This is a genomic window from Pseudomonas nunensis (assembly GCF_024296925.1).
In the GTDB taxonomy this organism is placed as follows: Bacteria; Pseudomonadota; Gammaproteobacteria; order Pseudomonadales; family Pseudomonadaceae; genus Aquipseudomonas; species Aquipseudomonas nunensis.
Map to the genome: position 1 here is coordinate 686,384 of NZ_CP101125.1, position 56,126 is coordinate 742,509.

Annotated in this window: 52 protein-coding genes, 4 tRNA genes and 1 pseudogene (2 of these 57 running past the window's edge); 33 read left to right on the forward strand and 24 right to left on the reverse strand. The window is 60.2% G+C overall.

Annotated features, from left to right (window positions below; translation table 11 throughout):
- A protein-coding gene (locus NK667_RS03145; protein ID WP_054054842.1) for a dicarboxylate/amino acid:cation symporter crosses the window boundary here: on the forward strand, positions 1–366 show its end. Its footprint begins 969 nt before the window's first position; the window shows 366 of its 1,335 coding nt (coding positions 970–1,335); the start codon falls outside the window, past its left edge; it ends in the stop codon at positions 364–366.
- 144 nt (positions 367–510) lie between these two features.
- Entirely contained in the window at positions 511–1,692 is a 1,182-nt protein-coding gene (locus tag NK667_RS03150; protein WP_054613818.1) for a CaiB/BaiF CoA transferase family protein, read from the forward strand.
- 120 nt (positions 1,693–1,812) lie between these two features.
- Here the strand turns inward: NK667_RS03150 and NK667_RS03155 are convergent, their stop codons facing one another.
- Together NK667_RS03155 and NK667_RS03160 are read right to left on the reverse strand one after the other, a co-directional pair.
- The gene (locus tag NK667_RS03155) at positions 1,813–2,307 is read right to left on the reverse strand and encodes a SprT family zinc-dependent metalloprotease (protein WP_054054846.1); all 495 of its coding nucleotides are present in this window, start codon (positions 2,305–2,307) and stop codon (positions 1,813–1,815) included.
- A gap of 140 nt (positions 2,308–2,447) precedes the next feature.
- On the reverse strand, positions 2,448–3,050 hold the full coding sequence (locus NK667_RS03160; protein WP_054613819.1) for a Yip1 family protein: 603 nt from the start codon (positions 3,048–3,050) through the stop codon (positions 2,448–2,450).
- A 418-nt stretch (positions 3,051–3,468) separates the two neighbouring features.
- On the opposite strand from NK667_RS03160, the gene ttcA reads away from it, so the two are divergent.
- Together ttcA and NK667_RS03170 are read left to right on the forward strand one after the other, a co-directional pair.
- The gene (gene ttcA / locus NK667_RS03165; protein ID WP_054054850.1) at positions 3,469–4,293 is read left to right on the forward strand and encodes a tRNA 2-thiocytidine(32) synthetase TtcA; all 825 of its coding nucleotides are present in this window, start codon (positions 3,469–3,471) and stop codon (positions 4,291–4,293) included.
- A 131-nt stretch (positions 4,294–4,424) separates the two neighbouring features.
- Entirely contained in the window at positions 4,425–5,099 is a 675-nt protein-coding gene (locus tag NK667_RS03170; protein WP_054613820.1) for a DNA-3-methyladenine glycosylase I, read from the forward strand.
- Between the two features lie 118 nt (positions 5,100–5,217).
- Here the strand turns inward: NK667_RS03170 and NK667_RS03175 are convergent, their stop codons facing one another.
- Genes NK667_RS03175 through arsC form a run of 3 tightly spaced genes read right to left on the reverse strand, consistent with a single transcriptional unit; the run spans position 5,218 to position 6,591 of the window.
- Complete coding sequence (locus tag NK667_RS03175) at positions 5,218–5,643, reverse strand: DUF2069 domain-containing protein (protein WP_054613821.1); 426 nt, start codon at positions 5,641–5,643, stop codon at positions 5,218–5,220.
- Position 5,644: 1 nt separating this feature from the next.
- Complete coding sequence (wrbA, locus tag NK667_RS03180; protein WP_054613822.1) at positions 5,645–6,241, reverse strand: NAD(P)H:quinone oxidoreductase; 597 nt, start codon at positions 6,239–6,241, stop codon at positions 5,645–5,647.
- Positions 6,238–6,591, reverse strand: a complete 354-nt coding sequence (arsC, locus tag NK667_RS03185) for an arsenate reductase (glutaredoxin) (protein ID WP_054613823.1) — start codon at positions 6,589–6,591, stop codon at positions 6,238–6,240. The genes wrbA and arsC overlap by 4 nt, the downstream gene beginning before the upstream one ends.
- 114 nt (positions 6,592–6,705) lie before the next feature.
- Here arsC and NK667_RS03190 point away from each other — a divergent pair, with 114 nt between their 5' ends.
- Positions 6,706–7,173 carry a TlpA disulfide reductase family protein gene (locus tag NK667_RS03190; RefSeq protein ID WP_054613824.1) on the forward strand — a complete coding sequence of 156 codons (468 nt, stop codon included), beginning with the start codon at positions 6,706–6,708 and terminating at the stop codon, positions 7,171–7,173.
- 282 nt (positions 7,174–7,455) lie between these two features.
- Here the strand turns inward: NK667_RS03190 and NK667_RS03195 are convergent, their stop codons facing one another.
- Positions 7,456–7,860, reverse strand: coding sequence for an META domain-containing protein (locus NK667_RS03195; protein WP_054613825.1), 405 nt, complete (start codon positions 7,858–7,860; stop codon positions 7,456–7,458).
- Positions 7,860–8,294, reverse strand: coding sequence for a hypothetical protein (locus NK667_RS03200; RefSeq protein WP_054054862.1), 435 nt, complete (start codon positions 8,292–8,294; stop codon positions 7,860–7,862). Before NK667_RS03200 ends, NK667_RS03195 begins: the two co-directional genes overlap by 1 nt.
- A 134-nt stretch (positions 8,295–8,428) precedes the next feature.
- Between NK667_RS03200 and NK667_RS03205 the strand changes: the two genes are divergently transcribed.
- Positions 8,429–8,881: a hypothetical protein gene (locus NK667_RS03205; protein ID WP_054054864.1), complete on the forward strand. Its 453-nt coding sequence runs from the start codon at positions 8,429–8,431 to the stop codon at positions 8,879–8,881.
- A gap of 6 nt (positions 8,882–8,887) precedes the next feature.
- Here the strand turns inward: NK667_RS03205 and NK667_RS03210 are convergent, their stop codons facing one another.
- Both NK667_RS03210 and NK667_RS03215 read right to left on the reverse strand, forming a co-directional pair.
- Positions 8,888–9,877 (reverse strand): 2-hydroxyacid dehydrogenase, encoded by a 990-nt coding sequence (locus NK667_RS03210; RefSeq protein WP_054054934.1) that lies wholly within the window; start codon positions 9,875–9,877, stop codon positions 8,888–8,890.
- Between the two features lie 198 nt (positions 9,878–10,075).
- Positions 10,076–12,826 (reverse strand): response regulator, encoded by a 2,751-nt coding sequence (locus NK667_RS03215; RefSeq protein ID WP_054054866.1) that lies wholly within the window; start codon positions 12,824–12,826, stop codon positions 10,076–10,078.
- A 214-nt stretch (positions 12,827–13,040) separates the two neighbouring features.
- Here NK667_RS03215 and NK667_RS03220 point away from each other — a divergent pair, with 214 nt between their 5' ends.
- The 8 genes from NK667_RS03220 to NK667_RS03255 all read left to right on the forward strand — a co-directional run bounded on the left by NK667_RS03220 (position 13,041) and on the right by NK667_RS03255 (position 22,916).
- Positions 13,041–13,763, forward strand: coding sequence for a response regulator transcription factor (locus NK667_RS03220; RefSeq protein WP_054613826.1), 723 nt, complete (start codon positions 13,041–13,043; stop codon positions 13,761–13,763).
- A complete protein-coding gene (locus tag NK667_RS03225) occupies positions 13,750–15,174 on the forward strand; it encodes a sensor histidine kinase (RefSeq protein WP_054613827.1) in 1,425 nt (474 codons plus the stop codon). Before NK667_RS03220 ends, NK667_RS03225 begins: the two co-directional genes overlap by 14 nt.
- A gap of 400 nt (positions 15,175–15,574) precedes the next feature.
- On the forward strand, positions 15,575–16,477 hold the full coding sequence (gene cysM / locus NK667_RS03230) for a cysteine synthase CysM (protein WP_054613828.1): 903 nt from the start codon (positions 15,575–15,577) through the stop codon (positions 16,475–16,477).
- Positions 16,477–17,829: a 23S rRNA (uracil(1939)-C(5))-methyltransferase RlmD gene (gene rlmD, locus NK667_RS03235; RefSeq protein WP_054613829.1), complete on the forward strand. Its 1,353-nt coding sequence runs from the start codon at positions 16,477–16,479 to the stop codon at positions 17,827–17,829. Before cysM ends, rlmD begins: the two co-directional genes overlap by 1 nt.
- Before the next feature lie 125 nt (positions 17,830–17,954).
- The gene (gene relA, locus NK667_RS03240; RefSeq protein WP_054054885.1) at positions 17,955–20,198 is read left to right on the forward strand and encodes a GTP diphosphokinase; all 2,244 of its coding nucleotides are present in this window, start codon (positions 17,955–17,957) and stop codon (positions 20,196–20,198) included.
- Positions 20,199–20,329: 131 nt separating this feature from the next.
- Positions 20,330–21,163 (forward strand): nucleoside triphosphate pyrophosphohydrolase, encoded by an 834-nt coding sequence (mazG, locus tag NK667_RS03245; RefSeq protein WP_054613830.1) that lies wholly within the window; start codon positions 20,330–20,332, stop codon positions 21,161–21,163.
- Between the two features lie 28 nt (positions 21,164–21,191).
- Entirely contained in the window at positions 21,192–21,734 is a 543-nt protein-coding gene (locus NK667_RS03250; RefSeq protein WP_054054889.1) for a DUF2058 domain-containing protein, read from the forward strand.
- 231 nt (positions 21,735–21,965) lie between these two features.
- Entirely contained in the window at positions 21,966–22,916 is a 951-nt protein-coding gene (locus NK667_RS03255) for a hypothetical protein (RefSeq protein WP_054613831.1), read from the forward strand.
- Positions 22,917–22,973: 57 nt separating this feature from the next.
- Here the strand turns inward: NK667_RS03255 and NK667_RS03260 are convergent, their stop codons facing one another.
- The 6 genes from NK667_RS03260 to NK667_RS03285 form a co-directional block, all read right to left on the reverse strand.
- Positions 22,974–23,162, reverse strand: a complete 189-nt coding sequence (locus tag NK667_RS03260; RefSeq protein ID WP_054054893.1) for a hypothetical protein — start codon at positions 23,160–23,162, stop codon at positions 22,974–22,976.
- Between the two features lie 412 nt (positions 23,163–23,574).
- A complete protein-coding gene (gene fabB, locus NK667_RS03265) occupies positions 23,575–24,795 on the reverse strand; it encodes a beta-ketoacyl-ACP synthase I (RefSeq protein ID WP_054054895.1) in 1,221 nt (406 codons plus the stop codon).
- An 11-nt stretch (positions 24,796–24,806) separates the two neighbouring features.
- The gene (fabA, locus tag NK667_RS03270) at positions 24,807–25,322 is read right to left on the reverse strand and encodes a 3-hydroxyacyl-[acyl-carrier-protein] dehydratase FabA (protein ID WP_042560484.1); all 516 of its coding nucleotides are present in this window, start codon (positions 25,320–25,322) and stop codon (positions 24,807–24,809) included.
- 248 nt (positions 25,323–25,570) lie between these two features.
- Positions 25,571–27,475 carry an ATP-binding protein gene (locus tag NK667_RS03275; protein ID WP_054054896.1) on the reverse strand — a complete coding sequence of 635 codons (1,905 nt, stop codon included), beginning with the start codon at positions 27,473–27,475 and terminating at the stop codon, positions 25,571–25,573.
- Positions 27,472–28,398: an ABC transporter substrate-binding protein gene (locus tag NK667_RS03280; protein WP_054613832.1), complete on the reverse strand. Its 927-nt coding sequence runs from the start codon at positions 28,396–28,398 to the stop codon at positions 27,472–27,474. The genes NK667_RS03275 and NK667_RS03280 overlap by 4 nt, the downstream gene beginning before the upstream one ends.
- Positions 28,399–30,522 carry a TonB-dependent receptor plug domain-containing protein gene (locus tag NK667_RS03285; protein WP_054613833.1) on the reverse strand — a complete coding sequence of 708 codons (2,124 nt, stop codon included), beginning with the start codon at positions 30,520–30,522 and terminating at the stop codon, positions 28,399–28,401.
- Between the two features lie 196 nt (positions 30,523–30,718).
- Between NK667_RS03285 and NK667_RS03290 the strand changes: the two genes are divergently transcribed.
- From NK667_RS03290 to NK667_RS03330, 9 genes are all read left to right on the forward strand, one after another.
- Entirely contained in the window at positions 30,719–31,744 is a 1,026-nt protein-coding gene (locus NK667_RS03290; protein WP_054054902.1) for an NAD(P)H-dependent glycerol-3-phosphate dehydrogenase, read from the forward strand.
- Between the two features lie 31 nt (positions 31,745–31,775).
- Positions 31,776–32,123, forward strand: coding sequence for a DUF4389 domain-containing protein (locus NK667_RS03295; RefSeq protein WP_054054904.1), 348 nt, complete (start codon positions 31,776–31,778; stop codon positions 32,121–32,123).
- Positions 32,120–32,572: a phosphohistidine phosphatase SixA gene (gene sixA, locus NK667_RS03300; protein WP_054054906.1), complete on the forward strand. Its 453-nt coding sequence runs from the start codon at positions 32,120–32,122 to the stop codon at positions 32,570–32,572. The genes NK667_RS03295 and sixA overlap by 4 nt, the downstream gene beginning before the upstream one ends.
- Positions 32,573–32,781: 209 nt before the next feature.
- Complete coding sequence (locus NK667_RS03305) at positions 32,782–34,449, forward strand: AMP-binding protein (protein WP_054054908.1); 1,668 nt, start codon at positions 32,782–32,784, stop codon at positions 34,447–34,449.
- Between the two features lie 32 nt (positions 34,450–34,481).
- On the forward strand, positions 34,482–34,925 hold the full coding sequence (locus tag NK667_RS03310) for a hotdog fold thioesterase (RefSeq protein ID WP_054054910.1): 444 nt from the start codon (positions 34,482–34,484) through the stop codon (positions 34,923–34,925).
- Between the two features lie 343 nt (positions 34,926–35,268).
- A complete protein-coding gene (locus NK667_RS03315) occupies positions 35,269–36,075 on the forward strand; it encodes an alpha/beta fold hydrolase (RefSeq protein ID WP_054613834.1) in 807 nt (268 codons plus the stop codon).
- On the forward strand, positions 36,072–36,926 hold the full coding sequence (locus NK667_RS03320) for an alpha/beta hydrolase (protein ID WP_054613835.1): 855 nt from the start codon (positions 36,072–36,074) through the stop codon (positions 36,924–36,926). The genes NK667_RS03315 and NK667_RS03320 overlap by 4 nt, the downstream gene beginning before the upstream one ends.
- Positions 36,927–37,041: 115 nt before the next feature.
- Positions 37,042–37,860: a DUF4892 domain-containing protein gene (locus NK667_RS03325; RefSeq protein WP_054613836.1), complete on the forward strand. Its 819-nt coding sequence runs from the start codon at positions 37,042–37,044 to the stop codon at positions 37,858–37,860.
- Between the two features lie 69 nt (positions 37,861–37,929).
- Positions 37,930–38,982, forward strand: a complete 1,053-nt coding sequence (locus NK667_RS03330; RefSeq protein WP_054613837.1) for an AI-2E family transporter — start codon at positions 37,930–37,932, stop codon at positions 38,980–38,982.
- Between the two features lie 172 nt (positions 38,983–39,154).
- Here the strand turns inward: NK667_RS03330 and xopAW are convergent, their stop codons facing one another.
- The 3 genes from xopAW to NK667_RS03345 all read right to left on the reverse strand — a co-directional run bounded on the left by xopAW (position 39,155) and on the right by NK667_RS03345 (position 42,077).
- Positions 39,155–40,012: an EF-hand domain-containing protein gene (xopAW, locus tag NK667_RS03335; RefSeq protein WP_054613838.1), complete on the reverse strand. Its 858-nt coding sequence runs from the start codon at positions 40,010–40,012 to the stop codon at positions 39,155–39,157.
- A 257-nt stretch (positions 40,013–40,269) separates the two neighbouring features.
- The gene (locus NK667_RS03340; RefSeq protein WP_054613839.1) at positions 40,270–41,319 is read right to left on the reverse strand and encodes a sensor histidine kinase; all 1,050 of its coding nucleotides are present in this window, start codon (positions 41,317–41,319) and stop codon (positions 40,270–40,272) included.
- Positions 41,319–42,077, reverse strand: coding sequence for a response regulator (locus NK667_RS03345; RefSeq protein ID WP_054054921.1), 759 nt, complete (start codon positions 42,075–42,077; stop codon positions 41,319–41,321). Before NK667_RS03345 ends, NK667_RS03340 begins: the two co-directional genes overlap by 1 nt.
- A 293-nt stretch (positions 42,078–42,370) precedes the next feature.
- Here NK667_RS03345 and pyrF point away from each other — a divergent pair, with 293 nt between their 5' ends.
- On the forward strand, positions 42,371–43,069 hold the full coding sequence (gene pyrF, locus NK667_RS03350; protein WP_161807655.1) for an orotidine-5'-phosphate decarboxylase: 699 nt from the start codon (positions 42,371–42,373) through the stop codon (positions 43,067–43,069).
- A gap of 143 nt (positions 43,070–43,212) precedes the next feature.
- Here pyrF and NK667_RS03355 read toward each other — a convergent pair whose 3' ends face one another.
- Positions 43,213–44,217 (reverse strand): NADP-dependent oxidoreductase, encoded by a 1,005-nt coding sequence (locus NK667_RS03355; RefSeq protein WP_054054925.1) that lies wholly within the window; start codon positions 44,215–44,217, stop codon positions 43,213–43,215.
- Between the two features lie 235 nt (positions 44,218–44,452).
- Between NK667_RS03355 and NK667_RS03360 the strand changes: the two genes are divergently transcribed.
- The 4 genes and pseudogenes from NK667_RS03360 to NK667_RS32755 all read left to right on the forward strand — a co-directional run bounded on the left by NK667_RS03360 (position 44,453) and on the right by NK667_RS32755 (position 48,940).
- Positions 44,453–45,214 (forward strand): SDR family oxidoreductase, encoded by a 762-nt coding sequence (locus NK667_RS03360; protein ID WP_054054927.1) that lies wholly within the window; start codon positions 44,453–44,455, stop codon positions 45,212–45,214.
- 246 nt (positions 45,215–45,460) lie between these two features.
- Entirely contained in the window at positions 45,461–46,864 is a 1,404-nt protein-coding gene (locus NK667_RS03365) for an aminotransferase-like domain-containing protein (RefSeq protein ID WP_054613840.1), read from the forward strand.
- Between the two features lie 990 nt (positions 46,865–47,854).
- A pseudogene (locus NK667_RS32750) lies at positions 47,855–48,079 on the forward strand (HAMP domain-containing protein); the annotation flags it as partial.
- Entirely contained in the window at positions 48,077–48,940 is an 864-nt protein-coding gene (locus NK667_RS32755) for a methyl-accepting chemotaxis protein (protein WP_401329210.1), read from the forward strand. The pseudogene NK667_RS32750 and the gene NK667_RS32755, both read left to right, overlap by 3 nt.
- Before the next feature lie 848 nt (positions 48,941–49,788).
- On the opposite strand, the gene NK667_RS03375 is transcribed toward NK667_RS32755, so the two are convergent.
- On the reverse strand, positions 49,789–50,547 hold the full coding sequence (locus tag NK667_RS03375) for a hypothetical protein (protein ID WP_054051713.1): 759 nt from the start codon (positions 50,545–50,547) through the stop codon (positions 49,789–49,791).
- Positions 50,548–50,940: 393 nt separating this feature from the next.
- On the opposite strand from NK667_RS03375, the gene NK667_RS03380 reads away from it, so the two are divergent.
- The 4 genes from NK667_RS03380 to NK667_RS03395 all read left to right on the forward strand — a co-directional run bounded on the left by NK667_RS03380 (position 50,941) and on the right by NK667_RS03395 (position 51,354).
- Positions 50,941–51,016, forward strand: a tRNA-Glu gene (locus NK667_RS03380).
- 2 nt (positions 51,017–51,018) lie between these two features.
- Positions 51,019–51,094 (forward strand) — tRNA-Gly (locus tag NK667_RS03385).
- 105 nt (positions 51,095–51,199) lie between these two features.
- A tRNA-Glu gene (locus NK667_RS03390) sits at positions 51,200–51,275 on the forward strand.
- A gap of 3 nt (positions 51,276–51,278) precedes the next feature.
- Positions 51,279–51,354: transfer RNA gene (locus tag NK667_RS03395), tRNA-Gly, on the forward strand.
- Positions 51,355–51,552: 198 nt separating this feature from the next.
- On the opposite strand, the gene NK667_RS03400 is transcribed toward NK667_RS03395, so the two are convergent.
- The 4 genes from NK667_RS03400 to NK667_RS03415 form a co-directional block, all read right to left on the reverse strand.
- Complete coding sequence (locus NK667_RS03400; protein ID WP_054613843.1) at positions 51,553–53,292, reverse strand: dipeptidase; 1,740 nt, start codon at positions 53,290–53,292, stop codon at positions 51,553–51,555.
- Between the two features lie 196 nt (positions 53,293–53,488).
- Positions 53,489–54,127: a LysE family translocator gene (locus NK667_RS03405; protein WP_054613844.1), complete on the reverse strand. Its 639-nt coding sequence runs from the start codon at positions 54,125–54,127 to the stop codon at positions 53,489–53,491.
- A gap of 1 nt (position 54,128) precedes the next feature.
- Positions 54,129–54,899, reverse strand: coding sequence for a 2OG-Fe(II) oxygenase (locus NK667_RS03410; RefSeq protein ID WP_054051719.1), 771 nt, complete (start codon positions 54,897–54,899; stop codon positions 54,129–54,131).
- Between the two features lie 92 nt (positions 54,900–54,991).
- Positions 54,992–55,618: an alanyl-tRNA editing protein gene (locus tag NK667_RS03415; protein ID WP_054613845.1), complete on the reverse strand. Its 627-nt coding sequence runs from the start codon at positions 55,616–55,618 to the stop codon at positions 54,992–54,994.
- A gap of 90 nt (positions 55,619–55,708) precedes the next feature.
- Here NK667_RS03415 and NK667_RS03420 point away from each other — a divergent pair, with 90 nt between their 5' ends.
- Positions 55,709–56,126: the 5' end (the start) of a LysR family transcriptional regulator gene (locus tag NK667_RS03420; RefSeq protein ID WP_054613846.1), read on the forward strand. Its footprint extends 581 nt past the window's final position; the window shows 418 of its 999 coding nt (coding positions 1–418); its start codon is at positions 55,709–55,711; its stop codon lies off the right edge, out of view.

Consider the following 56,126-nt stretch of genomic DNA (forward strand, 5'->3'; position numbering starts at 1 on the left):
ACCCACATGGACATCACCCACCAGATCACCCTGTTGGTGGTGTTGCTGCTGTCCTCCAAAGGCGCTGCCGGCGTGACCGGTTCGGGCTTCATCGTACTGGCCGCCACCTTGTCGGCTGTAGGCCACTTGCCGGTTGCCGGTCTGGCGCTGATCCTCGGCATCGACCGCTTCATGTCCGAAGCCCGCGCACTGACCAACCTGGTCGGTAACGCTGTTGCGACCCTGGTCGTGGCCAAGTGGGTCAAGGAACTGGACACCGACGTGATGCAAGCCGAGCTGGCTTCTGGCGGTCGCGGTATCTCCGACGAGCGCGTTGAAGACGACCTGGGCGTGGCCGAAGGCCCAACCCCAAGCAACGTCAAATAAGACACGCTGCAATGAAAAACCCGCTTCGGCGGGTTTTTTCATGCCTGCGGTTTGAGCGAAACGGTCATTTTTGCTGACCCATCAGGTGATTGCGGCAATGCCCTCGGCTGCCTAGTCTGAAGGCATCGCTCACGGAGTATTCCCATGCTTGGTCCACTGGCATCACTCAAGGTTCTGGATTTCTCGACACTGCTGCCGGGGCCGTTCGCCTCCTTGTTGCTGGCGGACATGGGCGCCGAAGTATTGCGCATCGAATCGCCGACTCGCATGGACCTGCTGCGGGTACTGCCGCCCCACGATCAAGGTGTCTCCGCCAGCCACGCTTACCTCAACCGCAACAAGCGCAGTCTCGCCCTGGACCTCAAGCAGCCCGAGGCGCTGGAGGTGATCAAGCAACTGCTGCAGGACCACGACATCGTGCTGGAGCAGTTCCGCCCCGGCGTGATGGAGCGCCTGGGCCTGGGTTATGAAGCGCTGAAGGCGATCAATCCGAAGCTGATCTACGTCTCGATCACCGGTTACGGCCAGACCGGACCCTACAAGGACCGCGCCGGCCACGACCTCAACTACCTGGCGCTGGCGGGGCTGTCGAGCTACACCGGCCGCGCCGACAGCGGTCCGGTGCCGTTGGGCATGCAGGTGGCGGATATCGCCGGTGGTTCGTTGCACGGGGTGATCGGCCTGCTGGCGGCGGTGATTGCCCGGCAGCAAACGGGGCAGGGGCAGCACATCGACGTGAGCATGACCGACTGCGCCTTCAGCCTCAACGCCATGGCCGGCGCCGGATACCTGGCCTGCGGCGTGGAGCCGGGGCGCGAAGAGCAGATGCTCAACGGCGGCAGCTTCTATGACTATTACCGTTCGCGGGATGGCCGCTGGTTATCGGTCGGCAGCCTGGAACCGGCCTTCATGCAGCAACTGTGTTCGGCGCTGGGACGTCCGGAACTGGCGGCCCAGGGTTTGTCGCTCAAACCCGAACAGCAACAGGCGCTGAAGAATGAGTTGAAGATGGAATTCGAGAAGCACGACTTTGCCGAACTGTGCGAGTTGTTTGCCGGGGTCGATGCGTGTGTCGAGCCAGTGTTGAGTTTGGGCGAGGCGGTACGGCATCCGCAGTTAAAGGCGCGGGGCGTGGTGACTGAGGTTCCTCGCGGTGACGGGACGAATCAAGCGCAGATGGCGTGTCCGTTGAAGTTTTCCGAGGGGTTGCCCGAGCCGCGGTTTATTGGGGCTGCGGTGGGTGAGCATACGGATCAGGTGTTGGGGGAGTTGGGGTTTAGCGTTGAGCGGATTGCAGAATTGCGGCGTGCCAAGGTGGTTGTGTAGCGCTTGATAAGACGCCTTCGCGAGCAAGCCCGCTCCCACAGGGGATCTTCAGTGCGACACAGATCCAATGTGGGAGCGGGCTTGCTCGCGAAGAGGCCGACCCCGGCGCCACAAATCCGACTATTCGACCCGCATCTCCCCACTAAACACCAACGTGCTCCGGCACCGCCGGCACAAATACCGCCGCCCCTGCCGCACCAGACTGTGCCGCTGCGCCGAGAACGGGAAATCGCTGTCGGCGCACGGGCATTTGTAGATGTAGCGGGTCACGCTGCGGCGTTTGACGTCGTAGGTGTGGCAACGATTGGGCGGCAGTTCGTACACGCCGCGCATGATCAACTGCCACTCTTCGCCGTGGGGCTGGATGCTGTCGCCGAACAGTTGATGGGCGATCAGGTGCGCGACTTCGTGGGCCACGGTCTGCTTGAGGAAGTCTTCGGTGTTTTCCCGGTACAGCTGCGGGTTGAAGCGCAGCAGGTTCTCGTGCAAATGCGCGACACCGGCTTTTTGCCCGCGCAGCTTGAGGCTCACCACGGGGCGTTTGAAAGGTCGTTTGAAAAAGGATTCAGCTTGTTGGAAACAGTCTTCGACGCGGGTATTGAGTTGCTCGGGCATGCTTGATGGATCTCCAGAGACGTCGAGTATGCCGCAACCCCCGGGACTTGCGAATCAGTGAGGCGCCGAATGGTCGTCGCCGCACATTAGAAGGCCGCCTTGCGGCGGCCTGTGTTGGCAGATCTTGTTCTGTGAAAAGACTAGTTCGTATAGACCGGTCCCACGCCGAGTCCCCAGACAATCACGGTAAACGCCATGATCGCCACCAGCACTACCAGCCCGACGGCGAGCACCGAGCTTGAAAACAGAAATCCTTCGTCCGATGGAATGTTCATGAAAGTCGGCAATCCCACATACAGCAGGTACACCGTGTAGCAGATCGCGGCAGTGCCAACGATCATCCCCAGCCACATGTGTGGATACAAAGCCGCCAGACCGCCGACGAACAGCGGTGTCGCGGTATAAGTGGCAAATGCGACGCAACGGGCAAGGCTCGGGTTGGCGTCATAGGTACGGGCCATCCAGTGGATGAAGGCGCCCATCACGGCCACGCCGCCGAGCATCGCCACGTACGACATGATCGTCATCCATAGCGCGCTTTCTGTGGTCAGCATCACCGGCGCCCGACTGCCGATGACCCAGCCGACCTGGGTGGTGCCGATAAACGCGGACACAGCCGGGATCGCCGCCAGGATCAGCGTGTGGGTGAGGTACATGTGGCTGATGCTTTCCTCCTGGTCGCCACGGATTTCTTTCCATTCCTGGTCGGGGTGGGTGAAAAGCCCCACTACGTGATGGATCATGCCAGTCACTCCTCTTGTTATTACCATCGCCCCCCAGCGGAGCGCCTACGGGCCAAAGTGGCCAAGTAAGTAAAGGTCTGGATATGTGTGCGACCTTATGTCGCAGTATAGAAAGGTCTTAACGGCGCAGGTTGCAGGGCGTTAGAGCAAATCGCGCTGTAAACAGGACTGTTAATCGCAACAGGGTCTGTCACCAAATTCCCCTGTAGGAGCTGTCGAGTGAAACGAGGCTGCGATCTTTTGACTTTGATTTTTAAAAACAAGATCAAAAGATCGCAGCCTCGTTTCACTCGACAGCTCCTACGGGGATGGTGGGGATGGTGGGGATGGTGGGGATGGCGGGGATGGTGGGTACTTCGCCGATGGCAGGTTTTTGCGTAAAATGCCGGCCTTTCGTCACACCTCACGGATTCGCGTCATGGGCACTCTCACGGTCAACCAGAACAAACTGCAAAAGCGCCTTCGCCGCCAGGCCGGTGAGGCTGTTGCCGATTTCAACATGATTGAAGACGGCGACAAGGTCATGGTCTGCCTGTCCGGTGGCAAGGACAGTTACACCCTGCTCGACGTGCTGATGCACTTTCAGAAGGTCGCCCCGATCAAGTTCGATATCGTGGCCGTGAACATGGACCAAAAGCAGCCGGGCTTTCCCGAGCACGTGCTGCCGGCCTACCTGAAAGCACTGGGCGTCGAGTACCACATCGTCGAGAAAGACACTTACTCGGTGGTCAAGGAACTGATCCCGGAAGGCAAGACCACTTGCTCGCTTTGCTCGCGCCTGCGTCGCGGCACGCTGTACACCTTCGCCGATGAAATTGGCGCGACCAAGATGGCCCTCGGTCACCACCGCGACGACATCGTCGAGACGTTTTTCCTAAACATGTTCTTCAATGGCACGCTCAAGGCAATGCCGCCGAAACTGCGTGCCGACGACGGGCGCAACGTGGTGATCCGCCCGTTGGCCTACTGCAACGAAAAAGACATCCAGGCCTACTCGGACTTCAAGCAATTCCCGATCATCCCGTGCAACCTTTGCGGCTCCCAGGAAAACCTGCAACGCCAGGTGGTCAAGGACATGCTGCAAGAGTGGGATCGCAAGACCCCGGGCCGAACCGAAAGCATTTTCCGCAGTCTGCAAAATGTGCAGCCGTCGCAACTGGCGGACCGCAACCTGTTTGACTTCACCAGTTTGAAGATCGACGAAACCGCGGCCTCGCGCTTCGTCAATGTCGTCAATCTCTGAACAAACCCCTGTGGGAGCGGGCTTGCTCGCGAAAGCGGTGTGTCATTCAGCATAGATATTGGCTGATACACCGCCTTCGCGAGCAAGCCCGCTCCCACATTAGTTTTTCGTTTTAATCCTCAGGAGAGGGCATGCGCGATTACAAGTGGCTACACGAGTACTGTCTGAACCGTTTCGGTTCGGCGGCTGAACTGGAAGCCCATCTGCCGGTTCCCAATACCCCGGCACAATTGCGCAAGATCAGCGATGACCGTTACCTCTCGACTATGGCGCTGCGGGTGTTCCGCGCCGGGCTCAAGCACAGCCTGGTAGACGCCAAGTGGCCGTCCTTCGAAGAGGTGTTCTTCAAATTCGACCCGGAAAAAGTCGTGCTGATGAGCGCCGAGCACCTCGAGCGCTTGATGCAGGACGCGCGGATCATCCGCCACTTGGGCAAGCTCAAGAGCGTGCCGCGCAATGCGCAGTTCATTCTGGATGTGGCCCATGAAAAGGGTAGCTTCGGCGAACTGATCGCCGAGTGGCCGGTGACCGACATCGTCGGTTTGTGGACCTTCCTGAAAAAACGCGGTCATCAATTGGGCGGGCTGTCGGCGCCACGCTTCCTGCGCATGGTCGGCAAGGACACGTTCGTGCCGAGCTACGACGTGGTGGCAGGGTTGAATGCACAGAAGATCGTCGACAAAGTGCCGACCAGCCAGCGAGACCTGGCGTTGGTGCAGGATGTGTTCAACCAGTGGCATGAACAGAGTGGCGGGCGGGCGATGAGTCAGATTTCGATGATGCTGGCGTATACAGTGAATCATTGAGACCGAGTCGCGCCCTTCGCGAGCAAGCCCGCTTCCACAGGGGATCTGTGGTGTTCACAAATAATGTGTCCACTGAAGACCCAATGTAGGAGCGAGGCTTGCCCGCGAAGGCGTCAGATCAGGCGACCGAAATCTCGCCTTCACCCGCCAACTTGCGATTCAACTGAAACCGCCACCGCACATACAGCAGCGCCGAGCAAAACACCGCCAGGCTCGCGCCCATCTCCAGCAATCCGAACAGCTGCCGGTTCGGGTCATACGCGGCCAATGCGCCCTTGATGAAATACAAATTCACCACAAAGCACATCCACGAATGCCCGCGCGCGCTGCCGACAATCATCCCCGGCGCGAGCAACAGCAGCGGCACCAGTTCGATCAGCAAAATCACCCACGGTCGCGCGCCATGCAGGTCGGCGACCAGCAGGTAGTAGGCGCACAGCAACCCCACCAAACCGAAATAGCACAACAGGCTGACCGCTCGCATTGCCTTGACGCGCGGTTCGAGCCATTCGATCGAGGGCAGAATCTTTGGCTTCTTCGCCATGTCAGCTCCCCAGCTTCTGCGCAGTCTTCCCTAGACGCAGGCCCAAGGCCCGGCACAGCGCGACTTCATGCTCGTTCAAACCCTGTTTGCCATCGGCCCCGGCGTGATGGCTGGCGCCGTATGGCGTGCCGCCGCCACGGGTTTCCAGCAACGCCGACTCGCTGTAGGGCAGGCCGGTGATCAACATTCCATGGTGCAGCAACGGCAACATCATCGACAGCAGAGTGGTTTCCTGACCACCGTGCAGGCTGGCGGTGGAGGTGAACACGCCGGCCGGTTTACCGACGAGAGCGCCGGTCAGCCACAGGTTGCTGGTGCCGTCGAGGAAATACTTGAGCGGCGCCGCCATGTTGCCAAAGCGAGTCGGGCTGCCGAGGGCCAGGCCTGAACAGTTCTTCAGGTCGTCGAGGCTGGCGTACAGCGCGCCTTCGTCCGGGATGTCCGGCGACACCGCTTCGCACTCGGTGGAGATCGCCGGCACGGTGCGCAAACGCGCTTCCATTCCCGACTGCTCAACACCCCGGGCAATCTGCCGGGCCATTTCATTGGTCGAGCCGCTGCGGCTGTAATACAGAACCAGAATGTACGGCGCGCTCACGGCAACAGCTCCAGCACTTTCTCCGGCGGACGGCCGATGACGGCTTTATCGCCGACTTCCAGGATCGGCCGCTCCATGAGTTTCGGGTGCGCCGCGATGGCCGCGATCAATTGCGCCTCGCTGAGGGTGGCGTCGGCCAGGTTGAGGGTTTTGTATTCGTCCTCACCGGTGCGCAGCAATTGCCGGGCGTTGATGCCGAGCTTTTTCAGCAGGGCCTGGAGTTGCGCGGCGTCCAGTGGCGTTTCGAGGTAGCGGACCACAGTCGGGGTCAGGCCACGGGCTTCGAGCAGTTCGAGCGCACCGCGGGATTTCGAGCAGCGCGGGTTGTGATAAAGCGTCAGATCGGTCATGTGCGGGTCGCATCTTGCGTAAGGTGACGGCTATTCTAACTGTGCAGCGCCCAATCCAGAACCTCGGGAGGCGATGGGTCGCAGGCGCATTCAATTTTGAACAAGGAACATGACATGACAAGGCGATTGGCGGCGGCATTGGCGATCATCGGGGCGCTGATGCTGGGGGGCTGCGGCAACGACTATGGCATCGATCAGGATGGCCACAAAGTGTCGGCCGGGCGTCTCGATCAACAGTGGGTCGTGCTTAATTACTGGGCTGAATGGTGTGGCCCTTGCCGAACGGAGATCCCGCAGCTGAATACCCTGGCCGAAGAGCTCAAGGCCAAGAAGATCGGGGTGTTCGGGGTCAACTTCGACAATGTGCAGGGTGAAGAGCTGAAGAGCGCCAGCGAGAAACTGGGGATCAAGTTCACCGTGCTGGCGCAGGATCCGGCCGAGCTGTTTGATTTGCCGCGTAGTGAAGCGTTGCCGGTGACCTACATCATCGATAACAAGGGCAAGGTGCGCGAACAGTTGATGGGCGAGCAGACAGCGGCGGGGGTGATGGCGAAGCTGGAAGAGTTGAAGGCCACGAATTGAGCATATACACGATGTAGCAGCTGGCGAAGCCTGCGTTCGGCTGCGAAGCAGTCGTGAAGTCAGCGCATGCGGTTTTACAGAAAGACCGCGAGCTCAAGGTTTACGACTGCTGCGCAGCCGAACGCAGGCTTCGCCAGCTGCTACAAGGGCTGCGCTTCGCTGCGAAGCAGTCGTGAAGTCAGCGCATGCGGTCTTACAGGAAGACCGCGAGCTCAGGATTTACGACTGCTGCGCAGCCGAACGCAGGCTTCGCCAGCTGCTACAAGGGCTGCGGCGCGTCAATCAACCCTCTTCAAGCCACCAACGCAACGGCTTGCCTTCGGCCGGCCAGAAGCGCATCTGGTCTATCGGGGAGATGTCCCAGCGCTGGACGTTTTCCAGGGCCTGCAGGAAACGCTTTTCCTGCTCCATCAACGCCGGCGCGCAGAGTTTGCGGGTGCTGCCGACTTTGCCGAAAGTCAGCTTGTCGCCGTCCAGGGTGTACGGCGCGAACCAATGGTTGCAGCCGCCGTTGCCGTAGGCCCGACCGTCGTCACCGAGGGTGATGGTCAGGTGGCTGTAATCCATCAATGGCCGTTCACCGATCCATTCCAGAATGTAGCTGCGGTTCTGTTGCAGTTGAACCGGTTCGGCGGCGCAGCCCATCAGACTGGCGCCAACCACGGCCGCCAGAGCAAGGTGTTTCATCACGCAGGCTCCTGGCATTTCGGGCACAGGTGTTTCTCGCCGGCGGTGGTCCAGCCCAACTCGGCAATCCGCGCAGTGGCGGCAGGCTTTTCGGCCTTGTTGCCCAGCTTGGCGTCGACCGCGAACTCGAAGCTCAGTTCTTTGGCGCAGCTGTCGCAGTTGACCTTCCAGGTGTGGATCGCCAGTTCGCCGAACACCGGACCACTGGCCACCGCGACCCATTGGCCGGGCGGGTTGATCAGGTGGCGAACGGTTTCGACGGTCAGGCGCATGGATAAGTCCTTGCTGCCTTTGAGGGTGACCACCAGGACGTCATTATTGCGAATCGAGCCGCCGTTGCCGGTGACTTGATAACGCCCCGGCACCAGGGCGCGGCATTCAGTCAGGGTGTGCTGCGGGTTCATCAGGCTGTAGCGGAAATCGTGTTCGACCATGGGTCCTCCAAATATGCGCGGTATGCTAGCACGGGCATCAACGCAGCATGGCGCGGGCATGCGACCTTCGATCAGGTTCAAATCATCCACCCACTCATGGCACACTGCCGCTTTTACCCCTCTAAGGAATGGAAATGGCCTTGACCGAATGTTTTGAATGCAAACAGAGCATCAGCTCTGAAGTAATTTCGTGCATTCACTGCGGCGCGCCGGTCGCGGCAAGGCGAGCAACTCCCTCCCAGGCTGCAGCGATCTCCTTCGGACATCGGCCGCGTGATGAGCAGGTGCCTGAAGTTTCGATCGTCGATCCCGAGCCACAACCGCAAGTCGAGCCAATCCCCGAAATTCCGGCTGCGCCCGTTTCCCGGCACCGACGTCGGGGAGCGCCGGTGAATGTGCCGGCGACCGATGCGTGGGCAGATACGGCGCGTCCAGTGGAAGGTTGGCTGAAAATCATGGCATTTTTACTGCCACCGTTTTTCGTCTGGTTTCTGCTGCGTCCCGGACATTCCCTGCAACAGCGCCTGATCGGTTTCGGCTGGCTGGCACTGTTGATCCTGGCGTCCTCGATCAGCCCCAAACCCTGACGTTGATCAGCCTTCGACCTGATTCTGCGGTGCACCGGTCGCCCACGCTGCAATGTTCTGCAACGTAGTCGCGGCAATCGCGCCCAGGGCTTCGCGGGTCAGGAAGGCTTGGTGCGCAGTGATGATCACGTTGGGGAACGTCAGCAGCCGCGCCAGCACATCGTCTTGCAGCGGCAGGTCCGAGCGATCTTCGAAAAACAGCTGCGCCTCTTCTTCATACACATCCAGCCCCAGATAACCCAATTGGCCGTCCTTCAACGCATCGATCAGCGCCGGAGTGTCCACCAGGCCGCCGCGCCCGGTATTGATCAGCATCGCCCCCGGTTGCATGTGCGCCAGTGATTGACGGTTGATCAGGTGTTTGCTCTGCTCGTTGAGTGGGCAATGCAGGCTGATGATCTGCGACTCGGCCAGCAGCTGCGGCAAACTCAAATAACGCGCACCGAGGGCTTCGACCTGAGGATTGGGGTAGGGGTCGTAGGCCAATAACTTGCAGCCAAAGCCGCTCATGATTTTTGCGAAGGTCGCGCCGATCTGCCCGGTGCCGACCACGCCGACGGTCTTGCCCACCAGATCGAAACCGGTCAGCCCGTGCAGGCTGAAATCCCCTTCGCGGGTGCGGTTGTAGGCGCGGTGCAAGCGCCGGTTCAATGCGAGGATCAGCGCCACTGCGTGCTCGGCCACGGCGTGAGGCGAGTAGGCGGGCACGCGCACGATGGACAGGCCCAGGCGTTTTGCCGCGATCAGGTCGACGTGGTTGTAACCGGCCGAGCGCAGGGCAATCAGGCGCGTGCCGCCGGCAGCCAAATGTTCGAGCACCGGCGCGCTGAGGTCATCATTGATGAAGGCGCACACCACTTCGTGATGCTCGGCCAGTGCCACAGTGTCGAGGCTCAGGCGCGCCGCTTGAAACTGCAACTCGATGTCGGCCGGCAAGTCGGCGGCGAGAAAGCTCTCGCGGTCGTAGGTCTGGCTGCTGAAAAGAATCGTGCGCATCATCCTGTTCTCCTTGAAGAGCCTTTGTAGCAGCTGGCGAAGCCTGCGTTCGGCGGCGAAGCCGTCGCCAATCCAGCCTACGCGGTTTGCCTGAAAAACCGAGGTGGCTGATTTTACGACGGCTGCGCCGCCGAACGCAGGCTTCGCCAGCTGCTACACGATCGTAGCGCTTGGGGCGACGGATGTTATTGCGCTGGGTCAGGCACTGATACGCGCTTGTGCAGCCAGGCGATTGATCGAGCGTTCCAGTTCTTCGAGGGCCGCCGCAGCTTTCGGGTCCTGTTGCTTGAGCAGGGTTTCACTGCGCTGGCAGGCAGCGCGCAGTTGTGGGACGCCGCAATAACGCGTGGCGCCGTGCAGACGATGGACCCGTTCGATCAGGGCATTTTGGTCGTTGGCTTCCCGGGCGACACGAATCGCCTCGCGGTCGGCTTCCAGCGAGGCCAACAGCATCGCCAACATGTCCGCCGCCAGATCGGCTTTGCCCGCGGCCAGACGCAAACCTTCTTCGTGATCGAGCACCAACAAATCGCTACCGCCGTGGCTTTCGCTGGAGCGATCCGGCACCTGATTGCGCAGGGCCAGGCCGGTCCACTTCAACACCACTTGGGCCAGTTGCCGTTCGCTGATGGGTTTGGTCAGGTAATCGTCCATGCCGCTTTGCAGCAGCGCGCGTTTTTCATTGGCCATGGCGTGGGCGGTGAGGGCCACGATCGGCAGCGGCGTGCAATGCCGTTCACTTTCCCACTGACGAATCGCTTCGGTACTTTGACGCCCGTCCATACCGGGCATTTGCACGTCCATCAGCACCAGGTCGAAGGTTTCGTTCTGCACCGCTTTGACGGCGGCGTAACCGCTTTCCACGGCGAGAACCTTGGCGCCCATGTCTTCGAGCAGGGTTTGCACCAGCAACAGGTTGGCCGGGTTGTCGTCGACGCAAAGTACCTTCGGCGCACGGCTCGACACTGGTTCGCCGGGTTCGCTGCGCTGCTGGCGCGGGTTGACCAGATCGGACAAGGCCCGGCGCAATTTGCGCGTGCAGGCCGGTTTGGCTTGCAGCTGACTGTGCGGATTAGGCACCGAGAGGTGGAACAGCGTCTGCTCGGTGGTCGGGCACAGCACCAGGACTTTGCAGCCCAGGTGTTCAAGGTCCCAGATGTGCTGGTTGAGGCGCTCCGGTGGCATGTCGTTGCTGGTGATGCCGAGCACCGCAAGGTCGATTGCCTGCTCGGTCTGATGCGCACCGGTGACCCCATTGGTCAGGCTTTCCAGGGTGTTGAACGGCGTGACTTCCAGACCGCAATCTTCCAGTTGATGCTGCAAGGCCTGACGCGCCAGTTCGTGGTTTTCCAGCACCGCTACCCGGCGCCCGAGCAACGGCGGGCCGGGCAGGTCCTCGGCGTCGTCGCGGGTTTTCGGCAGGCTCAGGCTGATCCAGAATTCCGAACCTTCCCCCGGCGTGCTGTCGACGCCAATCTCGCCGCCCATCTGCTCGATCAAACGCTTGGAAATCACCAGCCCCAGACCGGTGCCGCCGGGTTGACGCGACAGCGAATTATCGGCCTGGCTGAAGGCTTGGAACAGAGCGCGCACGTCTTGGCTCGACAAACCGATGCCGGTGTCCTGAATGCTGATGCGCAGTTGCACGCTGTCTTCGTGCTCTTCTTCGAGCATGGCCCGGGCGACGATGGTGCCCTCGCGGGTGAACTTGATCGCGTTGCTGACCAGGTTGGTCAGGATCTGCTTGAGTCGCAGCGGATCACCGACCAGCGACAGCGGCGTGTCGCGGTACACCAGGCTCACCAGTTCCAGCTGTTTGGCGTGGGCAGCCGGGGCGAGGATGGTCAGGGTGTCCTGCAGCAAGTCGCGCAGGTTGAATGGAATGTTGTCGAGCACCAGTTTGCCGGCCTCGATTTTCGAGAAGTCGAGGATCTCGTTGATGATCCCCAGCAGGCTGTCGGCGGATTTTTCGATGGTGCCCAAGTAGTCGAGCTGGCGCGGGGTCAGCTCGCTTTTTTGCAGCAGATGGGTGAAGCCGAGGATGCCGTTGAGCGGCGTGCGGATTTCATGGCTCATGTTGGCCAGGAACTCGGATTTGATCCGGCTCGCTTCCAGGGCTTCCTTGCGTGCCAGGTCCAGCTCGATGTTCTGGATCTCGATGGTTTCGAGGTTCTGGCGCACGTCTTCGGTGGCTTGATCGACGCTGTGTTGCAATTCTTCCTGGGCGTTCTGCAACGTGCCGGCCATGCGGTTGATGCCGGACGCCAGCTCATCCAGTTCCTGACTGCCGAGGGGCGGCAGGCGGGTTTCCAGATGACCGTCCTTGAGTTGCGCCACCGCCAGTTTGATCTGGCTGATCGGCCGGTTGATCGTGCGACCCATGCGCAACGCCAGCAGCGCCGCGCCGGCCAGTCCCGCGAAAATCAGCAGCAGGCTGGCGAACAGGCTGCGGTAACCGCGCAGCAGCATGCCGTTGTGGGACAGTTCGATTTCGACCCAGCCGAGCAGGCGATCGGCTTCATCGGGAATCAGGTCACCGGCCATGTTGCGATGCTTGCCGAACACCGGCAGCAAGTAGCGAGTCGCGTCATTGCCGCTGCGCCGCAGCATCTGCGAGCTGTTGCCGATCGGCGCCGCATTGAGCATGGTCGGGCCGGCGTGGGCCAAGGGAGTGCGGTCGGGGGCGAGGAAAGTCACGGCACGCACGTCCGTCTGTTCCAGCGACTGGGTGGCGATGCGCTCCAGCAGTTCGGTGTTCTTGTGACCCATGGCCGGGGCCACCAGCGGTGCGAGCTGCTCGGCGATCATTTCGCCGCGCTGCATGAGTTGGGCTTGCAGGTCCGATTGCTGCATCCAGGTGAAATAGCCGCCCAGGACCAACGCCATCAGGCTGGTCGGAAGCAAGGTCAGCAACAGCACGCGGCCTTTAATTCCCAGTTTCTTGAGCACGCATTTCTCCTGCATCCCGCTATTTATTGGACCCGCACGTGCATCCGGCACGCACCACTTGCGCAGTGTAGCGATTTGCTTGCGGGCAATCTTCGTAAATTGATGTCGTCATTCGTCGGCTGGATGGCAGGTTTTGCCTGACGGGCAAACCTTGGGTTGCCCCTGGCGAGGCAATCTTGAATAATCGCCAACTGAGAATTATTTGCAGATAGTCATGACTCCCATCACTGCTGGCCATCCTCGTATCCTGTCTATAGAAGACGACCTCGTGCTCGGTGCTTATGTTCACGAGCACCTGGGGCGTTGCGGCTTTCAGGTGACCTGGTGCCAGAACGGCCAGGAAGGCCTGGCCATCGCCCGTGGGCAAACCTTTGATGTGGTGCTGATGGACATTCTGCTGCCGGGGCTGGACGGGCTGAATGTCCTGACTCAACTGCGCCAGAGCCATGCGACCCCGGTGGTGCTGATGTCGGCGCTGGGTGCCGAGGCGGATCGCATCAGCGGTTTTCGCCTCGGTGCCGACGATTACCTGCCCAAGCCGTTCAGCATGGCCGAGTTGCGGGTGCGCATCGAAGCCATTCTGCGGCGGGTGGCGTTTGATCGTCGGCCAGAGCCCTTCGCGGTGGTGAGCCCGGTGCATAACCTGTTGTTCGACGATGACCGGTGCGAAGTCTTCTATCGCGAGCAAGCCGCCGGCCTGACCCGCAGCGAGTATCGCTTGCTGGAAACCCTCAATCGCAATAACGACGAAGTGCTGAGCAAGGCTTTCCTTTATCAGCAGGTGTTGCAGCGCGGGTACGCGGCCCATGATCGCAGCCTCGACATGCACATCAGCCAGATCCGCCGCAAGCTCAAGGCCATCGGCTACACCGAGCGGGAAGTGCGCACGGTGTGGGGCAAGGGTTACGTCTTGAGTGCCATCGATGAAATGGTCTGACCTGCCGGGTCGGCACTCGCTGTTCTGGAAACTCGCGTGCCTGTTGGTAGCGTTCTGTCTGCTGATGATCTGGTTGAGCTGGTCCTGGGGCCGTTACATGGAACAGCGCAACCAGTTTCTGTCGGACGACGCCCGAGGCACGCTGACGCGCTACGCCGCCGAGGCCGAGCAAGCATGGAAAGAACGCCAGCGCGCGGGCGTCGATGCTTGGCTGGAAGGTATGAAGCAGCGTGAAACCGGTTGGGTCGGGGTCATCGGTGGCGATCTGCAATCGTTGAGCAGCCGTGCGCTGACGGATCAGGAAATCGAACACCTGACCTTTCTCCGGGGCCTGGACTGGCCGATTCACAAGAAAAACCTGCCGTGGCTGCGTGTGCCGTTTCCCGGCAATCCCTATGCGGGCAACCTGGTGATCGAACTGCCGCAACGTTTCATGCCTGGGCAATATCGGGTGTTCTGGCGCGTCATCACCAACGGCGTGATTCCCGGTCTCTTCACTTTGCTGCTGTGCGTCGGTTTATACCGCTTGCTGGTAGTGCCGTTGAACAGCCTGCGCGAACAGGCCAATGCCTGGCGCGCCGACCAGTTGAACGTGCGCCTGTCGAGCCACACCACCAATCGTTCGGATGAACTGGGCGAACTCGGCCGGGCTTTCGATCACATGTCCGAACGCCTGCAAAGCACCGTCGCCCTGCAGCAACAACTGCTGCGCGACCTGTCCCACGAACTGCGCACGCCGTTGAGCCGTCTGCGGGTGGCCAGCGAAAGTGAGCAGGACGTGGTGCAATTGCGCGAGCGCATTGGTCGCGAAGTCGATGGCATGCAGCGTCTGGTGGAAGACACCCTGCAACTGGCCTGGCTCGACACCGAACGCTCGCGACTGCCCGACGAATCGATCCAGATCCAGGCGCTGTGGGACATGCTTACGGAAAATGCCTGCTATGAAAGTGGCTGGCCGGCGAGTCAATTGCACTGCGCCGTGGATTCCTCCTGCTGGGTGCGCGGTCATCTGAACACCCTGGCCCAGGCGCTGGAAAACATTGTGCGCAATGCTATTCGGCATTCGCCTGATGGCGGGATTGTCAGCCTCGGCGGACGGCGTGATGGCGATTACTGGCATCTATGGCTGGAGGACCAGGGCGGCGGGGTGGCTGAAACCGACCTCGAACGGATCTTCTCGCCGTTCATTCGCCTCGACGGTTCACGGCCGGGAAATGGCGGGTTTGGATTGGGGCTGAGCATTGCCCGCAATGCGGTGCAGCGTCAGGGCGGGGCGCTGTGGGCGGAAAACACCGCGACGGGGTTGCGACTGAATATGCGGTTAGTGGCGGATGTGTGTGGCGCGAGTGACAACGCCTTCGCGAGCAAGCCCGCTCCCACAGTGGACCTGAGCCGCCCACAAATTGTATGAACATCACCGAACCCCCTGTGGGAGCGGGCTTGCTCGCGAAGAGGCCCTCCGAGTCGCCACCCTCATTGCAGATGAAATAGTCTCACCACTGGTGAGACATTTGCCTAGGTCACACATCTCCAGCCAACACTGGAATTGTGGAAGCCACAAAAATCGTGCGACCAACCCCACCCCCTGTGGGAGCGAGCTTGCTCGCGATGAGGCCCTCCCATCCGCTGAAAAAGTATCAGCACTGCCGACACAATTGCTCTGTACCTATTGTGCTGTTCGAGCGCCACTTCCAATGGCATCAATCCGCCCCTTATTCCCATAAGCCATAAGCACCACACTTTGCGTGATATGGCCTGTCAACGTTTGCCGGTATGATAGGCGCCCCCGCAGTCTGGATTGCGAATACGCCATGACCTTGCAGTACCCAACCATCGCCGATTGCGTCGGCAACACTCCGCTGGTTCGTTTGCAGCGCCTGCCTGGCGCCACCAGCAACACCCTTTTGCTCAAGCTCGAAGGGAATAACCCGGCGGGTTCGGTCAAGGACCGTCCGGCGCTGTCGATGATTACTCGCGCCGAGTTGCGTGGGCAGATTCACGCCGGCGATACGCTGATTGAAGCGACGTCGGGTAACACCGGGATTGCGCTGGCCATGGCCGCCGCAATCAAGGGTTACAAGATGATCCTGATCATGCCGGACAACTCCAGTGCCGAACGTAAGGCCGCCATGACTGCTTATGGCGCCGAACTGATCCTGGTCACCCAGGAAGAAGGCATGGAAGGCGCCCGCGACCTCGCTCAGCGAATGGAAGCCGAAGGCCGTGGCAAGGTGCTGGATCAGTTCGCCAACGGGGACAACCCGGAAGCGCACTACACCACCACCGGCCCGGAAATCTGGCGTCAGACCGAGGGCACCATCACTCACTTCGTCAGTTCGATGGGCACCACCGGGACCATCATGGGCGTGTCGCGCTACTTGAAAGAGCAGAGTGACAACGTGCAGATCATTGGCCTGCAACCGATGGAAGGCTCGGCGATTCCGGGCATCCGTCGCTGGCCGCAGGAATACCTGCCGAAGATTTACCAGGCCGATCGTGTCGACCGCATCGTCGACATGGCCCAAAGCGAAGCCGAAGACGTGACCCGTCGTCTGGCCCGCGAAGAAGGGATCTTCTGTGGCGTGTCCTCGGGCGGAGCGGTGGCAGCGATGCTGCGCCTGTCCAAAGAAGTTGAAAACGCGGTGATCGTCGCGATCATCTGCGACCGTGGCGACCGTTACTTGTCGACCGGCATTTTCGACGCGCCCAACTGATGGCCAAGCAAGAGAGAGGCCTGCGCTTCCAACCCACGGGCGGCAGCAAGGCCCCACAAATTCCGACCGGCAAAAAGCAGCGCTTGAGCATCGAGCGCCTGGCGAATGACGGTCGCGGTATCGCGTTTTTCGAAGGTCGCACCTGGTTCGTCATCGGCGCATTGGCCGGTGAAGAGATCGAGGCGCGCGTACTCAATGCCCACGGCAAAGTGGTCGAGGCGCGCACCGAACGGGTGTTCCAGGCCAGCGAACTGCGTCGCCCGGCACCGTGCCCACACGCCGGTCGCTGTGGCGGTTGCAGCGTGCAACATCTGCCGCACAACGAACAACTTGCCCTGAAACAGCGCATGCTCGCCGAGCAATTGTCCAAGGTCGCCGGTGTCGAACCGCAAGAGTGGGCAGCGCCGTTGAGCGGTCCGGAATTCGGTTACCGCCGTCGCGCCCGGGTGGCGGTGCGCTGGGACATGAAAGCGAAAAAACTCGAAGTCGGTTTCCGCGCGGCGGGCAGTCAGGACATCGTCGCAATCACTGAATGCACGGTGCTGGTACAGCCCTTGCAACCGATCATGACCCGCTTGCCGGAAATGCTCCGCCGTTTGAGCAAACCTCAAGCATTGGGGCATGTGGAATTGTTCAGTGGCTCGTCGCTCGCAGTATTGCTGCGGCACATGGCGCCGTTGTCCGAGGCTGACCTGACGATCCTCACGGATTTCTGTGCGTTCCATGAAGCCCAGTTGTGGCTGCATGGCGATGGCGAACCGCAACCGGTCGATGCCACGCAAAATCTGGGTTATCGCCTGGAACAGTGGGGCCTGGACCTGGCGTATCGGCCGGGGGATTTCATCCAGGTCAACGCCGGGGTCAACGAAGCGATGGTTGCCCAGGCGCTGGACTGGCTCAAACCGCAAGCGGATGAACGCGTGCTGGATCTGTTCTGCGGGCTGGGCAACTTTGCCTTGCCGCTGGCCAAAGCCGTTCGCGAAGTGGTGGCGGTCGAAGGTGTTCAGGCCATGGTCGAGCGGGCAGCTGCGAATGCCGCTAGCAACAATCTGCATAACACTAAGTTTTTTCAGGCCGATTTATCCCAGCCTTTGACCGAAGCCGAATGGGCGCGCGAAGGCTTTTGTGCGGTACTCTTGGACCCACCACGGGACGGTGCTTTCGAGGTGGTGCGCAAGCTGGCATCCCTGGGCGCCAAACGGTTGGTGTATGTGTCGTGCAACCCGGCAACTCTGGCGCGCGATACAGTCGAATTGATCAAGCAGGGCTACCGGTTAAAACGTGCCGGGATTCTCGATATGTTTCCTCAGACGGCACATGTCGAGGCCATGGCGTTATTTGAAGCGAGCTAGGATGGCTCGTCTGGTCCGACTGGCCGCCCGTGCAGCCGCCGCGCACCAGCCCGGCGCGGGCTCACGGGCAATGAAGGTCAGCGATTTGACGCATTGAATCTGCGTCGTAGGGAAGGTAAAGCAAGATGGTACAGGTGAGAGCACACCAGCCGATCAACACCGACGGCAGTATCAATCTCGAGGCTTGGCTCGATCACGCGGTCACTGTCGATCAGGCACTGGATCGCGAAGCCTTGAAGGAAGCCTGCGAGTTCGCTCGACAGGCCGAACAGCAAGCCAATGCGGCGAAGAATCTCTGGTCCGAAGGGACCTCGAGTTTCCGCACGGGCCTTGAGATCGCCGAGATTCTCGCCGACCTCAAACTCGATCAGGATTCGTTGGTAGCCGCGATCCTGTATCGCGGCGTGCGCGAAGGTCAGATCGAATTACCGTCGATCAGCCAGCGCTTCGGTCCGGTGGTCGCCAAACTCATCGACGGCGTGTTGCGCATGGCGGCGATCAGCGCCAGTCTGAGCCCCCGCCAATCTCTGGTGCTGGGCACTCAGGGCCAGGTGGAAAACCTGCGCAAGATGCTGGTGGCCATGGTCGACGACGTACGCGTCGCGCTGATCAAACTGGCCGAACGCACCTGCGCGATCCGTGCGGTGAAAACCGCTGACGACGAAAAGCGCAACCGCGTCGCCCGTGAAGTCTTCGACATTTACGCGCCGCTGGCTCACCGTCTCGGTATCGGTCATATCAAGTGGGAACTGGAGGACTTGTCCTTCCGTTACCTTGAGCCCGACCAATACAAGCAGATCGCCAAGTTGCTGCACGAACGGCGTCTGGATCGCGAGCGCTTCATCGCCGACGTGATGAGCCAACTGAAGAATGAACTGACCGCCACCGGCGTCGATGCCGACATCAGCGGCCGGGCCAAACACATCTATTCGATCTGGCGCAAAATGCAGCGCAAGGGTCTGGAGTTCAGCCAGATCTACGACGTGCGCGCCGTTCGCGTGCTGGTGCCGGAAATGCGCGACTGCTATACCGCGCTCGGCATCGTCCACACCTTGTGGCGACACATCCCGAAAGAGTTCGACGACTACATCGCCAACCCGAAAGAGAACGGCTACCGCTCGCTGCACACCGCAGTAATTGGCCCGGAAGGCAAAGTGCTGGAAGTGCAGATCCGCACCCACGCGATGCACGAAGAAGCCGAGCTGGGGGTATGCGCGCACTGGCGCTACAAGGGCACCGACGTCAAGGCCGGTTCCAACCAGTACGAAGAGAAAATCTCCTGGCTGCGTCAGGTACTCGAGTGGCACGAAGAGCTCGGTGACATCGGCGGCCTGGCGGATCAGTTGCGAGTCGATATCGAGCCGGACCGGGTCTACATCTTCACCCCCGACGGTCACGCCATCGATTTGCCGAAAGGCTCGACGCCGCTGGACTTTGCCTACCGCGTGCACACCGAGATCGGTCACAACTGCCGTGGCGCCAAGATCAACGGGCGCATCGTACCGCTCAACTACAGCCTGCAAACCGGTGAGCAAGTCGAGATCATCACCAGCAAGCACGGCACTCCGAGCCGCGACTGGCTGAACTCGAACCTGGGTTACGTCACTACCTCGCGAGCTCGGGCGAAGATCGTTCACTGGTTCAAATTGCAGGCTCGGGACCAGAACGTTGCGGCGGGCAAAACCTTGCTCGAACGCGAACTGGCTCGTCTCGGTTTGCCAGCGGTGGATTTCGACAAGTTGGCCGAAAAAGCCAACATGAAAACCGCCGAGGACATGTTTGCCGCCCTCGGTGCCGGCGATTTGCGCCTGGCGCAATTGGTCAATCTGGCCCAGCAACTGGTCGAGCCGGAACGCGGCAACGAACAGCTGGAACTGATCCCGCGCAAAGCCACCGGCTACAAGCCAGGCAAGCGCGGCGATATCCAGATCCAGGGCGTCGGCAACCTGATGACCCAGATGGCCGGCTGCTGCCAGCCGCTGCCGGGGGATGCAATCGTCGGTTACATCACCCAGGGGCGCGGTGTGAGCATTCACCGCCAGGACTGCGCCTCGGTGCTGCAACTGGGCGGGCGCGAGCCGGAGCGGATCATCCAGGTCAGCTGGGGCCCGGTGCCGGTGCTCACCTACCCGGTGGACATCATCATCCGTGCCTACGACCGTTCCGGTCTGCTGCGTGACGTTTCGCAAGTGCTGCTCAACGAGCGGATCAACGTGCTGGCGGTCAACACCCGCTCGAACAAAGAGGACAACACTGCGTTGATGTCCCTGACCATCGAGATTCCGGGGCTGGACGCGTTGGGTCGGTTGCTGGGGCGGATTTCCCAGTTGCCGAACATCATCGAAACCCGGCGTAACCGTACGCCGTGATGATCCCCCGATCCACTGTGGGAGCGGGCTTGCTCGCGAAGAGGGTGTGTCAGTCGACAACAATGTTGTCTGACACACCGCTTTCGCGAGCAAGCCCGCTCCCACAATGGGTTTTGCAGTGAGAAAAATTGATGTACAGCCTTGAAGACTTATTGCACCTGATGAACCGCCTGCGCGATCCGCAGTTCGGCTGCCCGTGGGATATCAGGCAAACCTACGCCACGATCGTCCCGCACACCCTGGAAGAAGCCTACGAAGTCGCTGACGCTATCGAGCGCGGTGACTTCGATCACTTGCAGGGCGAATTGGGCGACTTGTTGTTCCAGGTGGTTTATTACAGCCAACTGGCCAAGGAAGAAGGGCGTTTCGAATTCGCCGGGGTCATCGACAGCATCACGCGCAAACTGATTCGGCGTCATCCTCACGTGTTCCCCAGCGGCGATCTGTACGCGCCGCTGGACGTCCCGCGCCTGAATGAAGAACAGGTCAAGCAGCGTTGGGAAGAGATCAAGGCCGAAGAACGCGCCGAGAAATCTTCCGCGCCGCAGCAACTGTCCTTGCTCGATGATGTACCCGCCGCGCTGCCGGCATTGTCCCGTTCGGCGAAGTTGCAGAAGCGCGCCGGGCAGGTCGGTTTCGACTGGCCGGATGCCTTGCCGGTGCTGGACAAAGTCCGCGAAGAGCTCGATGAAGTGCTCGAAGCCATGGCCGACAACGACGCGGCAGCGATTGCCGACGAGGTCGGTGATCTGCTGTTTTCCGTGGTCAATCTGGCGCGTCATCTGAAGGTCGATCCGGAAACCGCCTTGCGCGGCGCCAACAGTAAATTCGAAAGACGCTTCCGTTTTATCGAACAGGCATTGCGCGACACCCACCGTCCCATAGAAGATTGCACCCTCGAAGAGTTGGACGCCCTGTGGGGCGAAGCCAAACGTCAGGAAAAGAATTTGCCCAGCTGCGGTTGAGCAGTTGCCTAAGTGAGAAATAAGCACCATGAGCATTTCCCTTCGCGACCAGTTGCTCAAAGCAGGGCTGGTCAACCAAAAGCAGGCCAAACAGGTCGGCAAAGAGAAGCAGAAGCAGCAACGCCTGGTCCATAAAGGCCAGATCGAACAGGACGACACCCAGCAGCGTCTGGCTCAGGAAGCACTGGCCGAAAAGGTCAAGCGTGACCAGGAGCTGAATCGCCTGCAGCAGGAGAAGGTCGAGGCCAAGGCCCGCGCCGCCCAGATCAAGCAATTGATCGAAGTCTCGCGCCTGCCGAAGCTGACCACCGAGGACTACTACAACTTCGTGGACGACAAGAAGGTCAAGCGCATCTCCGTCAACACCCTGATGCGCAACCAGCTCAGCAATGGCTTCCTGGCGATCGTGCACCATGCCGGTGGTTATGAAGTGATCCCGCGTGAGGCCGCCCTGAAGATTCAAGAGCGCGATCCACAGCGCATCGTGCAGTTGAACGTCAAGAAAGAAGAAGTCGCTGCCGAAGACGATCCGTACGCGGCCTATCAGATTCCTGATGATTTGATGTGGTAGTTGCAGAAGTGTAGTTGTTAATAACTACACATTCGCTAGTACTTCAGCTTGTAAAACAACTTGAGCCCGAAAGAGTGGTTGGATACGCTCTTTCGGGTTCTTCTTTATGGGCGTATTAAATATTAAAGGAAATGTTCGGTTTCGGGTTTTCATTCCGGTGTCTGTTATTTCATCCTGTATTCAATGGTTCATCAAGAGGAGGTTCTTAATTAATTACACTTGAGGTTTTTGATGTTAGTTACTATTGCTTCTTTGCAACAACCTACCTTTCATTCCGAGTTTTCCTGGCCGCGCAAGTCTGGCCAGTCCATGACGGAGTATGTGAGCCAGGAACTCGATAGAAGGATGCAGTTCGTCGGTGACCGGCTCGAAGTGGCCGCCAAGGCTGCCATTGATCAGCGTCCGGACAGCGAGTGCCTGTTCTTCACTTTGCCCGAGTTCTTCTGGAACGTGCCGTGGAGCAGTGCACGGCGCGAAGAGGAGCTATTGGAACTCAGCATGGCGTACATGGAGAGAATGTCCGAATGCATGGAGATCCTGATGAACTGGCTGCCTGTGGACCGATACGGGAAAGTGGTATTGCTGGCAGGCACCTGTGCCACCTTGATCAAAGTAGGAGAGGGGCCGGACGCTTACTTTGATGTGATCAACTACGTGATGACCACCAGTAACTTCAGGTTTCGCACGGATGGACTACCGGAAATGTCGATGTGGCCAAAACGTTATGTGTCCGGTATTGATTTTGGAAAATACGTTGATAGTGCAGCCGGTTACTGGTTCTTCAAACTTTCAGATAACTTGACGATCAAGGTCAAGGGTGTCAGCTCTACCGTGGCTGAACATAACTCTGCAGACGGTTACGGTGCGATCTTTTCCAATACGCTAATTGCGCAATGTCCATTCAGCATCAATGTGTGCCTGGACTATGCGGTTCTGGAAAAGGGTCAGCGGGATGAGGAGTTGGAGAAAATCGATTCGAAAATTGATTTCCTGATTGCCTGTGGAATGTCTTTCGAAGATGGCAAGCGTTATCCGGACAGTGTCCGCTTTGCAGTCAGGAACGACGGGATGGACGCGGGGCGTTGTCAGTTCGCTGAAGTGAAGGCCGGCAGGATTACGCGTCTGGTGCCTTCTGTGATCGTCGAGGACAGCCTGCACTTTGCGACCCTGGAACTGAGCTGATCAAAAGTCGCCTGCCCCGGCAAGAGGCCGGGCAGGCGCCTCATCCGTCATGCCGGTTCAGCCGGCCGACGCTTCGCGTTTCTGTTCCAGTGTTTCCAGTTCGGCCTTGTAGCTGTGGGCGTCATTCTCGGAATGAAACATCCCCACCAGCATGTCTTGTTGATGTACGTCCCAGATGCGGATACCGGCGGCGATGCCTTCGTGGGATTTATGTGAATCGTCGCGTTCAGTTACTTTTACAGTCATCTGCTAGCTCCAATCTCTGTTATCTGCAGCAAGGCGTGTGCAGGACTCTGTTATATGTTTGGTTAGGTTGCTAAGTAAATGCTTTCGTTCGGTAACGAATATTTGCGAAATCTGCAAAAGTCCTGCAGCCCGCCAAACACGCGACATTCGGTCGCAGGCCGCTGAGTTTTATGACAAAAGTTTCATGTTCGCATTGAAGAAAACCGCTGTTGGAGCCTGACCAAAATCCCCTTGTGGGAGCGGGCTTGCTCGCGAAGACGGAGTGTCAGTCGCATCATTTCTGTGTGACACACCGCCTTCGCGAGCAAGCCCGCTCCCACAGGATTTGTGTAGTTGCTGATACTTTTTCCAGGCACAAAAAAAACGCCCCGAACCAGTCGGGGCGTTTTTGTGTGCAGCTAGCGGTGCGGTATTACTTACCCGCCCAGCGCTTCAGTACCAGCGTGGCGTTGGTGCCGCCGAAGCCGAAGCTGTTGCTCATCACGGTGTTGATGGTGGCGTCTTCGCGAGTCTTGGTCAGGATCGGCATGTCAGCCACTTCCGGGTCCAGTTCGTCGATGTTGGCGGAACCCGCCATGAAGTTGCCTTCCATCATCAGCATGCAGTAGATCGCTTCGTGAACGCCGGCGGCGCCCAGGGAGTGACCCGACAGGCTCTTGGTAGAGCTGATGGCCGGAGCGTTGGCGCCGAACACTTCACGCACACCTTTCATTTCCGCGACGTCGCCGACCGGAGTCGAGGTGCCGTGGGTGTTCAGGTAGTCGATCGGGGTATCAACGGTGGACATGGCCATCTGCATGCAGCGGATGGCGCCTTCGCCGCTTGGGGCGACCATGTCGTAGCCGTCGGACGTTGCGCCGTAGCCAACGATTTCCGCGTAGATCTTCGCGCCGCGGGCCAGAGCGTGTTCCAGCTCTTCGACCACGACCATGCCGCCACCGCCGGCAATGACGAAACCGTCACGCTTGGCGTCGTAGGCACGGGAAGCTTTTTCCGGGGTTTCGTTGTACTGGCTGGACAGTGCGCCCATGGCGTCGAACAGGAACGATTGGCTCCAATGCTCTTCTTCACCGCCGCCGGCGAATACGATGTCCTGCTTGCCCATCTGGATCTGTTCCATGGCGGTACCGATGCAGTGAGCACTGGTGGCGCAGGCAGAAGCGATGGAATAGTTCAGGCCCTTGATCTTGAACGGCGTGGCCAGGCAAGCGGAAACGGTGCTGCTCATGGTCCGCGTTACACGGTATGGGCCAACGCGCTTCACGCCTTTCTCGCGCAGGATGTCCAGCGCTTCCATCTGGTTCAGCGTGGAGGCGCCACCGGAACCGGCGATCAGGCCGGTACGCGGGTTGGAGACTTGCTCATCGGTCAGACCGGAGTCAGTGATGGCGTCTTTCATGGCCAGGTAGGCGTAAGCCGCCGCGTGGCCGACGAAGCGATAGATCTTGCGATCGATCAGCTCTTCGAGGGGAAGGTCAATGGAGCCGGAAACCTGGCTACGCAGACCCATTTCAGCATATTCCGGGTTGAACCGGATGCCAGGGCGGCTTGCACGCAGGTTAGCGGAGACGGTCTCTTTGTCATTGCCCAGGCACGAAACGATGCCCAGACCAGTGATAACGACGCGGCGCATGCGGATAACCCTTAGAAGTTTTCAGTGGAGGTGAACACGCCGACCCGGAGGCCTTCGGCGGTGTAGATTTCGCGGCCGTCGACACTGACCGAACCATCGGCGATAGCGAGGTTCAGCTTGCCTTTGAGGACGCGCTTGATCTGAATGTTATACGTAACTTTCTTGGCGGTCGGCAGGACCTGACCAAAGAACTTCACTTCACCCGAACCCAGTGCGCGACCACGGCCCGGCAGACCTTGCCAGCCGAGGAAGAAGCCGACCAGTTGCCACATGGCATCGAGGCCCAGGCAGCCCGGCATCACCGGATCGCCTTCGAAGTGACAGGCGAAGAACCACAGGTCCGGAGTGATATCCAGCTCGGCGACCAATTCACCTTTGCCGTACTTGCCACCCTCTTCACTGATATGGGTGATGCGATCCACCATCAGCATGTTCGGGGCGGGCAGTTGCGCGTTACCTGGGCCGAACAGCTCACCGCGACTGCAGCGCAGCAGATCTTCCCGAGTAAAGGCGTTTTGTTTGGTCATGCGAGCTCCTCAATAGTCCCGTGCGGCAGGGTGGGGCAAATCTTCCCGGCCGATCGAAGCGTTCATGCCTCGAGTCGACAGCCTACTCATAGACTATTGCGTTGTGGTGAAAGTCACAGCACCAAGGACATGAATGTACACTTGTGCACTGAAATTATTATTCAAGCCCCTTTTCGGGCCTGTTCGGGTGCCTAAGACTGCCGCACTTTCGCCTTTCACGCCAGTCGCAGATAGCCGAAAGGACAGCACTACTGCACCCAACGCTGCAGAATTTGCTGCAGATCAGTCCGTTTGAAGGGCTTGGCCAGGTAATCGTTCATGCCCGCCGACAAACAGGCTTCGCGGTCGCCCTGCAAGGCATTGGCCGTCAGGGCGATGATCGGCAGGTCCAGGCAGCCGGGCAGTTGGCGAATCTGGCGGGTGGCTTCATAGCCGTCGATGATCGGCAACCGGCAGTCCATCAGAATCGCCTCGAAAATCAGGCTCTCGGCACTGCGTACCGCCTGCGCCCCATCGGTGGCGACGCTGACAGTAAAGCCCAGGCTGCGCAACATTGCTTCGATCACCGTCTGATTGACCGGGTTGTCCTCCACCAGCAGCACATTGCGTCCTTCGCCATGGCCATTGCCCATCGGCGCCCGTGGCGGCGCCAGTTCCGGCAGCGCCTGCTTATAAAGAGCCAAGGGGATTTCCAGGGTGAACACCGAGCCGCGACCTTCTTCGCTCTGGGCGCGCAGCGTGCCGCCCATGCGCTCGGCCAGGGTGCGGGCAATCGGCAAACCCAGCCCGGTGCCGCCGTAACGTCTTGAAATGGAACTGTCGGCCTGCTGGAACGCGTTGAACATCAACTCCAGGCTTTCAGGCGAGATCCCGATACCGCTGTCGCGCACGCTGCAGGTGAACCACAGCAACTCGTGATCCAGGGATTGCCACTGCGGTTCGATGGTCACGCGGCCCTGTTCGGTAAATTTCAGCGCGTTGCCGATCAGGTTGACCAGAATCTGCCGGATCCGCGTCGGATCGCCCTGAACCTGCAAGGCGCGCATGTCGTCGGGAATCAGCAACTGCAGGTCGAGTTTGCGTTGCACCGCACTGTGCTGGAACGACTGGGCGCAACTGCTGATCAGGTCCGCGAGGTTGAACGGAATATGCTCCAGCTCCAGTTCCGATCGCTCGATGCGCGAGAAGTCGAGGATGTCGTTGATCACCTTCAACAGGTGTTCGGTGGACTCCGAGGCCAGCGCCGCGTATTCGACCTGCTCCTCGGTCATGTCGGTTGTTTCGAGCAATTGCAGCATGCCCAGCACGCCATTCATCGGTGTGCGCAGTTCATGGCTCATCATCGCCAGGAAATCGGATTTGGCGTTGTTGGCTTTTTCCGCTTCCTCGCGGGTCTGGATCAACTGCGACATGGCTTGATGCTGTTCGCGGCTGGCCTGTTCGAGACCTTCGGCGAGGTTGTTGATGTGTTGCGACAAGGCCCCCAGTTCGGTGTCATCGACGATCGGCAGCGGCGTGGTGTAGTCGCCTTTCTGGATCGCCTTGACCGCGTTGCCGATGTCGCGGATCGGTTGCGACAGGCTGCCCGCCAGACGCCGGGCCAGCAGGAAAGTGAACAGCAGCGCGAACAGCGCGAGGATCCCGGCCTTGAACAGGATTTCTTGCTGGCGCTGGCTGAAGGCGTCGTTGGACAGGCCGACGATCACCCGGCCCAAATAATCTTCGCTCGGCGCACTGATCGACGTGCGGGTGTTCTGGAAAAAGTCATTGTTCAGCGCAATCCGTTGCAGCCGCACCGGCGCCTGGAACACCTCAACCTGCTGCGAGCGGTTGTGGGATTCCGACGGTTGTTCGACGTACACCAGAATCCGGTTGGCGTTGTCCTGCACTTCGAGGAAGCGCACGTTGGGCGTGGCCAGCGTGGCTTTGAGCAAACTTTCGAGCACGTCGTTGTTGCCCGAAATCACCCCGTACTCGGTGGCCGGCGCCAGTTGGTTGGCGATCAGTTGACCGGTGTGGTTGAGCTCCTGGCGCAGGTCCTGGATTCGCACGAACGTAAAGAAACTGATCAGCAGCAAGGTCAGCAACAGGGCAGGGCCGAGGCTGATAATTTGAGTGCGAGTGTTGATGTCCCAACGGCGTCGGAAGGTCATGGGCGGCTTTCTCCTTCGGCCAACTGTGTTGCGACAGATGCTTCATTCATCTGTTCAATACCTAATGAACGAGCCACCTGTGGATTGCTTAAGACTTTGAATTGTCTGGGGTAGAGCGAACGTGGCCAACTGGCCGGCGGCCGGTCGAGCAGATCATCGAGAATCGCCAGCCAGTCGCTTTGGTCGCTGTAGGTGCTGGCCAGGCTGCCGGCCTTGACGAACGCGGCGTTGGGGCCGATCAGCGCCATCTGCCGGGCATAGCTGCTGAGCAGCAGGTTTTTCGCGGTTTTCGGGTTGTAAAGGTCGGGGTCGTCGAGGCCCAGCAGCACGTCGCTGTTTTTCAGCAGTGTCTGCAACGGGCGGCTGTCATTGGTGTCGTCCCAAGGCTCGGTGACAATCTCAAGGCCTAGGGGCACGGCGGCCAGGCGCAGTTCTTTCAGTAGAAACTCGCTGTGCCGGTCATACAGCACGCCGACGCGGCGGACCTGCGGCAGGATCAACCGGGTCAGGCGCAATTGCCGCTCCAATGGCGGATCGCTCCACAGCAGGCTCAGGTGGTTTGGCAGTTCATTGTTCAAACGTTGCCGTGCTTGCAGGCGGCTGATGCGCAGCACCAGCGTTGCCGGGCCCTGGCTGTCTTGCAGGCGCCAGTCGAGGCTCGGCAGGTCAAGCAGGATCAGGCGCGTGCCGCTGGGCAATTTGCCCGGCGCCGGCAGACTGGCCAGCGCCTGGAAACGCACGCTGTCAGTGGGGCGCAACTCGCTCAGGGCCTGGGTGAAAGATTGCACGCCGGGGCTGTCTTCGGCGCCGGTCAACAGAATCTCCACGGCACTGGACGACAGACTGCACAGCAGACCGAAGACCAGGCACACCCCGGCCAGCAGGCGGCCAAAGGTTGGCGTCTTCCGTGACTGAGGCTGCATCTAGAACGCCAGCTCCGCGCTGAAGTAAAGCACCCGGCGTTCGTCATAATTATTGTCGACGAAGGTGGTGGGCTGATTGTCGAGACGCTGTTGCAGCACGCCGGCCAGTTCCAGGTTGGCCTTGCCCAGGCCAATGTGCTTGGCGATGCGTGTGTCGATCCGTTCGAAGCGGTAGCCGTTCAGCGCGTCGTCTCCATAGTAGAAGAGCGCGCTGTTCCAGCCCTGGCCCCAATTGCGCAGCCAACCGGCAGAGCCGCTGTTGCGCGCGGTCTGTTGTTGATCCAGCGGATTGCTGGCCTTGGCGTCGACGTAGGCATAGGTCAGGCGCAGGCGATCGACGCTGCTGACATGCCAGTCCAGCTGGGTTTCAGTCCCGGTGAACCGCGAATTGTTGGCGTTGCTGGCGATGTATTGGTTGTTGCGCAACGGCTCGCTGATCATGCCGGTGATCTCGTCGTAGAACAGCTTCACGTCCACCGCCAGGCCAAGCTCGGCGAAGAAACCGTTGTAGCCCAGTTCCCGGGAACGCATGTGCTCTTTATCGAGGTCGCCGGGGCCACGGGTCTTGACGAAGTAGCGGGCGCTGGTCTGGCCATAGGCGCTGGGCCGCAGGTTGGTCACCTGATAGCTCCAGTTCACATTGTTCTCGAACATGTCCGGCGAGCGAATGGCTTCGGAATACACCGCGCGCAGGCCATGGCGCGGGTTGATCAGGTAATTGACAGCCACCCGTGGGGTCAGCGAACTGCCGGTCAATTGCGTGTCTTCGAACATGGCGCCGCCCTGCAGCAGCCAGTGTTCGCTGGCGCGCCACTCGAGTTGGCCGAACGTGCGCCATGTGGTGTCGTCGAGCGTGCCATTGAAGTAGGTCTCGGAATCTGCCCGGTCGTAACGATAGTTCATACCGCTGACCAGTCGCAGACTATCGGACAGGCTCAAGGTGTCCTGCAATTCGAGGTCGTAGCGCGATTCCCGGGCACTCTGGTCGATGTCGCCGCACAGGGTTTGCCGGGCGCCGTTTTTCCATTGCTCCAGCACTTGATTGCCCAACGCCTGTTCCGCCGGGGTGCCGGCCGGTGCGCCGGAACCGGTGTAGCGCTCCATATTGCGCGCCAGGCGTTCGGCGTAGTTCGGGTTGAGTTGCCACAAATCGGTGAGTTGCGGGCTGAACGAGACTTCGGCATCACAGGCGCGCCAGGTCTGCTGGCGATCCCAGTGTTGCGCCGAGCCCTGGATATACAGGCTGTGATCGGGATTGATGTCCAGATTCCAACGCAGGGAACCGGCGTAATCCTTGGCGACAACGTCGGAATTGTTCCCGGCGGCAGTAATCCCCGAGAACACCGGACGGTAGGTGTAGGGCCGCTGATTGGTGCCGTCCTTGGCATTCAATTGCCAGTCGATGCTCTGGCTTTCGTTGAGTGTCTGGCTGACGGCGAGGTTGAAACGATCCAGGCGCCGACTGTCACGGTAATCGGCGCCGTTGCGGTCGGAATCGAAGCCATCGTCTTGCTGCCCTGACAACGACAAACGCAGATCGCCACCGTCCCAACCGGTGCCCTGGCTGGCATAGAAATCATTGATGCCGCGCTGGCCCCGGGTGACTTTGAGCCGCGTGCCGTGGCTGTCCGCCGGGTTGCGCGTGATGATGTTGACCACCGCCATCAGCGCGTTGGCGCCGTAGCTGACGGTGTTCGGGCCGCGAAAGACTTCGATGCGCTCGATGTCTTCCATGGCCACCGGAATATCGCTCCAGTCAACCGTGGCCAGGCCGGCCCGGTACACCGAGCGGCCATCGATCAACACCTGCATGCGCCGCGCTTCGCTGGCGTTGGTGCCGTGGTAGTTCACCGCCGCCTGGTTGCCATTGATGTTGCCGACCATCATCCCCGGCACCAGTCGCAGCAATTCGCTGATGTCTCGAGCGCCGCTGGCGTTGATCAGTTCGCTGTCGATCACCGTCATGCTCCCCGGCACGGCGGCCGGCGACTGTTTCAGCCGCGTGGCCGTCAGCACTTGGGGCAGCGGATCGTTGTCGAGGAACAGATCGTCAGCCAGCAAGGCCGGGCTGAAGATCAGCGCCAGGACCAGCGACGAGCGAGGTGAGGGAGAGCCAAAAGACACGACACAGCCTTGGTAGCGATTAAGTGGCGCGCATGTTAACCGAGCTCAGTGACTTTTCCAGTCACGTTACGGGCATTTTCCTAGGATTTGTTGGTCTTCTTCCTACAAGTGCCGGTAATTGATGCAGGGGCTGGCCGCGACTGGGCCGCTCCGTATAATGCCGGCATCGCCACTGGTATGGATTAACGGATTGCATATGACTGAACAGCGCCCTATTGCGGTCCTGGGAGGCGGAAGTTTTGGTACCGCCGTGGCAAATCTTCTGGCCGAGAACGGGCTTCAGGTCCGGCAGTGGATGCGTGATCCTGAACAGGCCGAGGCCATCCGGGTCAATCGCGAGAACCCGCGTTACCTCAAAGGCATCAAGATTTTGCCGGGCGTGGAAGCCGTCACTGACCTGCAAGCGACATTGGAAGCCTGCGACCTGTGCTTCGTCGCGCTGCCGTCCAGCGCGTTGCGCTCGGTATTGGCCCCGCACGCCGAACGCTTGAGCGGCAAATTGCTGGTGAGCCTGACCAAGGGCATCGAAGCCCACACCTTCAAGCTGATGAGCGAAATTCTCGAAGAAATCGCCCCGCAAGCCCGCATCGGCGTGCTGTCCGGGCCGAACCTGGCCCGGGAAATCGCCGAGCACGCGCTGACCGCCACGGTGGTTGCCAGCGAAGACGAAGAGTTGTGCTCGCGGGTCCAGGAAGCGCTGCACGGCCGCACCTTTCGCGTGTACGCCAGCGCCGACCGTTACGGCGTGGAGTTGGGCGGGGCGCTGAAAAACGTCTACGCGATCATCGCCGGCATGGCGGTGGCGCTGGGCATGGGTGAAAACACCAAGAGCATGCTGATCACCCGGGCGTTGGCCGAAATGACCCGCTTCGCGGTGAATCAGGGCGCCAACCCGATGACCTTCCTCGGCCTGGCGGGCGTCGGCGATTTGATCGTCACCTGCTCGTCGCCGAAAAGCCGCAACTATCAGGTCGGGTTCGCCCTCGGCCAAGGCCTGAGCCTGGAAGACGCGGTGACGCGCCTGGGCGAAGTCGCCGAAGGCGTGAACACGCTGAAAGTGCTCAAGGCCAAGTCTCAGGAAGCGGGGGTGTACATGCCGCTGGTCGCCGGGCTGCACGCGATTCTGTTTGAAGGGCGCACGCTTGAGCAGGTGATCGAACTGCTAATGCGTGCCGAGCCGAAGACCGACGTCGACTTTATCTCCACAAGCGGTTTCAACTGATTATTTAATCCAAGGGCAGGGAGAACGGGATATGAACGATCCGAAAGTGGAAGCCAAGTACGAATCCATCCTGCTGCGGGTGCTGTGGATGATCGTGTTCTTGCTAGTCTGGCAAGTGGCGCAATTCATCCTCGGCGCGGTGGTGCTGGTGCAGTTGATCTATCGTTTGATCTATGGCGCCCCGAGCGCCAGCCTGATGAACTTCGGCGACAGCCTGAGCCAGTTCCTGGCGCAGATCGGTCGTTTCGGCACGTTTCACAGCGACCAGAAGCCTTGGCCGTTCGCCGACTGGCCGGCGCCGCGTACACCGGAAGGTGAAGCACCGCACGCGGTGGCGCCTGCTCCGCATCCGGTTCGAGATGAGGAACCCAAGCTATGAAACTCTGGGTATTGCGTCATGGTGAAGCCGAGCCTTATGGCTCGCGTCCCGACTCCGAACGGGCACTGACCCCGCACGGCTGTGAGGAAGTGCTGCGCAGCGCTGCCGAGTTGATCGGCCAGCCGATCACGGCTATCTACGCCAGCCCCTATTTGCGAGCGCAGCAGACTGCGCAACTGGTTCGTGAAGCCCTGGGTTTCCAGCCGGACATTCGCACCGTCGAATGGCTGACCCCCGGTTTCAGCCCGCAAGCGGTGTCGGAGCAGTTGGTGTCGGTGGATTACGCGTTGCTGGTCAGCCATAACCCCCTGGTGGGCAACCTGTTGGGCTACTTGCAGCACGGTCATGTGCAGCAACCGGAAGCGGTCAAAACCGCCGGCCTGGCCGAACTCGAAGGCGACCTGCCATTGGCGGGAGCGATGAAGCTCAACGGCATCAAGCATCCATAGCCCTGAAGGAACCGGATCAATGTGGGAGCGGGCTTGCTCGCGAAAGCGGTGTGCCAGACAACATTGATGTCGACTGACACAACGCTTTCGCGAGCAAGCCCGCTCCCACAGGAGACCGCGTCGGACCTTATTTTTGTGTGAAATAATTAACCAAGCACTTGCTTGGTTGACTACGCTTGCTCCAGACCAAAAACACAGGAGCAAGCCGCATGTCTGCTGCCTTTCGTTTGCCGCTGGACGTGTTCTACGAGCGTGAAGCCCGCCATCCCCGCCAACGGTTCCTGGTCCAGCCGCTGGGTGGTGGCCAGGTCGAAACCCTGACCTGGGCGGACGTCGGTCATCAGGCCCGTTGCGCCGCGCACTGGTTGCGCGCTCGGGAACTGCCCCAAGGCAGCCACATCGCCCTGATCTCGAAAAACTGTGCCCACTGGATCATCGCCGACCTGGCGATCTGGATGGCTGGCCACGTGTCAGTGCCGCTGTACCCCAACCTCACCGCTGAATCCGTGGCCCAGGTGCTCGGGCACTCCGAAGCCGCACTGGCGTTCATCGGCAAACTCGATGACTGGCCCGGCATGTCGCGCGGGGTCAGCCCGGACTTGCCGACCATCAGCCTGCCACTGCATCCGCCCGGCACCTTCACCTTCAGCTGGGACGATTTGCAAAAGAGCTCGCCGATTCAGGATGACCCGAAACCGACCGCCGACCAGTTGGCGACCATTATCTACACCTCTGGCACCACCGGCCTGCCCAAAGGCGTGATGCACAGTTTCGGCAACCTCGGTTTCGCCACCACCCGTGGCACGCAGTTGTTCGGTCTTAACGAGTCGGACCGACTGCTGTCCTACCTGCCGCTGTGCCACGTCGCCGAGCGGATGTTCGTTGAACTCGCTTCGATCTATACCGGGCAAACCGTGTTTTTTGCCGAGAGCCTCGACACCTTTCTCACCGATCTGCAACGCGCCCGGCCGACCGCGATGTTCGGCGTACCGCGGATCTGGACCAAATTCCAGATGGGCGTGTACAGCAAGATCCCGGCGAAGCGTCTGGATTTCCTGCTCGGCCTGCCGATCATCGGCAAGCGGGTCGGCCATAAAGTCCTCGCCGGGCTGGGGCTGGATGCGTTGCGCATCGCCTTGTCCGGCGCCGCCCCGGTGCCGCAGACCTTGCTGCTGTGGTATCGCAAACTGGGGCTGGACGTGCTGGAGGTGTACGGCATGACCGAAAGCTGTGGTTACTCACACATCGGTCGGCCGGGGGACGATAAACCCGGCTGGATCGGCAAGCCCTGTCCGGAAGTCGAGGTGCAGATCGCCGAGACGGGCGAGGTGATGGTGCGCAGCGGTGCGACCATGCTCGGCTATTTCAAGGACCCGGAGAAAACCGCCGAGACCATCACCGTGGACGGCTTCCTGCGCACCGGCGACAAGGGCGAACAAGACGCCGAAGGCAACCTGCGCCTGACCGGGCGCCTGAAGGAAATCTTCAAGACCAGCAAAGGCAAATACGTGGCCCCTGCGCCGATCGAGAATCGCCTGGCGGTGCATTCGCGGATCGAACAAGTGTGCGTGGTCGGCGATGGCTTGAGTGCGCCTTTGGGGCTTTGCGTGTTGTCGGCGGTCGGTTTGCAGGACGCGGCCAGTTCGGCCCGTAACGCCTTGCATTCCAGCCTGGAAAAACTCCTGGAAGAGGTCAACGGCGCCCTCGACAAGCACGAGCGCTTGCGCCGGCTGGTGGTGGTCAAGGACAGCTGGGCGGTGGAAAACGGCTTTCTCACACCGACCCTGAAGATCAAGCGCAACGTGATCGAAGCCGCGTATGGCGCGCGTTTCGAAGAATGGAGCGAGCGCAACGAAGCAGTGCTGTGGCAGGATTGAGTGACGAACAACATCAATAAAGGAAGTCAGCGATGAGTCTGTGGCGTACCGCTCCGAACATTGAACAATTGAATGCCATCCAGAAAAACACCATCGGCGAAGTGCTGGATATCCGCTTCGAAGCCTTCGATGACGAGTCCCTGACCGCGAGTATGGTCATCGACCATCGCACGCACCAGCCTTACGGCCTGCTACACGGCGGCGCCTCGGTGGTGCTGGCGGAAACTGTCGGTTCGATGGCCAGTTACCTGTGCATCGATGCCAGCAAGTTTTACTGCGTGGGCCTGGAAATCAACGCCAACCACTTGCGCGGTTTGCGCAGTGGGCGGGTGACGGCGGTGGCCAAGGCGATTCATATCGGGCGTACCACGCATGTATGGGATATCCGCTTGACCAGCGACGAAGGCAAGGCCAGTTGTATTTCGCGGTTGACCATGGCGGTGGTGCCGTTGGGGGAAACACCGCCCTCCCGTTGATACGCTGCCCTGCGTAGCAGCTGGCGCAACCTGCGTATTGCTCATGAAGCAGCCGGCGAAGCCTGGGTTTTGCTCATGTAGCAGCTGGCGAAGCCTGCGTTCGGCTGCGAAGCAGTCGCCAATTAAGATTACTCGGTGTATCTGATGCACCGCGTACTCAGGTTTTATGACTGCTTCGCAGCCGGACGCAGGCTTCGCCAGCTGCTACATGAGCCGAACGCCAGCTGCTACAGGGGCGTGCGCCATGGCCAGACTGTCACCCTTCCTGTCAGTTACAGTCATTGCTGTAGTCCACCGTCTTACGGACAATCAACACACGTTTCCCGCCCATGGATTGACCGGTATGTCGCAGCAGATCTTTTTCGCCCACGCCAATGGTTTTCCTTCGGGGACCTACGGCAAGTTGTTCGCGGCGTTGGCGCCTGAATATCAGGTGACGCATCTGGAGCAGCACGCCCACGACCCGCGTTTTCCGGCCGATGACAACTGGCGCAACCTGGTGGACGAACTGATCCATCACCTCAAGCGCCAACCGGAACCGGTCTGGGGCGTCGGCCATTCTTTTGGTGGCGTGCTGCACTTGCACGCGGCCCTGCGTTGCCCCGAGTTGTATCGCGGCGTGGTGATGCTCGATTCGCCCGTGCTGACCCGCGCCGATCAATGGGTGATCCTCGCCGCCAAGCGCTTCGGTTTCATTGATCGCCTGACGCCGGCCGGTCGTACCTTGGGCCGGCGCGAAGAGTTCGCCGACCTGGACAGCGCCCGCCGCTATTTCGCCGGCAAAACCCTGTTTCGCGGTTTCGATCCGGAATGCTTCGACGCCTACTTGCAACACGGTTTGCACAAGGTCGGCGACAAGCTGCGCCTGCGCTTCGACCCGGCCACGGAAATCAGCATCTATCGCGGCGTGCCCCACACCAGCCCCGGTCGCGCACGGCAGTTGAAAGTACCGCTGGCGGTGGTGCGCGGGAACAACAGCCGCGTGGTCATGCGCCACCACGCCAGCTCCGTCGGGCGCATGCCGTTGGGCGAATCCCTGACCATGCCCGGCGGCCACATGTTTCCTCTCGAACGTCCGCAAGACACCGCCACGCTGCTGAAGAACCTTTTCAGCCGCTGGGAAGGTCGTCGCCAGCAGGATTGCGCATGAGCAGCGTCGTCGAAGAAGTCCGCCTGAGCCTGCCGCACATCGAGTTGGCGGCGCATCTGTTTGGTCCCGAAGATGGCTTGCCGGTGATTGCCCTGCACGGCTGGCTCGACAACGCCAACAGCTTTGCCCGCTTGGCGCCCAAGCTCAAAGGCTTGCGCATCATCGCCCTGGACATGGCCGGTCACGGTCACTCCGGGCATCGGCCGATCGGTGCCGGCTACGCGATGTGGGATTACGCTCACGACGTGCTGCAAGTTGCCGAACAACTTGGGCTGAAGAAGTTCGCGCTGCTGGGCCACTCCATGGGCGCGATTGCTTCGTTGATCATCGCCGGGTCGATGCCGGAGCGAGTCACGCATCTGGCTTTGATCGATGGTGTCATTCCTCCTACAGACAAAGGCGAAAATGCGGCCGAGCGCATGGGCATGGCCCTGCAAGCGCAACTGGACCTGCGGGAGAAACGCAAACCGGTGTACAACACGCTGGACCGGGCCATCGAGGCGCGGATGAAAGGCCTGGTGGCAGTCAGTCGCGAAGCCGCCGAACTGTTGGCACAACGGGGCCTGATGCCAGTGCCGGGCGGTTACACCTGGCGCACCGACAGCCGTCTGACGCTGCCATCGCCGCTGCGTCTTACACAAGAACAAGCCATGGCCTTCGTCCAGCGCATCACTTGTCCTGCGCTGCTGGTGGTGGCGGCTGACGGCATGCTCGCCAAACATCCCGAGTTGCTGGAGCGTCTACCCTTTAGCCGTGAACAGCTGCCTGGCGGCCATCATTTGCACCTGAATGATGAGGCCGGCGCCGACCTTGTCGCAGACTGTTTCAATCGGTTCTTCGCCGTTCCTTGACTTGCGTCGGGCAACTGTCGAGGCTGGGCGGGTTGAAAAGGGAGACAACCATGATAAATCTCTATACCGCTGCGACCCCGAATGGCCTCGCGGTCGCCCAGGCCATGCTGATCCGATGAGCCTGCCTAAGCGTTCACTCAGCCTGTTGGCGTTGTGTTGTTTCAGTCCTTTATTGTTTGCTGCCGATGTTCCGGGCAGCCAGGACCTGCCGATCGTGCCGCGTCTGGCCGATGCGCAGATTGTCGACTATCGCCCACCGGTAGAGCTTGAACGGATCTATCCGCTGGGCTCGATCCGCAAGATCAGCGGCCAGTTGCGCTTCGACGGCCAGGTCAGCGCCCGTGGGCAAACCACTTCGGTGACCTACGAGCTGCCGCCGGAACATTCCTCCACCGAAGCCTTTACCGCCGCCCGCGAAGCCTTGCAGAAGCAGGGCGCCGAGTTGCTGTTCTGGTGCCAGGCCCGTGATTGCGGCGAAAGCAGCCTGTGGGCCAACGAAGTCTTTGGCAATTCCAAGCTCTACGGCGCTGACGATCAACAGGCGTATTTGCTGTTAAGGCTGGCGGCGCCCAAGGACAACTCGCTGGTGGCGCTCTACAGCATCACCCGCGGTAATCGCAAAGCCTACCTGCACGTCGAGCAGTTTGAAGCCGCTACGCCGTTGGGGGATTTGCTGCCGACTTCAGCAACCTTGCTGCGCCAGCTCAAAAGCACCGGCGAGCTGGATTTTCCGAAACTGAATGCTGATCCTGATGACACCTGGCTGCGCTTGATCTCTCGTGGCCTTAACCTGGACACCACGCTGCGGGTCAGTGTTTCCGGGGCTAAAGCCGAAGCGTGGCGCCAGTCGCTGATCGCTCAAGGCGTGCGTGCGGCGCGCATGGAAACCGGCAGCGCCGAAGGCTCTGGTCTGCACATCGAACTGTTGCGGTAAGCTGCATCCGGCGAACGCGTCCCGCGCGTTCGCCTACTCTTTGGCTGACTGACTTTTTTCGAGATTTGCATGATCAATAACGATCGGCTGTTGGTGCAGATTCTGCTCCTGGTGCTGTTTGGCGCGAGCTTCTGGGTGATGGCGCCGTTCTGGTCGGCATTGTTCTGGGGCGCGGTGTTGGCGTTTGCCAGTTGGCCGCTGATGCGTTTGCTGACCCGTTGGCTCAATGGCCGGGAATCTCTCGCCGCCGCCTTGCTGACCCTGGGCTGGATGTTGCTGGTGGCGGTGCCGTTGGTGTGGCTGGGGTTCAATCTGGCGGACCATGTGCGCGATGCCACGGCGTTCATCAAGGATGTGCAGGTCGATGGCCTGCCGGAAGCGCCGGTGTGGCTGGGCAGTGTTCCTCTGGTCGGTGAACGGCTTATCGGGATCTGGAACAGCATCGACGAGCAGGGCGCGGCAATGATGCTCGCGGTCAAACCTTATCTGGGGCAGGTCGGCAACTGGTTGCTGGCGCGCAGTGCGCAGATCGGCGGCGGCATTCTCGAACTGACCCTGAGCATTGTCTTCGTGTTCTTTTTCTACCGCGACGGTCCGCGCCTGGCGGCGTTTGTCCATAGCTTGCTGTCACGCCTGATCGGTGACCGCGCCGGGTATTACATCGAACTGGTCGCCGGCACGGTGCAACGGGTGGTGAACGGTGTAATCGGCACGGCGGCAGCCCAGGCGATCCTGGCCCTGATCGGCTTCCTGATTGCCGGGGTTCCCGGGGCGCTGGTACTGGGGATCGTGACGTTCCTGTTGAGCCTGATCCCGATGGGGCCGCCGCTGATCTGGATTCCGGCCACGGCCTGGCTGGCCTGGAAGGGCGAATACGGAATGGCGGTGTTCCTCGGCATCTGGGGCACCTTCATCATCAGCGGCGTGGACAACGTGCTGAAGCCGTACCTGATCAGTCGCGGCGGGAATCTGCCGTTGGTGATTGTGCTGCTCGGGGTGTTTGGCGGGTTGATTGCGTTCGGGTTTATCGGGTTGTTCATCGGGCCGACGTTGTTGGCGGTGGCTTACAGCTTGTTGACTGACTGGAGCAACAGCCAGGCGCGGGTTGAAGATCGCCGCTGAAATTCCCCTGCTTGTATAAATCCCACTGAACCGGCGACGGTCAGTGGGATTTTTTGTTGGGGCGTATGGCCTCTTCGCGGGCAAGCCTCGCTCCTACAGGATTGATGTCGATCACGGTATTTCGACTCCACGCAACCCTGTAGGAGCGAGGCTTGCCCGCGAAGCTTTTGCCTCAGCTCGTAACGTTCAGGTACTTGCCCACGCTCGCCACGTTATCCAGCGAATACTGCTTGCTCAAATTGGCGATCATTTTCTGCAGCGCTTCGCTGACATTCGATTGATCAGTAGAGCTGTCGCTGTTCTTCTCGCGACCCGCCTGCAGCGCAGCTTTGAGTTCATCGCTGCTGACGCCACCGCTGCTGTCGCTGTCGAGCACCTTCAGCAACGCGGCGCTGGTGTCGGTCGAGGTCGATGAACTACTGGTGCTGGCCTGCAACGCACTGCTCAGTTCGGTAGCGCTGACGCTGCCGTCGCTATCCGTGTCGAGTTGGCTGAACAACTGGTCACTGGACGCCTGTTGCGGCGGCGGTGGCGGTGGGCTCATCGCAGCGGCGAGCTCGTCCTTGCTGACGGTGCCGTCCTGGTTTTTGTCCAGCGCCGAGAAGATTTCCTTGCTGTCGGCAGTGCTGCCGGCGGCGGTTAGGCCAGTGCTCAACTCATCGCTGCTGAGATTGCCGTCACTGTCGGCGTCCAGTGCGCCAAGGAGTGCGTCGGCCAGATCAGTATTCGGCGCCTGATCCTGCGGGGGAGAGGGCGGCGCCATCGCGGCCATTTCTTCACTGCTCAGGCTGCCACTGTCGTCGCTGTCCAGGTCGGTAAAGTTCTTGCTCAGGTCGGCCAACAGGCGATTGTCGGGTTTCTCGGTCTGGGCGGTTTTCAACTCGTCCTGACTCACCGAGCCGTCGCCATTGCTGTCGAGCTTGGTTAACAGTTGTTTCTGGAACTCTGCACGGCGGGCGGCGTTGGCCGCCGTGTTGCTGGTGCTCGTGCTGGTATAGCTCGTGTAGTTACTGCTGACGCTACCGATCATTGGGCTCACTCCTTTGGACGGAAAACCGGTGAGTGCACCGGCTTATGCAGCCTCAAGGGGCAAGTTGTCGTGGGTATGTGGCGTTTGTACCGGTGGGTACACAAAGTCAGCAGGCCAATCCGAGATCCCCTGTGGGAGCGGGCTTGCTCGCGAAGAGGGAGTGTCAGTCGACATTATTGTTGACTGATATACCGCTTTCGCGAGCAAGCCCGCTCCCACAGGGGGATCTGTGTTTCACAGGGGATTTATTTGGGGCTTCAGGTGCGAGGCAATTTGATGACAGCAGTCAAACCACCACCCGGCGTCTCTTCCAGGCTCAATTGCCCACCCAGACGTTCCGCCGCTTCCCGGGCGATGGTCATGCCGAGGCCCACCCCGCCGGAGTTGCGATTGCGCGAACCCTCAAGCCGGAAGAACGGTTCGAACACCGCTTCGCGTTTGTCCGGCGCAATCCCAGGACCATGGTCAATCACCCGAATCACCAGGTTTTCACGGCTGTCTTCGAGGCTGATCAGCGCTTCCCCGGCATAACGCAGGGCGTTGTCCATCAGGTTATTGATGCACGAGCGCAAGGCCATCGGCTGCACTTGTAATGGCGAGCAATGCCCAGTGGCTTGCACGTCAGCCCCTTGGTCCTGGGCGTTTTCGCTCAAGGATTCGACCAGCGCCTGCACGTCCATCCATTGCAGCGCTTCGCTGGTGCGTTGTTCGTGCAGGTAGGTAAGGGTGGCGTCGAGCATGCCGATCATGTCGTCCAGATCCTGGCGCATCTGGCCTTGCAGCTTGTCGTCGTCGATCTGTTCCAGGCGCAACTTGAGCCGCGACAGCGGCGTGCGCAGGTCGTGGGACACCGCACCGAGCATCCGCGAACGCTGCTGCACTTGTTCGATGATTCGGCGCTGCATCTTGTTGAAGGTGTGGGCCGCTTGCCGCGCCTCCCGTGGACCGGACTCGTCCAGCGGTGGGCTGTCGAGGTTTTCGCTCAAGCGCTCGGCGGCATCGCTCAGACGCTGGATCGGCCGACTCAACAGTTTGGCGCCGTACCACGCGGCAATGATCAGCGAGACCAGTTGAAAGGTCAGTGGCACCAACGGCCCGCCGAACCATGGCCGCGGCGGACGTTTTTCGAAGCGCGGGTCCATCGGTGGGTGCGGGCCCTCGAAGTCCTCGGAAAACCCGGGCGGCGGAGGAGGGGGAGGCGGGCCGTAATGATGAAACCAGAAAAACGCCAGCAGGTGCGCCAGGATGATCGCGATCAGCAGCACGCCAAACAGACGGCCGAACAGCGTATCGAAGCGCGCACGCATCAGCCGATGTCTCTCGCGTCGAACAGATAACCCTCACCGCGAACGGTCTTGATCAACTGTGGGTTCTTCGGGTCATCCCCGAGTTTCTGGCGCAGGCGCGACACCAGCAAGTCGATGCTGCGATCAAACGCTTCGATCGAGCGACCCCGGGCGGCATCCAGCAATTGTTCGCGGCTGAGCACCCGGCGCGGACGTTCGATGAATACCCAGAGCAGGCGGAATTCGGCGTTGGACAGCGGCACCACCAGGCCGTCGGCGGCGATCAACTGGCGCAGCACGCTGTTCAGGCGCCAGTTGTCGAAGCGAATATTCGCACGCTGTTCGGTGCGATCATCGCGCACCCGCCGCAGAATCGTCTGAATCCGCGCCACCAGTTCCCGTGGCTCGAACGGCTTGGCCATGTAGTCGTCGGCGCCCAGTTCGAGGCCGATGATCCGGTCGGTGGGTTCGCAGCGCGCGGTGAGCATCAGGATCGGGATGTCCGACTCGGCGCGCAGCCAGCGGCACAGCGACAAGCCGTCTTCGCCGGGCAGCATCAGGTCGAGCACCACCACGTCGAAATGTTCCGCTTGCAGGGCCAGACGCATGGCCGCGCCATCGGTGACGCCGCTGGCGTGGATATTGAACCGGGCTAGGTAGTCGATCATCAATTCGCGGATCGGGACGTCATCGTCGACGATCAGGGCGCGAATGCTCCAGCGTTTGTCGTCGCCGGGCGCTTTTTGATCGTCGTTCACAGGTGCAGGGGTGTTGTGCATGCGTGCGTTCATCTGCCAGGTAGGCTGCCAACCACAAAGATGGGCTGCGAGGTTGTGGCTTCAGCATAGGCGTCCAGCCCGAAGGCGGGAAGTGCTGTAAGGACGTGTTGCGGCTGCCGAGGGTAGCGACGCCCTTTGTTGGGGGCGTGTCCTGTGTGTATCGGGCTCGACACAATTGGCGCACCCGCTAGGCTTGCCGGAGTATGCGGGACGATTTACCGATCATCGGGTCCCGCATCGGCGCTGGTTCCGCTACAATGCGCGCCGATTTCGTCCTGCCTGAGAGCCCGCACATGTCCGTCTGCCAGACTCCTATCATCGTCGCCCTGGATTTCCCCACCCGTGACGCCGCACTGAAGCTGGCCGACCAGTTGGACCCGAAACTGTGCCGGGTCAAAGTCGGCAAGGAACTGTTCACCAGTTGCGCCGCGGAAATCGTCGGCACCCTGCGCGACAAGGGTTTCGAAGTGTTCCTGGACCTCAAGTTCCACGACATCCCGAACACCACCGCCATGGCGGTCAAAGCGGCGGCGGAGATGGGTGTGTGGATGGTCAACGTGCACTGCTCCGGCGGTCTGCGCATGATGGCGGCGTGCCGCGAAGTGCTCGACCAGCGTACCGGCCCCAAGCCGCTGCTGATCGGCGTGACCGTGCTGACCAGCATGGAACGTGAAGATCTGGCGGGCATCGGCCTGGACATCGAGCCACAGGAGCAAGTACTGCGCCTGGCCGCACTGGCGGAGAAAGCCGGGATGGATGGTCTGGTGTGCTCGGCCCTGGAAGCCCAGGCCCTGAAAACCGCCCACCCGTCGCTGCAACTGGTGACCCCGGGGATTCGTCCGGCGGGCAGCGCCCAGGACGACCAACGCCGCATCCTGACCCCGCGCCAGGCGCTGGATGCCGGTTCCGACTATCTGGTGATCGGCCGTCCGATCAGCCAGGCGGCGGATCCTGCGAAGGCGTTGGCCGAAGTCGTAGCCGAAATCGCTTAACCAGACACACTGAAGATCCAAAAATGTGGGAGCGGGCTTGCTCGCGAAGAGGGAGTGTCAGTCGACAACAGTGTTGACTGATACACCGCTTTCGCGAGCAAGCCCGCTCCCACAGTGATTTTGGGGTGTGTTGAAAAAACAGGTTAAACCTTCAACACCAACTTCCCGAAATTCTCGCCGCTGAACAATTTCATCAGCGTCTCCGGGAACGTCTCCAAGCCTTCGACAATATCTTCGCGGCTCTGCAATTGCCCCTTGGCCATCCAGCCAGCCATTTCCTGCCCGGCGGCGGCGAATTGCGCGGCGTAGTCCATCACCACAAAACCTTCCATGCGTGCGCGGTTGACCAGCAGTGACAGGTAGTTGGCCGGGCCTTTGACCGCCTCCTTATTGTTGTACTGGCTGATCGCGCCGCAGATCACCACCCGGGCTTTCTGGGCCAGGCGACTCAGCACCGCGTCGAGGATATCGCCGCCGACGTTATCGAAATACACGTCCACGCCCTTCGGGCATTCGCGCTTGAGCCCGGCGGCGACGTCTTCGTTTTTGTAGTCGATGACCCCGTCAAAACCCAGTTCATCGATCAGGAACTTGCACTTGTCCGCGCCGCCGGCGATGCCGATCACGCGGCAGCCTTTGATCTTGGCGATCTGACCGGCAATGCTGCCCACCGCACCGGCCGCGCCCGACAGCACCACGGTGTCGCCGGCCTTCGGTGCGCCGACGTCGAGCAGGGCGAAGTAAGCGGTCATCCCGGTCATGCCCAGTGCGGACAAGTAGCGCGGGAGCGGCGCCAGTTTCGGATCGACTTTGTAGAAACCTCGTGGCTCGCCGAGGAAATAATCCTGCACGCCCAGGGCACCGTTGACGTAGTCCCCGACCGCAAAGCCTGGATTATTCGATGCCACGACTTTGCCTACGCCCAATGCGCGCATCACCTCGCCGATACCGACCGGCGGGATGTAGGACTTGCCCTCATTCATCCAGCCACGCATGGCCGGGTCCAGGGACAGGTATTCGTTCTTGACCAGGATCTGACCCGCCGCCGGCTCGCCGACCGGTACTTCTTGAAAGGTAAACGTTTCGCGGGTCGCCGCGCCGACCGGGCGTTTGGCAAGCAGGAATTGGCGATTGGTCTGGGTAGTCATGACAGGCACTCAAGATGAATGAAGCCTTGTTGATAGACCTTCAGGGCCGATGCCGCAAGGTTGGCTGATGCGGCGAATGCAGGTCGATCCAGTGCAGTGATAGTCGGTTGGGCGGTTCTATCACTGTGAGTCATGGGCACTCAACCGGCCTTCTGATAGTGCTGCCGCACGTAACGCCCCGTGGATAGACTGCAAACACGCGATCCCCCGCCATCTTCTCTTCGAGGACAGAACAATGAGCATGACGTTTTCCGGCCAGGTAGCCGTTGTGACCGGTGCCGCCAATGGTATTGGCCGCGCCACCGCCCAGGCTTTTGCGGCTGAAGGGTTGAAGGTAGTGGTCGCCGATCTGGACACGGCGGGGGGCGAGGGCACGGTAGCGCTGATTCGTACGGCGGGCGGCGAAGCGACCTTCGTGCGTTGTAACGTTACCGTGGAGAGCGAGGTAAAACATCTGATGGACGAGGTGATCAATACCTACGGCCGTCTCGACTATGCCTTCAACAACGCCGGAATCGAAATCGAAAAAGGCAAACTCGCCGACGGCACCCTCGATGAGTTCGACGCGATCATGGGCGTCAACGTCAAAGGCGTCTGGCTGTGCATGAAGTACCAGTTGCCGTTGCTGCTGGCCCAGGGCGGCGGCGCGATCGTCAATACCGCGTCGGTGGCCGGCCTCGGTGCGGCACCGAAGATGAGCATCTACGCGGCCTCCAAGCACGCAGTGATCGGCCTGACCAAATCGGCGGCCATCGAATACGCCAAGAAGAAAATCCGTGTGAACGCGGTGTGCCCGGCGGTGATCGACACCGACATGTTCCGCCGCGCCTATGAAGCCGACCCGAAGAAGGCTGAGTTCGCCAACGCCATGCACCCGGTCGGCCGCATCGGCAAGGTCGAGGAAATCGCCAGCGCGGTGTTGTACCTGTGCAGCGACGGTGCGGCCTTCACCACCGGGCATTCGCTGGCCGTGGACGGTGGCGTTACCGCGTTCTAAAAGTCGATAACGCAATTACCCCTGTGGGAGCGGGCTTGCTCGCGAAGAGGGAGTGTCAGTCGATATCAATGTTGACTGACATACCGCCTTCGCGAGCAAGCCCGCTCCCACATTGGTTTGTGGCTAGTCTTGGGGAATGTGTTTCAAATGGTTAGAACCGCCGCTTTTGGCGGTGTTGTCGCACAGCCTGATGTGCGCGCCTGTGATTAACTGCTGTCAGCAAAATGGACAGGAGTTTGCTTACTCATGGAATTGAGAATTGATCGACAGGCAATGGTGCCCGTCGTACAGCAAATCGTCGACGGACTGGCGAGCTGGATCCGTCAAAGCGAAGTGCCGCCCGCGACGCGTTTGCCTTCCGTGCGACAAATGGCACGGCTCAATTTGCTCAGCCAATCCAGCGTCATCGAAGCCTGTGAGCGCCTTGTCGCCCAGGGGATTCTGGCGTCGCGTCCCGGGTCAGGATTCTGTGTCGCCGCGGCGGCACCCGCGACGCCGCACGCATGGGAGCTTCCCGGGTTAGAAGGCGCAGAGCTGATGCAAAGGGGATGCACCGACAGCTTGTCGGGTGAACTGATGCTGGGGTATGGCGGTTTGCCCGAAAGCTGGCGCGAGACGGACGACCTCAGCTACGCCATTCGCCAGGTGGCCCGCACCGATATGGCCGGACTGTTCAACTACAGCACGCCGCTGGGCCTGCTGCCGTTGCGCCAGCAGATTCTCAAACGCTTGAAACCGCTCAATATCGAGGCGGACGAAAACCGCGTCCTGACCACTGCCGGCGCCAGCCAAGGACTCGACCTGATCGTGCGCACGCTGTTCAGGCCGGGAGACTGCGTGGTGGTGGAAAATCCCGGTTTTTCGCATCTGTTCGATTTGCTCAGGCTGCACGGCATTCAGATGCTTGAGGTGCCACGCACCGCGCAAGGCCCCGACACGCAAGCGCTCGAACGTGTACTGATCACGCACCGTCCGCGTGCGTTATTCATCAATAGCTTTCACCACAACCCCACGGGCAGTTGCATGACCCCCGTGGTAGCGCAACGGGTTCTGGAGTTGAGCAAGACGCATGGCGTGCTGGTGATCGAAGACGATGTTTATGCGGACTTTCACAATGCTCCCGGTACACGCCTCGCGGCGCTGGATGACGACGCCCGCGTGATCTACGTCGGCAGTTTCTCGAAGACCCTCAGCAGCTCACTGCGCGTCGGGTTTGTAGTGGCTAGCGCTGAGCTCATTGCGCGGCTGGCCGAGGTCAAGATGATCAGCAGCATGGGTGGGTCACGGTTTTGCGAGTCGGTGCTGGCCAGCCTGTTGGCCAACGGCGCCTATCGCAAATTGGTGCAACGCCAGCGCCAGCGCCTGAACGTGGACCGGGCCGCGGCATTGCAGGTGCTTGAAGATGCCGATTGGGAGGTGTTCGGCAAGCCGGCCGGCGGCTTGTTCATCTGGGCGCGATCGCCAATGTCCGACTACGCTCAGTTGCGCACGCATGCACAACGTTTCGGTGTCCTGCTGTCTTCCCCGACGGCATTCAGCCCGACTGGCGAAACCAACGACTGGCAGCGAATCAATGTGGCTTATGCCTGTGATCCGCGGGCCCGCCGGTTTTTCCAGGCCACTGCTTTGAATCGACCTAAAACGTTCTGAAAACGACGTGGGCGTAGCTTTTTGCCATTATTCCGACGCCAGAGACTTGTGTTGACACAGGCCCGTTGCGAATCTCCATCTACAGACTTTGGCAGGGGACTACGAGCAATGATTTCGGCCGTGCAAGGACGTTTTGCCAACCTCGGTATGGCGAAAAAACTGGGTATCGGGTTTGTCCTGGTCCTGTTGTTGACAGCCTTGGTGGCAGCCATTGGCGTATGGTCCCTGCAAACCATCAGTCAGCGCTTCGACGGGCTCAAGCAGATGTCGTTGCTTAACAGCGGCCTGCTCAAGGTGCGCTTGCTGGAACAGGAATACGCCTTGCACGGCAACCCGAAAACCGCCGACGCCCTGCGACAGGGGGTTGATGCTCTGGTTGCGCTGGCGGACCAGTTGAAGGCGCAGTCGGCGGCCAACGTGCCGGTGATGAACGATGTCGAGCAATCGCTGGCAGCCTATCGCAAGGCCTTCGACGAATTCGTTTCGCTGACCCAGGCCAAGGACCTGGCGCTGGAAATGGCCAGTTGGTCGGTGTCCAGCGTGGCGAATAACCTCGACGTGTTGCAGGCCGGTCTGGCGGACGATGGCGCTTATACCTTGAAGGATTCCGAAGGCAAGGACGGCGCTCAATTCATCGAACAGGCCAACCAGGTCAGCCAGGTGTCGCGTTTGATGTTACAGGCCATGAACGAAGCCCGTGTGCGCCTCGACCAGAGCCGCAAGGGCGACGACGACAGCGCCGGCAAAGGCAAGATCGAACAGGCCGATCAGGCGTTGGCCCAGGCCGAACAGCTGAAAACCACGGTGAAAGACGAGGGCTATCAGACCGTCCTCAATGAAGTCGCCGGCCACATCGCCAGTTTCAGCGAAAAACTGGCTGAGTACACCGGGCTGCTGGCCCAGGAAAAAACCGTCTACGAGCAACTGCATCAGCGCGCCGCCCAGGTCGTGGAGCGAGTGGATCAAGCCTATGTGGCCGAAGACGGGGCGATGCAGGCCGAGTTGAAAAAGAATTCGCTGTTGATCGTCGGCTCTTCGGCGCTGGCGCTGCTGGTCGGCCTGATCGCGGCGTGGGTGATTACCCGGTTGATCGTGGCGCCGCTGCGCAGTGTGATCCGTGTTGCCCAGCAAATTGCCGCGGGTGATTTGAGTGCGACGGTGGAAGTGACCCGCCGTGATGAAATCGGCCAGTTGATGTTGGCGATGCAACAGATGGGCGCAGGCCTGAGCAGTATTGTCAGTGGTTTGCAGGCGGGTATTGAGCAGTTGGCCAGTTCTGCGCAATCGCTGTCGGCGGTGACTGAGCAGACCAATCTGGAGGTCAGTAGCCAGAAGGAAGAAACCGAGCAGGTCGCCACGGCGATGAATCAGATGACCGCTACCGTGCACGATGTGGCGCGCAATGCTGAAGAGGCGGCTACGGCGGCGCAGACGGCGGATGACAAGGTTGAGAGTGGTCAGCAGGTGGTGCGTCAGAGTATGGCGCGGATCGAGCAATTGGCGGATTCGGCGACCTCGGCCAGTTCCAGCATCGAGAGCTTGAGTGCGGAGATTCAGAATATCGGCACGGTGCTGAGTGTGATTAAGAGTGTGGCTGAGCAGACTAACTTGTTGGCGCTCAACGCGGCCATCGAGGCGGCGCGGGCGGGTGAGCAGGGCAGGGGGTTTGCGGTGGTGGCTGATGAGGTGCGGGCGTTGGCCAAGCGTACTCAGCAGTCGACTGAGGAGATTGAGCGGTTGGTCAGTGCTTTGCGTTCGGCGGCGCAGTCGTCGGTGCAGCAGATTCAGAACAGTGGTGAGTTGGTGAAGCTGGCGGTGAGTGATGCTCTGCAGACTGAGAGTGCGTTGGGGAGTATTGCGGCGGCGGTGTCGTTGATTCAGCAGATGAATCAGCAGATTGCGGCGGCGGCTGAGGAGCAGAGTTCGGTGGCTGAGGAGATTAATCGTAGTGTGACGAGTATTCGTGCGAGTGCGGATCAGTCTTCGTTGGCGATGCAGGGGAATGCGGCTTCGAGTATTGAGTTGGCGCAGTTGGGGGTTGAGCTGAAGGGGATGGTTGGGCATTTTCGGCTTTGACGCTTTGACTTGGCGGCCTTTGGGCCGACCATGCTCTTTGTGATTTGGGTGTATATCCGTTTCTTCGGTAACGGCTGCTTGAGGTTTCGCCCTTACGGCGAGTCCCTTTTGGCAGACGCCCCAAAAGGAACCAAAAGGTCTCGCCCCGGCGTCCGGCCCCTCGCTTAGGCTCGGCGTGCCTTCGTTCCGGTGTCCATCTGGGGGCATCGCCTACGGTCGGCTTCGCTTCGACCTCCTCTCGATGTGTGCGGCTTCGCCGCACGGCGCTACGCGCCCACCCCCAGATGAACACCTCCACTCAGCCTCCCGAAGGGGCGGGTAGAGCAAGATCAAAGGCAGGCGAGCTAACGCTCGGCCTTGAGTGGTTAGAAGCGGGGCGGTGTGCGCTGGGCTGCTTCTGTAGGAGCGTGGCTTGCCCGCGAAGCCGTCCTGACAGACGACCAATCTCTCCCGAATGTACCCGGCCAAACTGTAGGAGCGAGGCTTGCCCGCGAAGGCGCCCCAACAGCCGACCAATCCCTCCCGGATGCCCTCGGTCAAAATTGTGGGAGCTGGCTTGCCTGCGAAGGCGCCCTGCCAGCCGACCAATCCCTCCCGGATGCACTCGATCAATTTGTAGGAGCGAGGCTTGCCCGCGAAGGCGGCCTGACAGCCGACCCATTTCTTCCGGCTGTACTCGGTCAAATTTGTGGGAGCTGGCTTGCCTGCGAATGCGCCCTGCCAGCCGACCAATCCCTCCCGGATACACTCAATCAAATTGTAGGAGCTGCCGAAGGCTGCGATCTTTTGATCTTCAAATCCAAGGCCAAAAAAAACCACCTCTCGGTGGCTTTTCCTGACTGTTTTGATCAGTCGTAAATCGCTTTTTTCTTCCAGTCGGCATCTGCCTCGACGTCTTTCAGGCCTTCGGTCAGTTGGTTGACTTCGCCTTCAGCCGGGGCTGTCTGGTCCATGACTTGGGCGTTGGCGCGGGCCAGGAGTTTTTCCAGGTATTCGAGTTGTTCGGCGTAGACCTGGGGTTCCTGTTGTTTGCGCAGGTATTGCACGCCGCGTTCGAACGCGAGGCGAGCCTGGCCGGGTTGGTTTTGTTGCAGGGAGTGCTGGCCGAGGTTGTTGAAGAACTCGATGTGCAGCAGTACCAGGATGTGGCGAACTTCGCGGATCCAGCGTTTGGCTTCGTTGGTCGGCAGGAAGCCGTCCTGGGCCGCGCGGGTGATTTGGCCGTGCAAGGCTTCGAGCAGGAAGCGTACGTCCTTGGCTTTGGCTTCGGTCTGGATCGGTGCCGGCGGGTTGTTGACCGGGATCGATTCGCCTTGGGCAACCAGCGTGGTCAGTTCGGCGATTCGCGCCTTTACAGTGGCATTGGTTTTTTCAAGGTTCAACAGGCGCTGGCAGACGTTCAGCTCCAGGCGAGTCAGCAGCAGCTTGAGCGCTGGTGTCATCAACTGGCCGGGGAAGGTCTCGGTGATTTCGCCGCAGCGACGCAGGCGGTCGTTGAGTTCAACCTTGGTGCGGGCCTTTTCCAGCTTATTGTTTTCCACCACATGGTTCATGTAGCCAATGGCGATCAATAGTGCGATCCCGGCTACAACTAGCAGGGTGATCATGAGTGGTGTCACCGGTAAGACCTCTTTATAGGGTTCGCGTGCGAGTGTAGTGGCTTGGCCTGGGGGCGCATAGGGCCGCTCGACGAGTTGGATCGGCCGCGACTCTACTTGTATCGGCCGAGACCCCACTTATATAAGTAGCAACGTGCGAGGTGCACATTGCCATCACTTGTGGCGTGGGTGGACTATAGCGCCTTGGCGGGTGACAGAATATAGGCGTCAAACACCGGGCGACGGAAAACCCGGATTCGCCTGTCAAAGCACGGCGAAGTCATTGATTTAAATAAATTTATATCAGGGGGTTGACGACCCCTCAATCCATCCATAGAATGCGCGCCACTTACAGCGTAAAGCACACAGCGAAACGCGGTAGGGAGTGAATGTTGTACGTGTGTCCCCTTCGTCTAGTGGCCTAGGACACCGCCCTTTCACGGCGGTAACAGGGGTTCGAGTCCCCTAGGGGACGCCATTGCGGGAATAGCTCAGTTGGTAGAGCACGACCTTGCCAAGGTCGGGGTCGCGAGTTCGAGTCTCGTTTCCCGCTCCATTTTTAAACAGCACTGCTTTCGGGCGGGGCTGAGTGAAACCAGAAACGATATCTTCGGATACGTATTTGGGCACTGAAATACACACCATGTGTTTCAGTTAGCGTGTCCCCTTCGTCTAGTGGCCTAGGACACCGCCCTTTCACGGCGGTAACAGGGGTTCGAGTCCCCTAGGGGACGCCATTTGCGGGAATAGCTCAGTTGGTAGAGCACGACCTTGCCAAGGTCGGGGTCGCGAGTTCGAGTCTCGTTTCCCGCTCCATATTTAACGAAAACGCCGCTCAGCAATGAGCGGCGTTTTTGTTTGTGTATGTGGGAGCGGGCTTGCTCGCGAAAACGGTGTATCAGTCGACAAATCATCAACTGACAGACTGCTTTCGCGAGCAAGCCCGCTCCCACATTGTTTTGTATTTCACGTCAAAGTAGCGGACCCGCCAAGATAGCGGGTCCGCGACAGCGATCAGAGCTTCGGCAACTGCCCGACGCGCCCCATCATCTCGGTCACGATCTGCAGGTCCAGCAGGAACTGGTCGACCGTCTTGAACTCGTTGTCGGTGTGGCCGGTGTACTTGACCTCAGGTCGGGCCAGGCCGAATTGCACGCCGTTAGGCAGCTCATGGACCGACGTGGCACCGGCGGAAGAGCCGAACTTGTGTTCCATGCCCAGGTTTTCAGTGGACACGGCCAGCAGAGCCTTGACCCATTCGCCCTCGGGATTGCGGTACATCGGCTCGGCGATCGAGTAGGTGAAGGTCGCCGGGACGTGGGTTTTCTTGCTCCAGGCGCCAATCTTGTCAGCAATTTTCGCCTTGAGCGCTTCCGGGGATTCGCCCTTCGGTACGCGCAGGTTGACCGCGAGCTTGAAGGTTTTGTCATCCATGCCGACGAAGGTCAGGGAAGTAGTCAGCGGACCCATGAAGGCGTCGGAGAAACCAACGCCCAATTTGCCACCCAGGTAATCCAGGCCCCAGTTATCGGCGGCGTAACGCGCGGCGTCGGTGATGTGGTTGTGCTTGAGTGCGACTTTGCCGTCGATGCTGTGGATGAAGTCCAGCATCCTCGCCACCGGGTTCACGCCGGACTCGGGCTCGGAGGAGTGCGCGGACACGCCGGTGACGGTCAGCTTGACGTCCTTGCCGTCGACCTTGGCGTTCACTTCGAAGTTACCGCCATTGCGCTTGGCATAATCAGCCCCGGCCTTCTGCAGGCTGGCGGCCAGTTCGGCGGGTTTATCGGTGACAAGGACGGCCACCGAAGCCGACGGAATCTGGTTGGTGGCCATCCCGCCAGTCATCGAGATGATTTCGGCGCCTTTGCCCTCGCCATCACGCCGTGGGAAGTTGCCCATGACCGTGCCGTAGCCTTTCTCGGCAATCACCACCGGGTAGCCGCCATCCAGCGCCAGGTTGTAGTTCGGCGTCGGGTTGTGTTCGAAGTAATAAGGAATGGCGTCGCCGCTGGTTTCTTCGGTGGTGTCGACCAACAGCTTGAAGTTACGGGCCAGTGGCAGCTTCTCTTCCTTGATGACTTTCATCGCGTACATCGCTACCACGATGCCGTTCTTGTCATCCTCGGTGCCCCGGCCGTACATGCGGTCGCCGATCAGGGTGACCTTGAACGGGTCGAGTTTGGTGCCGTCCTTTAGCACCCAGTTTTCCGGTGTCACTGGCACCACATCGGCATGGGCGTGGATGCCCACGACTTCATCACCGCTGCCTTCGAGGGATATTTCGTAGACGCGGTTGTCGATGTTGCGGAAGTTCAGATTGAACGCCTGGGCCAGGCCCTTGATCTTGTCGGCGATCTTGATGAATTCAGGGTTGTCGTGCTGGGCGACGCCTTCCACTTGGAAGGTCGGAATGGCCACCAGCTCACGCAGGGTTTCGGTGGCAGCGTTGCCATATTTCACCCGGGCATAAATACCCAGCAGGCGATTGATTTCGTTTTGCTGTTCAGCAGACAGGGTTTTGTTGTCGAGAAAAGCGCTGATGGCCGGGCCCAGGTTGGCGGTTTTGGCCAGTTCGCTCTTGGCCACGCTGCCCAGGAATTGCCGGAAATCCGTGGCCGATGCATCACTGAAAGCCTTGAGGATGGTCGCGCTTTGTTGCGCAGTGATGTTGGCGTGGGCCAGTGGGGTGAACGACGCAAGGCTCGCCAATACAAGAGTGGTAGCGGCCAGTTGCTTGAGAGAAAAATCCATTGCTGGGGGCATTCCTTCGCAGGTAGTGAGTAGGAAATATCTGATCGAGTAATCAGAAAGGTTCCCAAACTAACACCACGGGGAAGCAGTAGGGGAGCCCCTTAAGTGGGAACTGTCGCACAGAAACGCAAAAGCGACGCACAAACGAAAAAGGCCCGCCAGTCTGACTGAGCGGGCCTTTTGCGTGGGCGCGGGTTTACATCGACAGAATCAGGCGCCCGGCAAACAGGATCAAAATCACCCCCATGGTGCGTTCGAACCAGTGCCCCATGCGCATAAACAGCAGGCGCACCCGGGTACTGGAAAAGAACAGCGCGACGATCACAAACCACAGTGCGTTGACGAAGCACATCCACAGGCCATACAGCGCCTGGATCTGCAGCGGGGTCGTGGTGCTGATGATGGTGGTGAAGATCGCCAGGAAAAACAGCGTGGCTTTCGGGTTGGTCGCGTTGGTCAGGAAACCGGTGGTGAACGCCTTCAACAAAGTTTGTTCGACCACGGGTTCGTCAGCCGGCTTGTCACCTTCCAGTGCAGTCTTGGGTTTGCTGCGCAATAGGCTGACGCCGAGGTACAGAATGTAGGCGCCGCCCACGACTTTGGCCACGGTCAGTAACCAAGGCACGGTGTGCATCAATGCGCCGACGCCGAGCAGGGTGTACAGCACGTGCACGGAAATCCCCGCGCCAATCCCCAGCGCGGTGCAAATCCCGACCAGGCGACCGAAGCGCACGCTCTGGCGGATGGTCACGGCAAAGTCCGGTCCGGGGGCGACTACGGCCAGAAAGTGAATGGTCGCCAGCGCCAGAAACTCGCCCAGGTAATTCGAAAGCATCTCAACTCCAAAAAGTAAGGGGTGAAGCATTGCCGCGATAGCCGACAAAGAACGAAAGGCTCAACCGCGGGTCCGCCACGCCCGGGGTCACCGAGTGCATGCAGCGCGAATTGAACATGATGAAATCACCCGGATCAGGGCGTACCTCCAGGGTCGGAGGGCCAAGCAGGGACGGGTCGATGCCGTAACTGTCGCCACGCATTTCGTCGAATTGGTCAGGGGAAATGTCGTGGTCCCACATCTGCAACGCGCCGCCTTCGGTGGGCATGTTCAGGTAAACATTGCAGGCGAATTGCGCCTCCAGGCTGCGGGCCTGAAAACTGTCCGGGGCATCCTTGGCGAAGATGTCGTGATGGGCGAGGAAGCACACGCCGGGCTTCACCACCCTGGACAGCCCGACGTACATCTTGCGGCCATAGAGGTTTTCCAAGTGCGCGCCTGCCGGCCACGATTCGTCGAGCATGCAGCGCAAGGTGTCGACCGGGGATGAGTAGGGCGCACAGCGATTGCGCAGCTCCTCGATATTGCTGGTGGCGCGCTCGAAATAGTCTTCGATCAGCAGCGGCTGGTTTTCCGCTTCATAAAACGCCATGCCAATCCGGCCAATACTCGGCGCGTTGATGTAACCCTCAAAGCCCGGCGCAAGGATCTTGTCGCCAATCTGCACCGCCAGCGGCTGAGGCAAAAAGCCTTTGACGCGGATAGCGAGGACTTCTTCGTTGGCCAGTTTTTTTATGCACGTCTCATCGAGACGCTCGACGTCAAGCATCATGGTTTAGGTCCATCTATCGAGTAGTCAACGGAGCTCGCGAATGCAGGCTCCCCCGGCGTCAGGCGATGACAGTGTCGCCATCGCCAAAAAGCTCAATCCACGTGGTAGTGGACGGACAACGTGCCCTTTTTCTGCGAAAGGGAGTCGATCGTGACCGTGCCCAAATCCTTCAGGCTACGTACATGGGTGCCGCCACAGCCGTAGGCGGGCAGCTCACCGAAACCGATTTCCCGGGCGCCTTCGCGCAATGAAATCAGGCGTGGCAGGTCGTCGGCGATCCACTGCTCGATGCCGTTCTGCACGGTCTGGACATCCACCTCCGCAGCCGACTCCGCCGGTTTGAACTGCACACGGGCCTCGCCTGGCCAGTGATGGGCCTTGATCGGCATCCAGCCCATCGCCTGGACGAAGTGGCCGATCAGGTGACCAGCCGAATGCAGGCGGGTATTGAGTTGACGACGTGGTTCATCGACCCGGATCTGGGTCATGCCGAGCGCCACCGGTTGGTCGACGTAATGGACGATCCGGTCTGGATCCTGAGCCACCCGCAACACCCGGCTTTCACCGATCCAGCCGGTATCAAAAGGCTGGCCGCCGCCTTGGGGGTGAAACAGTGTGGCGCGCAAAACAACCGCGAATTCATTCTCGTGGGGCGTGCAATCCAGGACTTCCACATTGGCCTTGAGGTCATCACTATGGAAAAAGAGGCGAAGCGTCATATTCCATGCCCTTATTAAAGTTTCTATTTTTATTATATGAAGCGTGGAATTGCGTGATAATCCGTTCAAACATCAAAGGACTGTTGCGCTGTGAGCATAAATCTACCGTTGCCGCTGCTCGGGGAAATGGCGATTTTCGTCAAGGTTGTCGAGACCGGCAGCTTCTCCGAAGCGGCACGTCAATTAGGCTCGTCGCCGTCGGCGGTCAGTCGCAGCATCTCGCGCCTGGAAAAAGCCCTGGCCACCCGCTTGCTGCAGCGCACCACGCGAAAGCTGCGGCTGAGCGACGGCGGTGAAGAGGTGTTCAAGCGTTGCCAGGAAATGGTCAGCGCGGCCAAGTCGGTGATGGAAATCAGCGGTCAGTTCACCCATGAGGCCGAAGGCCTGGTGCGGGTCAGCGTGCCCAAAGCGGTGGGGCGATTTGTGATTCACCCGCATATGCCGGAATTTCTGCGGCGTTATCCCAAAGTGGATGTGGAGTTATTGCTCGAAGATCGGCAGGTGGATT

What these genes read in the sequence shown, in the direction of transcription:
- NK667_RS03150 (WP_054613818.1), top strand. Translation starts at nt 511, where the DNA reads ATGCTTGGTCCACTGGCATCACTCAAGGTTCTGGATTTCTCGACACTG.
- NK667_RS03155 (WP_054054846.1), bottom strand. Translation starts at nt 2,307, where the DNA reads ATGCCCGAGCAACTCAATACCCGCGTCGAAGACTGTTTCCAACAAGCT.
- NK667_RS03160 (WP_054613819.1), bottom strand. Translation starts at nt 3,050, where the DNA reads ATGATCCATCACGTAGTGGGGCTTTTCACCCACCCCGACCAGGAATGG.
- ttcA (WP_054054850.1), top strand. Translation starts at nt 3,469, where the DNA reads ATGGGCACTCTCACGGTCAACCAGAACAAACTGCAAAAGCGCCTTCGC.
- NK667_RS03170 (WP_054613820.1), top strand. Translation starts at nt 4,425, where the DNA reads ATGCGCGATTACAAGTGGCTACACGAGTACTGTCTGAACCGTTTCGGT.
- NK667_RS03175 (WP_054613821.1), bottom strand. Translation starts at nt 5,643, where the DNA reads ATGGCGAAGAAGCCAAAGATTCTGCCCTCGATCGAATGGCTCGAACCG.
- arsC (WP_054613823.1), bottom strand. Translation starts at nt 6,591, where the DNA reads ATGACCGATCTGACGCTTTATCACAACCCGCGCTGCTCGAAATCCCGC.
- NK667_RS03190 (WP_054613824.1), top strand. Translation starts at nt 6,706, where the DNA reads ATGACAAGGCGATTGGCGGCGGCATTGGCGATCATCGGGGCGCTGATG.
- NK667_RS03195 (WP_054613825.1), bottom strand. Translation starts at nt 7,860, where the DNA reads ATGAAACACCTTGCTCTGGCGGCCGTGGTTGGCGCCAGTCTGATGGGC.
- NK667_RS03200 (WP_054054862.1), bottom strand. Translation starts at nt 8,294, where the DNA reads ATGGTCGAACACGATTTCCGCTACAGCCTGATGAACCCGCAGCACACC.
- NK667_RS03205 (WP_054054864.1), top strand. Translation starts at nt 8,429, where the DNA reads ATGGCCTTGACCGAATGTTTTGAATGCAAACAGAGCATCAGCTCTGAA.
- NK667_RS03210 (WP_054054934.1), bottom strand. Translation starts at nt 9,877, where the DNA reads ATGCGCACGATTCTTTTCAGCAGCCAGACCTACGACCGCGAGAGCTTT.
- NK667_RS03220 (WP_054613826.1), top strand. Translation starts at nt 13,041, where the DNA reads ATGACTCCCATCACTGCTGGCCATCCTCGTATCCTGTCTATAGAAGAC.
- NK667_RS03225 (WP_054613827.1), top strand. Translation starts at nt 13,750, where the DNA reads ATGAAATGGTCTGACCTGCCGGGTCGGCACTCGCTGTTCTGGAAACTC.
- cysM (WP_054613828.1), top strand. Translation starts at nt 15,575, where the DNA reads ATGACCTTGCAGTACCCAACCATCGCCGATTGCGTCGGCAACACTCCG.
- rlmD (WP_054613829.1), top strand. Translation starts at nt 16,477, where the DNA reads ATGGCCAAGCAAGAGAGAGGCCTGCGCTTCCAACCCACGGGCGGCAGC.
- relA (WP_054054885.1), top strand. Translation starts at nt 17,955, where the DNA reads ATGGTACAGGTGAGAGCACACCAGCCGATCAACACCGACGGCAGTATC.
- mazG (WP_054613830.1), top strand. Translation starts at nt 20,330, where the DNA reads ATGTACAGCCTTGAAGACTTATTGCACCTGATGAACCGCCTGCGCGAT.
- NK667_RS03250 (WP_054054889.1), top strand. Translation starts at nt 21,192, where the DNA reads ATGAGCATTTCCCTTCGCGACCAGTTGCTCAAAGCAGGGCTGGTCAAC.
- NK667_RS03255 (WP_054613831.1), top strand. Translation starts at nt 21,966, where the DNA reads ATGTTAGTTACTATTGCTTCTTTGCAACAACCTACCTTTCATTCCGAG.
- NK667_RS03260 (WP_054054893.1), bottom strand. Translation starts at nt 23,162, where the DNA reads ATGACTGTAAAAGTAACTGAACGCGACGATTCACATAAATCCCACGAA.
- fabB (WP_054054895.1), bottom strand. Translation starts at nt 24,795, where the DNA reads ATGCGCCGCGTCGTTATCACTGGTCTGGGCATCGTTTCGTGCCTGGGC.
- fabA (WP_042560484.1), bottom strand. Translation starts at nt 25,322, where the DNA reads ATGACCAAACAAAACGCCTTTACTCGGGAAGATCTGCTGCGCTGCAGT.
- NK667_RS03275 (WP_054054896.1), bottom strand. Translation starts at nt 27,475, where the DNA reads ATGACCTTCCGACGCCGTTGGGACATCAACACTCGCACTCAAATTATC.
- NK667_RS03280 (WP_054613832.1), bottom strand. Translation starts at nt 28,398, where the DNA reads ATGCAGCCTCAGTCACGGAAGACGCCAACCTTTGGCCGCCTGCTGGCC.
- NK667_RS03290 (WP_054054902.1), top strand. Translation starts at nt 30,719, where the DNA reads ATGACTGAACAGCGCCCTATTGCGGTCCTGGGAGGCGGAAGTTTTGGT.
- NK667_RS03295 (WP_054054904.1), top strand. Translation starts at nt 31,776, where the DNA reads ATGAACGATCCGAAAGTGGAAGCCAAGTACGAATCCATCCTGCTGCGG.
- sixA (WP_054054906.1), top strand. Translation starts at nt 32,120, where the DNA reads ATGAAACTCTGGGTATTGCGTCATGGTGAAGCCGAGCCTTATGGCTCG.
- NK667_RS03305 (WP_054054908.1), top strand. Translation starts at nt 32,782, where the DNA reads ATGTCTGCTGCCTTTCGTTTGCCGCTGGACGTGTTCTACGAGCGTGAA.
- NK667_RS03310 (WP_054054910.1), top strand. Translation starts at nt 34,482, where the DNA reads ATGAGTCTGTGGCGTACCGCTCCGAACATTGAACAATTGAATGCCATC.
- NK667_RS03315 (WP_054613834.1), top strand. Translation starts at nt 35,269, where the DNA reads ATGTCGCAGCAGATCTTTTTCGCCCACGCCAATGGTTTTCCTTCGGGG.
- NK667_RS03320 (WP_054613835.1), top strand. Translation starts at nt 36,072, where the DNA reads ATGAGCAGCGTCGTCGAAGAAGTCCGCCTGAGCCTGCCGCACATCGAG.
- NK667_RS03325 (WP_054613836.1), top strand. Translation starts at nt 37,042, where the DNA reads ATGAGCCTGCCTAAGCGTTCACTCAGCCTGTTGGCGTTGTGTTGTTTC.
- NK667_RS03330 (WP_054613837.1), top strand. Translation starts at nt 37,930, where the DNA reads ATGATCAATAACGATCGGCTGTTGGTGCAGATTCTGCTCCTGGTGCTG.
- xopAW (WP_054613838.1), bottom strand. Translation starts at nt 40,012, where the DNA reads ATGATCGGTAGCGTCAGCAGTAACTACACGAGCTATACCAGCACGAGC.
- NK667_RS03340 (WP_054613839.1), bottom strand. Translation starts at nt 41,319, where the DNA reads ATGCGTGCGCGCTTCGATACGCTGTTCGGCCGTCTGTTTGGCGTGCTG.
- NK667_RS03345 (WP_054054921.1), bottom strand. Translation starts at nt 42,077, where the DNA reads ATGCACAACACCCCTGCACCTGTGAACGACGATCAAAAAGCGCCCGGC.
- pyrF (WP_161807655.1), top strand. Translation starts at nt 42,371, where the DNA reads ATGTCCGTCTGCCAGACTCCTATCATCGTCGCCCTGGATTTCCCCACC.
- NK667_RS03355 (WP_054054925.1), bottom strand. Translation starts at nt 44,217, where the DNA reads ATGACTACCCAGACCAATCGCCAATTCCTGCTTGCCAAACGCCCGGTC.
- NK667_RS03360 (WP_054054927.1), top strand. Translation starts at nt 44,453, where the DNA reads ATGAGCATGACGTTTTCCGGCCAGGTAGCCGTTGTGACCGGTGCCGCC.
- NK667_RS03365 (WP_054613840.1), top strand. Translation starts at nt 45,461, where the DNA reads ATGGAATTGAGAATTGATCGACAGGCAATGGTGCCCGTCGTACAGCAA.
- NK667_RS32755 (WP_401329210.1), top strand. Translation starts at nt 48,077, where the DNA reads ATGGGCGCAGGCCTGAGCAGTATTGTCAGTGGTTTGCAGGCGGGTATT.
- NK667_RS03375 (WP_054051713.1), bottom strand. Translation starts at nt 50,547, where the DNA reads ATGATCACCCTGCTAGTTGTAGCCGGGATCGCACTATTGATCGCCATT.
- NK667_RS03400 (WP_054613843.1), bottom strand. Translation starts at nt 53,292, where the DNA reads ATGGATTTTTCTCTCAAGCAACTGGCCGCTACCACTCTTGTATTGGCG.
- NK667_RS03405 (WP_054613844.1), bottom strand. Translation starts at nt 54,127, where the DNA reads ATGCTTTCGAATTACCTGGGCGAGTTTCTGGCGCTGGCGACCATTCAC.
- NK667_RS03410 (WP_054051719.1), bottom strand. Translation starts at nt 54,899, where the DNA reads ATGATGCTTGACGTCGAGCGTCTCGATGAGACGTGCATAAAAAAACTG.
- NK667_RS03415 (WP_054613845.1), bottom strand. Translation starts at nt 55,618, where the DNA reads ATGACGCTTCGCCTCTTTTTCCATAGTGATGACCTCAAGGCCAATGTG.